The sequence below is a fragment of the Ruegeria faecimaris genome (genome assembly GCF_900182615.1).
GTDB classification, from domain to species: Bacteria; Pseudomonadota; Alphaproteobacteria; order Rhodobacterales; family Rhodobacteraceae; genus Ruegeria; species Ruegeria faecimaris.
Map to the genome: position 1 here is coordinate 1 of NZ_FXTE01000006.1, position 56,828 is coordinate 56,828.

The 56,828-nt window shown below is 57.2% G+C and carries 58 protein-coding genes and 1 riboswitch (1 of these 59 running past the window's edge); of the genes, 17 read left to right on the top strand and 41 right to left on the bottom strand.

All coding sequences use genetic code 11. From position 1 onward, the window contains the following. Nucleotides 1-226: 226 nt before the first annotated feature. Nucleotides 227-529 carry an SH3 domain-containing protein gene (locus tag FN806_RS11650; protein ID WP_142637291.1) on the bottom strand — a complete coding sequence of 101 codons (303 nt, stop codon included), beginning with the start codon at nt 527-529 and terminating at the stop codon, nt 227-229. A gap of 310 nt (nt 530-839) precedes the next feature. Between FN806_RS11650 and FN806_RS11655 the strand changes: the two genes are divergently transcribed. Continuing rightward, entirely contained in the window at nt 840-1,169 is a 330-nt protein-coding gene (locus FN806_RS11655) for an arsenate reductase family protein (RefSeq protein ID WP_142637293.1), read from the top strand. Between the two features lie 140 nt (nt 1,170-1,309). Here FN806_RS11655 and FN806_RS11660 read toward each other — a convergent pair whose 3' ends face one another. After that, on the bottom strand, nt 1,310-2,224 hold the full coding sequence (locus FN806_RS11660; protein ID WP_142637295.1) for an NAD(P)-dependent oxidoreductase: 915 nt from the start codon (nt 2,222-2,224) through the stop codon (nt 1,310-1,312). Nucleotides 2,225-2,299: 75 nt separating this feature from the next. On the opposite strand from FN806_RS11660, the gene FN806_RS11665 reads away from it, so the two are divergent. Next, nucleotides 2,300-3,193 (top strand): LysR family transcriptional regulator, encoded by an 894-nt coding sequence (locus tag FN806_RS11665; RefSeq protein WP_221929485.1) that lies wholly within the window; start codon nt 2,300-2,302, stop codon nt 3,191-3,193. A gap of 198 nt (nt 3,194-3,391) precedes the next feature. Here the strand turns inward: FN806_RS11665 and FN806_RS11670 are convergent, their stop codons facing one another. Genes FN806_RS11670 through FN806_RS11680 form a run of 3 tightly spaced genes read right to left on the bottom strand, consistent with a single transcriptional unit; the run spans nt 3,392 to nt 5,662 of the window. Next, nucleotides 3,392-3,880 (bottom strand): hypothetical protein, encoded by a 489-nt coding sequence (locus FN806_RS11670; protein WP_142637299.1) that lies wholly within the window; start codon nt 3,878-3,880, stop codon nt 3,392-3,394. Between the two features lie 55 nt (nt 3,881-3,935). After that, nucleotides 3,936-4,508: a carbonic anhydrase gene (locus FN806_RS11675; RefSeq protein WP_142637301.1), complete on the bottom strand. Its 573-nt coding sequence runs from the start codon at nt 4,506-4,508 to the stop codon at nt 3,936-3,938. A gap of 47 nt (nt 4,509-4,555) precedes the next feature. Next, complete coding sequence (locus tag FN806_RS11680) at nt 4,556-5,662, bottom strand: NmrA family NAD(P)-binding protein (protein ID WP_185956694.1); 1,107 nt, start codon at nt 5,660-5,662, stop codon at nt 4,556-4,558. An 87-nt stretch (nt 5,663-5,749) separates the two neighbouring features. Between FN806_RS11680 and FN806_RS11685 the strand changes: the two genes are divergently transcribed. Then, nucleotides 5,750-6,337: a TetR/AcrR family transcriptional regulator gene (locus FN806_RS11685; protein ID WP_185956695.1), complete on the top strand. Its 588-nt coding sequence runs from the start codon at nt 5,750-5,752 to the stop codon at nt 6,335-6,337. A 414-nt stretch (nt 6,338-6,751) separates the two neighbouring features. Here FN806_RS11685 and FN806_RS11690 read toward each other — a convergent pair whose 3' ends face one another. From FN806_RS11690 to FN806_RS11710, 5 genes are all read right to left on the bottom strand, one after another. Then, nucleotides 6,752-7,771 carry an alpha/beta fold hydrolase gene (locus tag FN806_RS11690; RefSeq protein WP_142637307.1) on the bottom strand — a complete coding sequence of 340 codons (1,020 nt, stop codon included), beginning with the start codon at nt 7,769-7,771 and terminating at the stop codon, nt 6,752-6,754. A gap of 3 nt (nt 7,772-7,774) precedes the next feature. Next, nucleotides 7,775-9,214 (bottom strand): glutamine synthetase family protein, encoded by a 1,440-nt coding sequence (locus FN806_RS11695; RefSeq protein ID WP_142637309.1) that lies wholly within the window; start codon nt 9,212-9,214, stop codon nt 7,775-7,777. Between the two features lie 103 nt (nt 9,215-9,317). Next, entirely contained in the window at nt 9,318-9,716 is a 399-nt protein-coding gene (locus tag FN806_RS11700; RefSeq protein WP_142637311.1) for a cupin domain-containing protein, read from the bottom strand. Between the two features lie 4 nt (nt 9,717-9,720). After that, nucleotides 9,721-10,155: a lactoylglutathione lyase gene (gene gloA, locus FN806_RS11705; protein WP_085823161.1), complete on the bottom strand. Its 435-nt coding sequence runs from the start codon at nt 10,153-10,155 to the stop codon at nt 9,721-9,723. A gap of 19 nt (nt 10,156-10,174) precedes the next feature. Next, nucleotides 10,175-11,266 carry an aromatic ring-hydroxylating oxygenase subunit alpha gene (locus FN806_RS11710; RefSeq protein WP_142637313.1) on the bottom strand — a complete coding sequence of 364 codons (1,092 nt, stop codon included), beginning with the start codon at nt 11,264-11,266 and terminating at the stop codon, nt 10,175-10,177. Between the two features lie 482 nt (nt 11,267-11,748). Between FN806_RS11710 and FN806_RS11715 the strand changes: the two genes are divergently transcribed. Beyond that, nucleotides 11,749-12,237, top strand: a complete 489-nt coding sequence (locus tag FN806_RS11715; protein ID WP_281286274.1) for an Lrp/AsnC family transcriptional regulator — start codon at nt 11,749-11,751, stop codon at nt 12,235-12,237. Nucleotides 12,238-12,433: 196 nt separating this feature from the next. Here the strand turns inward: FN806_RS11715 and FN806_RS20775 are convergent, their stop codons facing one another. The 6 genes from FN806_RS20775 to FN806_RS11735 all read right to left on the bottom strand — a co-directional run bounded on the left by FN806_RS20775 (nt 12,434) and on the right by FN806_RS11735 (nt 16,386). Then, nucleotides 12,434-12,691: a hypothetical protein gene (locus FN806_RS20775; protein ID WP_342782006.1), complete on the bottom strand. Its 258-nt coding sequence runs from the start codon at nt 12,689-12,691 to the stop codon at nt 12,434-12,436. 8 nt (nt 12,692-12,699) lie between these two features. Beyond that, nucleotides 12,700-12,951, bottom strand: a complete 252-nt coding sequence (locus FN806_RS20780; RefSeq protein WP_342782007.1) for a hypothetical protein — start codon at nt 12,949-12,951, stop codon at nt 12,700-12,702. Between the two features lie 225 nt (nt 12,952-13,176). Continuing rightward, nucleotides 13,177-13,623: an Arm DNA-binding domain-containing protein gene (locus FN806_RS20785; protein ID WP_342782008.1), complete on the bottom strand. Its 447-nt coding sequence runs from the start codon at nt 13,621-13,623 to the stop codon at nt 13,177-13,179. Between the two features lie 288 nt (nt 13,624-13,911). Further along, nucleotides 13,912-14,310 carry a (deoxy)nucleoside triphosphate pyrophosphohydrolase gene (locus FN806_RS11725; protein ID WP_142637315.1) on the bottom strand — a complete coding sequence of 133 codons (399 nt, stop codon included), beginning with the start codon at nt 14,308-14,310 and terminating at the stop codon, nt 13,912-13,914. Beyond that, complete coding sequence (gene argJ / locus FN806_RS11730) at nt 14,307-15,533, bottom strand: bifunctional glutamate N-acetyltransferase/amino-acid acetyltransferase ArgJ (RefSeq protein ID WP_142637317.1); 1,227 nt, start codon at nt 15,531-15,533, stop codon at nt 14,307-14,309. Before argJ ends, FN806_RS11725 begins: the two co-directional genes overlap by 4 nt. 4 nt (nt 15,534-15,537) lie before the next feature. Further along, on the bottom strand, nt 15,538-16,386 hold the full coding sequence (locus tag FN806_RS11735; protein WP_142637319.1) for a peptidylprolyl isomerase: 849 nt from the start codon (nt 16,384-16,386) through the stop codon (nt 15,538-15,540). 176 nt (nt 16,387-16,562) lie between these two features. On the opposite strand from FN806_RS11735, the gene secA reads away from it, so the two are divergent. From secA to FN806_RS11750, 3 genes are all read left to right on the top strand, one after another. Continuing rightward, nucleotides 16,563-19,280: a preprotein translocase subunit SecA gene (gene secA, locus FN806_RS11740; RefSeq protein ID WP_142637321.1), complete on the top strand. Its 2,718-nt coding sequence runs from the start codon at nt 16,563-16,565 to the stop codon at nt 19,278-19,280. A gap of 100 nt (nt 19,281-19,380) precedes the next feature. Continuing rightward, nucleotides 19,381-20,307: a hypothetical protein gene (locus FN806_RS11745; RefSeq protein WP_142637323.1), complete on the top strand. Its 927-nt coding sequence runs from the start codon at nt 19,381-19,383 to the stop codon at nt 20,305-20,307. 25 nt (nt 20,308-20,332) lie between these two features. Further along, the gene (locus tag FN806_RS11750) at nt 20,333-21,889 is read left to right on the top strand and encodes a phosphate ABC transporter substrate-binding/OmpA family protein (RefSeq protein ID WP_142637325.1); all 1,557 of its coding nucleotides are present in this window, start codon (nt 20,333-20,335) and stop codon (nt 21,887-21,889) included. 3 nt (nt 21,890-21,892) lie between these two features. Here the strand turns inward: FN806_RS11750 and radC are convergent, their stop codons facing one another. The 13 genes from radC to dnaK all read right to left on the bottom strand — a co-directional run bounded on the left by radC (nt 21,893) and on the right by dnaK (nt 33,493). Then, nucleotides 21,893-22,648, bottom strand: a complete 756-nt coding sequence (gene radC / locus FN806_RS11755; protein WP_142637327.1) for a RadC family protein — start codon at nt 22,646-22,648, stop codon at nt 21,893-21,895. A 35-nt stretch (nt 22,649-22,683) separates the two neighbouring features. After that, on the bottom strand, nt 22,684-23,418 hold the full coding sequence (locus tag FN806_RS11760) for an ABC transporter permease (protein WP_142637329.1): 735 nt from the start codon (nt 23,416-23,418) through the stop codon (nt 22,684-22,686). Next, nucleotides 23,415-24,143 (bottom strand): ABC transporter ATP-binding protein, encoded by a 729-nt coding sequence (locus FN806_RS11765; RefSeq protein WP_142637331.1) that lies wholly within the window; start codon nt 24,141-24,143, stop codon nt 23,415-23,417. The genes FN806_RS11760 and FN806_RS11765 overlap by 4 nt, the downstream gene beginning before the upstream one ends. Further along, nucleotides 24,140-24,814, bottom strand: coding sequence for a thiaminase II (tenA, locus tag FN806_RS11770; protein WP_185956696.1), 675 nt, complete (start codon nt 24,812-24,814; stop codon nt 24,140-24,142). The genes FN806_RS11765 and tenA overlap by 4 nt, the downstream gene beginning before the upstream one ends. Continuing rightward, complete coding sequence (locus FN806_RS11775) at nt 24,811-25,746, bottom strand: ABC transporter substrate-binding protein (protein ID WP_142637333.1); 936 nt, start codon at nt 25,744-25,746, stop codon at nt 24,811-24,813. Before FN806_RS11775 ends, tenA begins: the two co-directional genes overlap by 4 nt. A gap of 19 nt (nt 25,747-25,765) precedes the next feature. Further along, on the bottom strand, nt 25,766-26,731 hold the full coding sequence (locus FN806_RS11780; protein WP_142637335.1) for a thiazole biosynthesis adenylyltransferase ThiF: 966 nt from the start codon (nt 26,729-26,731) through the stop codon (nt 25,766-25,768). After that, on the bottom strand, nt 26,728-27,324 hold the full coding sequence (locus FN806_RS11785; RefSeq protein WP_142637337.1) for a thiamine phosphate synthase: 597 nt from the start codon (nt 27,322-27,324) through the stop codon (nt 26,728-26,730). The genes FN806_RS11780 and FN806_RS11785 overlap by 4 nt, the downstream gene beginning before the upstream one ends. Continuing rightward, nucleotides 27,321-28,085, bottom strand: coding sequence for a thiazole synthase (locus tag FN806_RS11790; protein WP_142637339.1), 765 nt, complete (start codon nt 28,083-28,085; stop codon nt 27,321-27,323). The genes FN806_RS11785 and FN806_RS11790 overlap by 4 nt, the downstream gene beginning before the upstream one ends. Before the next feature lie 2 nt (nt 28,086-28,087). Next, a complete protein-coding gene (gene thiS, locus FN806_RS11795) occupies nt 28,088-28,282 on the bottom strand; it encodes a sulfur carrier protein ThiS (RefSeq protein WP_142637341.1) in 195 nt (64 codons plus the stop codon). Then, nucleotides 28,266-29,243, bottom strand: coding sequence for an FAD-dependent oxidoreductase (locus FN806_RS11800; RefSeq protein WP_142637343.1), 978 nt, complete (start codon nt 29,241-29,243; stop codon nt 28,266-28,268). The genes thiS and FN806_RS11800 overlap by 17 nt, the downstream gene beginning before the upstream one ends. Next, complete coding sequence (thiD, locus tag FN806_RS11805; protein WP_142637345.1) at nt 29,240-30,043, bottom strand: bifunctional hydroxymethylpyrimidine kinase/phosphomethylpyrimidine kinase; 804 nt, start codon at nt 30,041-30,043, stop codon at nt 29,240-29,242. Before thiD ends, FN806_RS11800 begins: the two co-directional genes overlap by 4 nt. 45 nt (nt 30,044-30,088) lie before the next feature. Further along, nucleotides 30,089-30,195, bottom strand: a riboswitch (TPP riboswitch). 167 nt (nt 30,196-30,362) lie between these two features. Continuing rightward, nucleotides 30,363-31,511: a molecular chaperone DnaJ gene (dnaJ, locus tag FN806_RS11810; protein ID WP_142637347.1), complete on the bottom strand. Its 1,149-nt coding sequence runs from the start codon at nt 31,509-31,511 to the stop codon at nt 30,363-30,365. 74 nt (nt 31,512-31,585) lie between these two features. After that, nucleotides 31,586-33,493, bottom strand: a complete 1,908-nt coding sequence (gene dnaK / locus FN806_RS11815) for a molecular chaperone DnaK (protein WP_142637349.1) — start codon at nt 33,491-33,493, stop codon at nt 31,586-31,588. A gap of 211 nt (nt 33,494-33,704) precedes the next feature. Here dnaK and FN806_RS11820 point away from each other — a divergent pair, with 211 nt between their 5' ends. Continuing rightward, a complete protein-coding gene (locus FN806_RS11820) occupies nt 33,705-34,307 on the top strand; it encodes an alpha-ketoglutarate-dependent dioxygenase AlkB family protein (protein ID WP_142637351.1) in 603 nt (200 codons plus the stop codon). Here the strand turns inward: FN806_RS11820 and FN806_RS11825 are convergent. Continuing rightward, nucleotides 34,304-35,125, bottom strand: a complete 822-nt coding sequence (locus tag FN806_RS11825) for an ABC transporter permease (protein WP_142637353.1) — start codon at nt 35,123-35,125, stop codon at nt 34,304-34,306. The genes FN806_RS11820 and FN806_RS11825 overlap by 4 nt on opposite strands. Before the next feature lie 122 nt (nt 35,126-35,247). On the opposite strand from FN806_RS11825, the gene cysQ reads away from it, so the two are divergent. The 7 genes from cysQ to FN806_RS11860 all read left to right on the top strand — a co-directional run bounded on the left by cysQ (nt 35,248) and on the right by FN806_RS11860 (nt 43,213). Beyond that, complete coding sequence (cysQ, locus tag FN806_RS11830) at nt 35,248-36,045, top strand: 3'(2'),5'-bisphosphate nucleotidase CysQ (RefSeq protein WP_142637355.1); 798 nt, start codon at nt 35,248-35,250, stop codon at nt 36,043-36,045. After that, a complete protein-coding gene (locus FN806_RS11835; protein WP_142637357.1) occupies nt 36,045-36,845 on the top strand; it encodes a 3-deoxy-manno-octulosonate cytidylyltransferase family protein in 801 nt (266 codons plus the stop codon). The genes cysQ and FN806_RS11835 overlap by 1 nt, the downstream gene beginning before the upstream one ends. A gap of 48 nt (nt 36,846-36,893) precedes the next feature. Then, nucleotides 36,894-37,877 (top strand): UDP-glucose 4-epimerase GalE, encoded by a 984-nt coding sequence (gene galE, locus FN806_RS11840; RefSeq protein ID WP_142637359.1) that lies wholly within the window; start codon nt 36,894-36,896, stop codon nt 37,875-37,877. Then, nucleotides 37,837-38,931: a glycosyltransferase family 2 protein gene (locus FN806_RS11845; protein ID WP_142637361.1), complete on the top strand. Its 1,095-nt coding sequence runs from the start codon at nt 37,837-37,839 to the stop codon at nt 38,929-38,931. Before galE ends, FN806_RS11845 begins: the two co-directional genes overlap by 41 nt. A 146-nt stretch (nt 38,932-39,077) precedes the next feature. Continuing rightward, on the top strand, nt 39,078-40,064 hold the full coding sequence (locus FN806_RS11850; RefSeq protein WP_142637363.1) for a glycosyltransferase family 2 protein: 987 nt from the start codon (nt 39,078-39,080) through the stop codon (nt 40,062-40,064). Then, nucleotides 40,061-41,761: a DUF5927 domain-containing protein gene (locus FN806_RS11855; protein ID WP_142637365.1), complete on the top strand. Its 1,701-nt coding sequence runs from the start codon at nt 40,061-40,063 to the stop codon at nt 41,759-41,761. The genes FN806_RS11850 and FN806_RS11855 overlap by 4 nt, the downstream gene beginning before the upstream one ends. Nucleotides 41,762-41,767: 6 nt before the next feature. Then, nucleotides 41,768-43,213, top strand: coding sequence for a sulfotransferase domain-containing protein (locus tag FN806_RS11860; protein ID WP_142637367.1), 1,446 nt, complete (start codon nt 41,768-41,770; stop codon nt 43,211-43,213). On the opposite strand, the gene FN806_RS11865 is transcribed toward FN806_RS11860, so the two are convergent. The 8 genes from FN806_RS11865 to hslO form a co-directional block, all read right to left on the bottom strand. Next, nucleotides 43,197-43,715: a L,D-transpeptidase family protein gene (locus FN806_RS11865; protein ID WP_142637369.1), complete on the bottom strand. Its 519-nt coding sequence runs from the start codon at nt 43,713-43,715 to the stop codon at nt 43,197-43,199. The genes FN806_RS11860 and FN806_RS11865 overlap by 17 nt on opposite strands. Nucleotides 43,716-43,773: 58 nt before the next feature. Beyond that, nucleotides 43,774-44,559, bottom strand: a complete 786-nt coding sequence (locus tag FN806_RS11870) for an ion transporter (protein ID WP_142637599.1) — start codon at nt 44,557-44,559, stop codon at nt 43,774-43,776. A 20-nt stretch (nt 44,560-44,579) separates the two neighbouring features. Then, a complete protein-coding gene (locus FN806_RS11875; protein ID WP_142637371.1) occupies nt 44,580-45,809 on the bottom strand; it encodes a class I SAM-dependent RNA methyltransferase in 1,230 nt (409 codons plus the stop codon). 38 nt (nt 45,810-45,847) lie between these two features. After that, nucleotides 45,848-47,680 carry an ABC transporter ATP-binding protein gene (locus tag FN806_RS11880; RefSeq protein WP_142637373.1) on the bottom strand — a complete coding sequence of 611 codons (1,833 nt, stop codon included), beginning with the start codon at nt 47,678-47,680 and terminating at the stop codon, nt 45,848-45,850. After that, a complete protein-coding gene (locus FN806_RS11885) occupies nt 47,677-49,515 on the bottom strand; it encodes an ABC transporter ATP-binding protein (protein WP_142637375.1) in 1,839 nt (612 codons plus the stop codon). Before FN806_RS11885 ends, FN806_RS11880 begins: the two co-directional genes overlap by 4 nt. Nucleotides 49,516-49,705: 190 nt before the next feature. After that, nucleotides 49,706-50,857 carry a CCA tRNA nucleotidyltransferase gene (locus FN806_RS11890; protein ID WP_185956698.1) on the bottom strand — a complete coding sequence of 384 codons (1,152 nt, stop codon included), beginning with the start codon at nt 50,855-50,857 and terminating at the stop codon, nt 49,706-49,708. After that, the gene (locus FN806_RS11895; RefSeq protein ID WP_142637601.1) at nt 50,857-51,462 is read right to left on the bottom strand and encodes a CoA pyrophosphatase; all 606 of its coding nucleotides are present in this window, start codon (nt 51,460-51,462) and stop codon (nt 50,857-50,859) included. The genes FN806_RS11890 and FN806_RS11895 overlap by 1 nt, the downstream gene beginning before the upstream one ends. Beyond that, entirely contained in the window at nt 51,446-52,423 is a 978-nt protein-coding gene (gene hslO, locus FN806_RS11900; RefSeq protein ID WP_142637378.1) for an Hsp33 family molecular chaperone HslO, read from the bottom strand. Before hslO ends, FN806_RS11895 begins: the two co-directional genes overlap by 17 nt. Nucleotides 52,424-52,499: 76 nt before the next feature. Between hslO and FN806_RS11905 the strand changes: the two genes are divergently transcribed. Beyond that, complete coding sequence (locus FN806_RS11905; protein WP_142637380.1) at nt 52,500-52,943, top strand: NUDIX hydrolase; 444 nt, start codon at nt 52,500-52,502, stop codon at nt 52,941-52,943. Here FN806_RS11905 and FN806_RS11910 read toward each other — a convergent pair. Then, nucleotides 52,940-54,211 (bottom strand): PP2C family protein-serine/threonine phosphatase, encoded by a 1,272-nt coding sequence (locus FN806_RS11910; protein WP_246097238.1) that lies wholly within the window; start codon nt 54,209-54,211, stop codon nt 52,940-52,942. The two genes, FN806_RS11905 and FN806_RS11910, sit on opposite strands and share 4 nt — an antisense overlap. 156 nt (nt 54,212-54,367) lie before the next feature. Between FN806_RS11910 and FN806_RS11915 the strand changes: the two genes are divergently transcribed. After that, nucleotides 54,368-54,691, top strand: coding sequence for an Hpt domain-containing protein (locus FN806_RS11915; RefSeq protein ID WP_142637384.1), 324 nt, complete (start codon nt 54,368-54,370; stop codon nt 54,689-54,691). A 124-nt stretch (nt 54,692-54,815) separates the two neighbouring features. Here FN806_RS11915 and ilvA read toward each other — a convergent pair whose 3' ends face one another. Together ilvA and FN806_RS11925 are read right to left on the bottom strand one after the other, a co-directional pair. Next, complete coding sequence (gene ilvA / locus FN806_RS11920; protein WP_142637386.1) at nt 54,816-56,042, bottom strand: threonine ammonia-lyase IlvA; 1,227 nt, start codon at nt 56,040-56,042, stop codon at nt 54,816-54,818. A gap of 57 nt (nt 56,043-56,099) precedes the next feature. Beyond that, a protein-coding gene (locus FN806_RS11925; protein WP_142637388.1) for a hypothetical protein crosses the window boundary here: on the bottom strand, nt 56,100-56,828 show its 3' portion. Its footprint extends 33 nt past the window's final position; the window shows 729 of its 762 coding nt (coding positions 34-762); its start codon lies off the right edge, out of view; the stop codon is at nt 56,100-56,102.

Genomic DNA, 56,828 nt, shown 5'->3' on the forward strand with positions numbered 1-56,828 from the left:
AAGTAAGGCTGAAGCCGCGCCATCTGCTCGTCAGTCAACCAGAATAGATTGCTCATGTTATACCCCTGAAACTCACGGGTATGAATCACGCAGGCAGGATGACGGCAACCAAATTAATAGGTCCAGAACCTAAGCCCATGTTGAACGATGCCAATTGAACAGAAAGGGCAATTTCCATCGACATTTCATGGTCGCTGTTAACATGGCAATGCTGATCTCCATTGTATCAAATTTTTCGCAAATATGCCCAGGAGACATACCCTTTGAGCCCACGCGCACGCACCAAAGAAACGCGGCACCAACGAGTGCCACCGGTTTGCTCGCAACTGTGAACACGTAAGGCGGTTCCATTTGGCAGACCAACAATCACATTGTAGCCTGTTCCGGGTCCACCACGCATTTTCAGCATGTCACCGTCTTCGACGCCAAAAACCTCGTATCGTCCGAGTGAGGCAGCCGTTGCTGGTGCAGCGTATATTGTGGCCCCCAGGAACATTGCCGCTACGGGTAAGAAGATTGCACTGCGCATCGCGTTATCCTGCTTGTTGCCTCATCTACAATCGTAGCGATTCAGCTCACCAAGAGGAATAACCCTAAGACAGGAATGCGCAAATTGGCCAAAGCCTTGTGGCTATGACTGCCACGCCCGGTTCGAAGGGCCGCAACGCGGTATCTCGATTGTCAGGCGATTTACTGGAATGGGTTGATCCAGAAACCTCAAGGAACGACGAACAATGTTCGTAGCTTGGGATACATGTGGGCAGCTATGCCAGATCAAATGGTTGCGTTGGAGGGGTTGATGCGTGAGGTTGCGAGATGGCCGCAAAAGAGACCGCGACATGATGATCTATGGATTGAACACCTGCGCGATTTGCCAGAAGGCCCGAAAGGCGTTGGAGGCAGAAGGCAAGGAAGTCACTTTCCGCGATGTCAGGACGGAACCTCTGACCGAAGCGGAGCTGGCTGAGCTGATTGCAGAATTCGGGGACTTGCTGGTGGACCGAAAATCGAACGATTACCGAGCGCTTAATGACTGGCTAAAAAATTCGGAAGTAGAGGCACAGATTTCGGCCCAACCCAAGGTGATGGCGCGCCCGGTAATACGCGATCGGGATGTGTTGTATCTTGGCTGGGATGAGACGATTCAAGTCGCTTTGCTACAGAGCTGAGTTTTTAAACAAAAAATGCATAATTAGCTGAACGAAACCCGCTGAAATGCTGCACAGGGCCGAATGCCCGCTTTCGGAGTGCCGTTCGGTAGATCGTGGTAGCTGCAGAACGTCTGCAATGGGCGGAGAGCCTTTTTGCATCAGGCATCGGTCATATGCTGGACCAGTGAGGTCAGCTGTCTGTCGCCATGGCCATCGTCCCAAGCCGTCTTGGTTCGGTCATGCATCAACCGGATGAAATCAGCGGGAGCATTAAGTGAGAGATAGGTCTTCAACGCATCTTCTTGCGCCATCGCGTAAACCTTCAGAGAGGCTTCTGCATTGTCGTAATCCTCGGTCGGAACGGTTCTGGCAAAGAGATCATGGTAGTCCTTGACCAATTTGATCGTGGCAGGAAGTTGGTCGGCATAAACTTGCATCGGGATGCCCGCTTTCTGACAAACAAGTGCACCGTATATCATTCCGAACATAAACCCCTGCCGAACCGTGAAGAGGCCGGCGAAGAGCGCGGCAAGCGCCGCTGGCTTCTCTCCAACATGGGCGGACTTTCCACCCAAGTTTCCGATGACGCTGCCATAACGGTCCCAGGTTCCGGCACTGCCGACCGTCAGGATTGTGGTTTCGTCACCGCCAATGCCAGAAGGGTAGGCATTGATCATGCCAAGCATGTAGCCAGCCCCCTGTTTCTCCAGGATGGCGACCAGTCTATCGGCATCCGAGGTATCGCCTGTGCTCATGTCGCAGATAGTCTTACCCTCTAGCGAAAAACTCAGCCCGTTGACTAGTTCAACTGTTTCCGTGTGGCTCTTGATACAAATGATGACAAAATCAGACGCCGCGATGGCATCATTCGGTGAGGAGCAGATGGTGGCGCCAACCTCAGCGAAAACCTCTGCCTTTTCCGGCGTGCGGTTCCAAACGCTGACATCGTGACCTGACTTGAGCAGGCAATGCGCCAGCGCTGACCCCATGTTGCCCAGTCCCAATACAGCAAGTTTCATGATCTTAGCTTCCTGTGTCCGCCAATGAGTTCCAGCACCAGCATGCGCCGGCATGGGGAGATGACATAGTTGTAAATTTTTCTATATTGTTAGATGGTCTAACTTATGGATTGGCGCACGCTTCCCTCGTTGACATCTCTCAGAGCTTTCGCCGCCGCCGCCGAGTTTCAAAATCTGACCCGGGCGGCAGAGGCACTGAACGTGACCCATTCCGCAGTCAGCCAGCAAATCCGCGGGCTAGAACAACAACTCGGCACCCGGCTTATCACTCGTACCCGGCACGGTATTTCTCTGACATCGCAAGGCGAATTCCTGTCGGCTGGTTTGCTTGAAGCCTTCGCTGAAATGGCCTCTGTGACCGAGAGGGTGACGAGTGCAGAGTCGGTTCGACCGTTGGTGGTCAGCGCGACTCCGATGTTTTCAAGCGCGTTCCTCATGGCGCGGCTGTCGACGTTCATTGATGAATTCCCCAATATCGAATTGAGGATCGATTCAACGATCCAGGCTGTCGATCTCAAGCCGGGCGGAATTGATATGGCCGTCCGATACGGAACAGGTCGCTGGTCAGGGCTTGTCTCGCAGATGCTGCTACCTGGTTGTCTGACGGTCGTCGCGTCCCGCGAACTGATCGGAAACAGGGTGCTCAAAAACCCTGTAGAATTGCTTGATTTCACACTTCTTCAGGAACAGGCGTCGGTCGAGTTTGATCTGTGGCTGGAAAAGGCTGGCATCCCGCCCGAAGCGGAACGGAAAGTGATCCGCATGCCGGGCAACATGCTGTTGGATGGCATCCGCCGAGGTGACGGTATCGGGGCGACAGTACCGGCCTTTGTCTCTGACGAGTTGAAGTCAGGACAACTCGTGGCGCTGTTTGATGATCCAATACCACGGATCGGCTATTACCTTGTCACGCTGTCTGGTCCGGTTCGGCCAGTGGCAAAACTGTTCATACAGTGGCTTTCAAAATCAATTACCGAATATGAGAAAAGCCTGTTCCGATGGCCGCCCGGTCACCTGTTGTAGACGATAAAGAGCACCGGTTAGAGTCAAATAGGGTCTGGCTTACAAGGTAACGACCCGACAATGCTGCGCTACGACTGAAGGTCCGCTCTGTGGATGCCGCACCGCTGCGTTAATGGCAGGGGCGAAGGTCCGGTGTGGGCCGTGAGACTCAGTGGGGCAGGCAGCAGCACTGCCTGCCTGAGAAGCACATTTGTTCTGTCATGCCGACGCCGCCTTGGGCCATTCTGCCTTCAACAGCCGTGCAAAGATCATCACATGCGTGACCAAAAGTACCGGGACAAAGAATGTTGGAATGAACCAAGTGGGGCCAAAGTAGTTAATTGCCTCGGCTTGGCGCAAGGCGTTCACCAGATCTACAGTACCTAGGATGTTGAAACCCCACACCAACGGAAGGGCGGCCACTGATCCCCATCGCAAAGCGATAAGCGCGGCGATTGCCAGAAACGCCGAGAGTAAATCGCCATAGCTGGCGCTGGTTGCGAACGCCTCGGGCAACCCTCCGTTGTTGAGATTTGGTACCAAGAAGCTCATTCCGATGTGTCGGAAAGCATGCGGCAACAGCAGGATTGAGAGCGCTGCCGCCGCCGACAGCCGTGCAAGCCAGGGTGCAACGTACCACGCCGCGATCAGAGCAAAGACAAAGAGACTCATCGCGAACTGAAGAAGGAATATCACTGTGGGCGTCATCTGATCGGTCCTTTCGATATGCGTTTGTTTACGTGAATTGGAGGTAGGCAGACCTTCACCCTCGAACCGCAGTTTGCGATACGCTCACCTCGGCCCGGATCGCCCCCAATGATGCGGCCGGAGCAATCTCGTGGGCTGTTCCAGTGGCGACATCATAAAGCAAGGCTGAGACGGTGATCGCGTCCGGTACCTCCGGTGCTACCGCTAGGCGCTTGATGTCTGCGAAAAGGTCGCTTTCCTGATCCGTGATCGCGTACTCGGACACATCTATCCCAAGCTTTTTCAGCAGCGCGTCCTGAAGGTCTGGATTGGACAGCCGCTGGGCTCCACATTGTGTGTGCTGCATCAGGATTACGTTGAACGCCTGTTCGCGGCCCTCCGTCATGACGCTCACCAGAAAGGCGAGGGTGGCGATTTCTTCGATTGCAGCGCGTGTAACCCGTCCGCCATTGTTTCGGATTACAACCGCATCACCAAGCTCCAGTCCGAGGATGTGCGCGGGATCGACCCGGGCATCGCCGCAAGTCAGCACAACCGTTCGCAACTTTGGCAGGATCGGCAGGTTAGCACTGTCAAAGCCCGCCGCGAATTCTTGGTTTCGAGTGATAAGTTCGTCCTGAATGTTCATTCAGAGGTCCTTTCGTCTTGGGGGACAATCCTTCGTCTTGCGTAGTGTCAGGCGACACGCATCGGTGCGGTCTTTCTGGCGGTGGGCTGGTGACTTTCCGCCCACGCGGCGTCGTCTTGGCAATACGACGGGGAAGAAAGCTGTACATAGTCTCGCTGCATCTGGGCGCGATCAAGATCGAAGGGGCGCGTCGTGAGGATCTTTAGAAAGCTGCCGATCGCGCCAATGCTGCCTGGTAGGCTGCGCGCCAGGCCCGGTTGATCAGCGACCTTGCGCCGTACAATGCTTTCGAAGGCTTCAGGTTCGTGCCCGCTGACTTGGAACACGTCTTCGGTTGGGGCGTTCACCGCGAAGGCGCCTCGCCGGTACTCTTCTGAATAGATTGCAAGCTGGGTGACTGCCGCTTCCGAATAGTTTGCTGGGCGAAGGGCTTTCAGCGCCTTGACCATCATACGCTCGGAAATGTCGACATAACGTACCCGCCGCCCCAGCGCCCGGCCCATTGCTTCAGCGATCTCGTTGGGTGACAACAGCGTTGGGCCCGTGGGACGATATGTCTTGCCTGCATGGTGTGCCGGATCCGTCAAGGCACCGACAACTACGCTGGCAATGTCTTCGTTTGAGGGGGCGGCATTCTTCTTCACGTCGCCGTCGCCGAGCGGCATCGTGAACTGCCCAAGATGGGCCGCCATGCCCAGTACCATCAGGTAGTTTTCAGCAAACCAGCCGACATTCACCGTGGTTACGGACATCTCGGGGCGCATGCCGATCAGGATGTCGCCCAAGTAAACTTCGCGTGTAAACAGTGATGGGTGATCTACGCTCGAAAGCCATTGGCTAAGTGTAACGACATGTTCAACCTTTGCTTCGTAAGCCGCGGCTGTGAAGACTGCGTTGAAGTGCAGCCCGTTGGGTGCCGTCGGGGCGCATTGATACGCCCGCTGCACGCCCTTCATGGCTTTGCGCATGTCGCTCAGCGAATACTGGTCACCCACGAATAATTCAGCGCCCGCGCGATCTAGCATGTCAGAACGATGATCTCTCTGTCGTATGAACGCACGGACTGGGTAAGCTTTTGCTTTGAGCTGAAGCGCGACTTGCAGCCCGGTCTTACCGCTTGCACTTGTGACAAGGATCTTGGGTTTGGTAGGCACGGGCACGCTCCTTTAGATGATGCTTGCAATCTATAATTTAGATGATACATATAATCTTAAATGTCAACCCCGTCTGGGAGCGCGAAAATGCCGAGGATGTCGGAAGCGGAGAAACAGCGCAGTCACAACAGGATACTGGATGCTGCAGCGCAGTTGTTCCGCGAACGCGGGGTCGAAGCGACCAGCGTCGCTGACGTCATGAAGGCAGCCGGAATGACACATGGCGGTTTCTACCGGCACTTCGAGTCGAAAGAGGATTTGATCGCGACAGCCTTCTGGCACGCAGTCGACGATGTGGTTTCCGACATGGAGCGCGAAGAAACCAGCGAAGGGCGAAAGAAGGAGCGCCAAGGCTACATAGCTAAGTATCTTTCCCAAGCTCACGCTCAAGATAGTCGGAACGGATGCCCGTTGGCGGCGATGGGAACAGAGCTTGCCCGCACAACGGGCGCGCCCCATCAAGTGGGCGCACAGGCGTTAGATCGCATGGCGGCCCTTTTGCAGGACACGTCGGAAACCCGTTCGGGTCAGGGCTTAGCTGCGATGGCGCTCTTGATGGGCACGATTACCCTGGCTCGTCTGACGGAATCCGAAGAAGAGGCAGACCGAGCGCTGGAAGCAGGGCGCACAGCCATAGGTTTGCTTCAGGATTATTGGCCGAAAGAAAGATCCTAACTGTGGCAGAGTATCCCGAGAATTTGACGGCTATGTTGTGGTTTGCCGTCACCCGCCGTTCGACAATGCTGCAAGGTGCACGAACGGCAGCAATGCGCAGGCTGCGCTGCAGCGTCGAGTGGTGAGGCAAACGGCTGGTTTGGGCCGTACAGGACAGGGTTTATCTTGGCTAGGCGAGTCATTCTGCGCCGCATCCGACGGTAGCAGTGAGTCCAATGTTTCGAATGCCGCGACTGGCATCGACGTCTGTTATGCGCAGTAATGCGGACTTGGCAACATCGAACGAATTACCCAGAGCGTAACTATAGCTAATCCACTGCGGTTGCAGTTCTGTTGCCGAATTGCTGCCCTTCACTTGAAGGAATGTACCAGTCGCTAATGAATGAGTACAATCTCTCATTTATTTACAAGGTCTTATTCTTCTAAGAGCTCGCGGATATTAACGTCCAACTGTGCCGCAAAGCCTTTGTCGTTACCAGGATTGGCGGCGCAATGACCCCATGGCGAGTCGTAAGGACGGAAGATGGCGTTAGGCATGTGGTGGGCCTCAATTTCATTGTCTTCAGGAGGGAAATAGAGGTCCTGAGTGCAGGGCATCAGGATGGCACGCGCCTTGATGGCACCCAGCGCCAGTTTGTAATCCCCATTGTAAAGTGGCCCGGCAGAGATGTCGCCAGCCTGCCAGGTGGCAAGCTTGGCCAGTAGATTGTTGGCATCCCAGCTCTGTACATGGTCCTGTTCCCAATCTTGCATCAGCTCTTCAATGGATCGGAATCCGAGCTGCTCATAAAGCCTCTCGCGGTAAAAGGTCTGAGAGAAAGCCCAGCCTGCGTAGACCCGACCAAAGGCCTTGAGCCCTGCCTCGGGCGGGCTGTCATAATTGCCGCCGTTCCAATTCTGGTCCGCGCAAAGGGCGGCCTTGACCCCTTCGAGGAAGACAAAATTATGCGTTGAGGTTTTGGCCGAGGCGCAGAAAGGCAAGATCGCTTGTACCATATCCGGGTATTGCGCCGCCCATTGATAGGATTGACAGCCCGCCATTGACCAGCCGGCGACCAGCGCGATCTTTTCGATGCCGAGGTGATCTTGGATCAACCGATGCTGCGCCGCGATATTATCCCACATCTGCACCAACGGAAATCGCGGGCCGTCTTGAGGGGACGGCGTATTCGAGGGCGAAGACGAACGGCCATTGCCGAACAAATTTGGACTGACGATGAAGTGGCGGCTTGGGTCAATAGCGCGACCGGGGCCGAAGAACCCTTCGTTCCGAGTATTTGTCCCCGTGTAGAAGGTCGGTAGGACGATGACATTGTCGCGGGTGGCCGACAACGTGCCGTAAGTTTGATAGGCAAGTTTGGCGTCGTGCAAAACCTGACCCGATAGAAGCGGGAAGTCTCCAAGGTCGAATGTCCTAAACTCATCCACGACCATCTTTCAGTACAGCCTCAGATACTCTTGCACTTCCCAATCAGTGACCGATTGGTGATAGCGCTCCCATTCGTCGTTCTTGTACTCGAGATAGGAGCTGCGCATCACGCGCCCCATCACATGTTCGGCCATCTCGTCATGACGCAGAGCCTCAATAGCGTTGAACAAAGTTCGCGGAAGCCTACGTATACCGAGCTCGGCAAGCTCGGATTCAGTCTTTGAGTACAAATCAAAATCTGTTGGTTTGCCCGGATCGATCTTGTTTTTGATGCCTTTTATTCCGCAGCTCAAGTGCATCGCCATCGCGAGATAGACATTCATTGTCATGTCACAGGCGCGATTTTCGATGCAGTGGCGGCTTTGCGGAAGGCGGAACTGGGCGGATCGGTTGTTGAAGCCGTAGGTGATATTTGTCGGGGCCCATGTGACCGTGCCGCCTTCAAAGCCGCCAACACGTGGCACCAGACCGTTATAGGAATTCACCGTCGGACAGGTGATCGCGGTGATTGCTTCTGCATGCTGCATCAGTCCGCCAACTGCCCAGCGGCTTTCGTCACTCCAATCGCCATCCGGCGTTTCGAAAATGTTCTCGCCCGGACGGCTTTCATGCTGCATCGACATGTTGATATGCGCGCCAGACCGCCAATCGCCCACTGTCGGTTTCGGCATGAAAGTGATGAACATCCCGTGCTTTTTTGCGACTTCTTTCAGGGTGATGCGCAGGAATGCCAGCCGATCAGACATTTCCAGCATGTTGGTGTAGTGGAAATCCAGCTCGAACTGCGAATACGCACCCTCGGCCACCACGTCATGCAGGTTCCAACCCAGACCCTCGATGATGTCGATCATGTCTTTCAGAAACGCCATCGAGTCGATCGAGTATTCAACGTCATAGCCAAACGCCTGACGGCGGGGCCGAAGGCCGCTTGCAGGGTCATCGTCAAACGCCTTCACCGGCTGACCGGCGTCGTCGTATTTCATCACAATGAATTCGGGCTCGACCCCAGCATAACCTGTGTACCCTTCCTGCGCAGCCTCGTGCATGGCACGTTTCAGGGCCTGACGCGGGCAGACATTATAGGGCGCATCTTCCCAGTAGAGGTCCGAGAAAATAATCGCCATCGATGTGTCCCACGGACAGACGTAGACGGCATCGAGATCCGGAACCACTACCTGATCGCTGTCGGCGGGGCTTAGCTCGGGCACGTACGAAATCGAATGCACCGCGAATTGTGGCCCTTTCCCAAGGCATAGCGGTTCAAAATCACTCATCGGTACGGGTTTGGTTTTTGGAATACCGTGCAGGTCAATCCAGGCGGCCATCACGTATTTGACGCCAGCCTCCTCCAGACGTTGCCGTACCTCTGCGATACGCGGGCGGTTACGCTCGACAGCGTCATGGAAAGTCTCGTAGTAGATGCGGGTGCTGGCATTGTCCTTGGGCATTCGGCGTCCTCCCATCGAATGGCAATCAGATTTGGTTCACCGAAGGTGATCCCTCAGTGTTGGTGCTGGTTTCGGTTGTTCTGTCGCTCAGCGGTTAAGATGTTCAGCCAGGGACAAAATCGTCAGGGTCGATGCCCGGAACCTGCGTGATCCCGGCAAGCTGTTTCCAGTTGTGAGGGTAGGCGGCATAGAAGATCACGCATTTGCCATCCGACTCATAGGAAATGTGGTTGTCCTTGGGGACAAACAGCACGTCACCGCGATTGCAAACATAGCTTTCGCCATCGCAAACCAACCGGAAAGTACCTTCAAGGCAATAAATGATCTCGTCGCAGGTCAGATCCCACGGCACCTTGATGTTGTTCAGGACGTTGATGCCACCGCACATGGACTTGCTGAATTCGCTGGTCACCATTGGTTTGATGTAAGTGTCGCTGTTCCCCATCGAGTCGTAGCGATTTTGAACCAGATCGAATTTGAAAAGTTGAGGTGTGTCACCCATTTGGTCAGCCTTCCTGTGCCAGGTGTTTCAGTATGGATTCGTTCAATTCGACCTTGTAACCGTCAGGGTCCTCGCAAAAGGCGATGACCCTTGTGCCGTTTTTCATTGGCCCCGGTGGGCGGGTGATGTTTACCCCGGCCGCAGCCAGCTGTTCGCACGCGGCATAAACATCTGGCGTTTCGATGCAGATGTGACCCCAACCGTCGCCTTTGTCATAAGGCGTGCCCTGATCCCAATTGGCGGTCAGCTCCAGCGTGGGAAACTCGGCCTCGGGCCCATAGCCGATAAAGGTATTGGTGAATTTGCCTTCGGGGTAGTCCGTGCGCCGCTGCACTTCCATACCCAGAATTCCGCAATAGAAATCCAGTGACTTCTCCATGTCGGTGACCCGCATCATCGTATGGGCCAGACGAAACCCTTTGGATATGGACTTGTTCATCGATATTGTTCCTTCTTGCTTAAGTACCGGCCACGTCGCGCTCGATCAGATCCTGAAAGGCGCGGACGCTGTCCTCCCAAGCGGGCGACAACAGGCCCCCATCCTCGGCGACCGGGGATTTGCGGCCCTCAAACATGCGTTCAACCATCTCGTGATCTTCCTTGTGGACATCCCACCAAAGGTTTCTGAGGGCTTGTACTTCCTCGGCGCTCAGTTCCTGGCCTTCTGTCGTGTAAAGTGCTCGGTACTGGCGCATCTTTCCGGGACCAATGGGCACGTTCAGATAGACGCCCAGCTGATCCGGAAAATAGCGGCCCAGAATGAAATTGGGGTACAGGGTCAGATAGCGAGAGCTGACACCCAGACTGCCGGATGTGCCCAACTCTTCGTTCAGATCCACCGCGCTGCCGATGCAGGTGCCATCGGTGATAGTATAGTGGTTTTCCAATGGTTGATCAGTGGTTGAGGCATGGACAAACTGAACGTGGTAGGGCTCGATAAAGTTCTCCATGATCAGCTTCCAGTTGGTGCTAATCTCACCAAAGTCGAGCAGGCCAATTGGTTCCACTCTGGTGAAATCCATCCCCTCCAGCCGGCTGATCAAAGGCGCGGCATAGTCTTCGAAATCAGGCGCGTTCCCATCCAGATTGACGAAGATCCAGTCATGCCAGACATGGGTGCGTACAGGCTTGAGGCGATGATTTTTGATGTCAAAGCCGTCGAACTCCTGCTTGCCGGTTCCGGCAAAATGAGGTGCAGCCCGCAGGCGGCCATCCAGGTCATAGGCCCAGGCATGGTAGGGGCAGCGGATCAACTTGCCGACATTCTTAGGCTTGTCGACCAATGTCATGCACCGGTGCAGGCAAACATTGTGAAACACCTGGATGTCGCCGTCACGACCGCGCACCGCCAGCAGTGGTAAGTCTGCGCAGGTAACCGGATGAGCATCTCCGGGGTTAGCCATCTGATGGGCAAACCCGATGAACACCCAGTTCTTGGCTAGGACAGTCTGGCATTCCCGCTGCCAGAACTCTTCGCTGCGATACGCCCCGGCGGTCAGCCCGTGCTGAGGCCCTCCAATGGCCTGAGTTCTATCCTCGGCAATTGTCATTTGTCCTCCCTTCGACACTGCCACCTGTACCCGTCGGTCCAACGACAGGCGCATGGTTTTACCGTTTCTCGCGGTCTTCCTACTTGCGGACTCTGTCCCGCCGCGCCGGGAATTGAAGTTTCGACTGCGAATATCGCATTAGCCGCCTAACATTCTTTCGATTTTCGCGAATATTTTGGGATCTTGGGGCACGAATCAGAAATAATCTGGTCAAAAAACGGCATGGAAGTACGAATTTCGAATAATCAGGTCGTGTGGATTGCGAGAGCCGCAATTTCAGCGGGATTTTACAGAAAATTTGGCAATAGGCCCGCGTCACGGTCCTTGGAAGCTGCGGTGTCGAGGGCAAAAGATGTCGTTTTCTGCACTTCCTGCCACAGAATTCTTAGGAGAGAATTGCGAATTTCGATGTCCTCACCTAGTCTCAGCTACGAATGCAGCAATCGAGCATCGGGTATATGGCAGTCAAAAAGCAATCAAACGTGCGCGCCTCCGCACAGAGCATTAGGTCCCCAAAGGATGACTTGAACCAGCAGATCATCCGGCTATTGCAGCAAGATGGTCGGATGGCTTTTTCGGAAATTGCACAGCAGTTGAATGTGTCCGAAGGAACCATCCGCAACAGGGTGAGCGGTCTGCGAGACAACAACATGTTGCGGATCGTTGCGATGTCGGATCCGGTGGCCACAGAATACACAACCGACGCGATGATCGGGTTGAATGTGGCCGCTGGCGTGACCCCACGCCAGGTGGCGAAGCGCCTTGAAAAGAACCCAAGGGTTGTTTTCATCCTGTGGGTCGCGGGACGTTACGACCTGATCATTGAACTGGTCAGTGACGACGGTGACGCATTGAAGGAATTTCTAGAGCATGAAATCCATGCGAGTGACGATATCGCCAATGCCGACGTTATGCCGGGGCTGAAGAATTTCAAGAATCAGTTTCTGCTAAAGCAGGATGTGAAGGAGTGAAGAGGAAGAAGCCGATCGCTGACGTTTCTAATGCGAAAGGGTTTCAACAGGGTTTTTGGGGAGATGTTCAGCGCCGATCTTAATGCCGACCCCGACAGCCATCCGTCTTCCGAACTGCGCGAACGATGTTGTCTAATATTTCGCTTTGAATGTCAGATCCTGCAGCGAGTTACCGCTTGGGCTTCGGGCGGACGGTTCAGAAATCATCATGGATGCTTTCTTCCTCGCCGGTTACATAACGAGCCCATTCGTTCATGATTAGTCGACGTTGCTCCAGATAATCCGTCCTGCGATACGCCCTTTCGACCTGACTTCCTGCAACATGGCCAAGGCTGGTTTCTGCGACTTCCCTTGGTGCATTGGTTCGGTCCGCCACCGAATCCCGAAAGCTGGATCTGAACCCATGAGGCCTATATGGCAAACCTGCCTTGCGCATATGTTGCCCCATCGTCATATCCGAAATCACTCCTTTGCGAAGGCCGGGTAAGAGAAAACCATCACGGTAGAAGGGTTTGGTGAGGTCAACCCGCGCTGGGCTTCGCCGGACAAAGGCACGCGAAAATCCGCCGTTTGGCCTAACCGGCCCTTCATCTGATGCGCAGGGATTGTCCAAATGTCATCTTCAATTTGATCGTATCTCATAAAGCGGAGCGGACCTGAGCGGACTGCCGTCAGGATCAGCATCCGCAGGGCCAGATTGGTTGTCGTGGGCACTTCTAGGGCTCTGTAGAATTCTGGAACGTCAATCCACGGCATAGCAGCATGTGTTGTGGCGTATGCCTAGATTTACCAAGAAGCGCTTTGGCTTTCTCGGTAGCCTACAAATCTACGTCCAAGCCTAGCGCCGCAGCGTGCCTTAGAGCGATGCTGAGGCGATTAATGGCTTTCCGGGCAGTTCCCCCCCCCCTTTGGAGTGCCAAATGGGCCTCAGAGCGTCCCTTATGTCGATCTGATCGATATCTGAGACGGGGATCTACCCAGTTTGGGTAAGACATGTAATTCTAAAGGAGAAAACCAGCGCCCAGCTTTACCGTCGCCTTTGAGTTCGGCCTTCCGACTTTCGAACGCGTCCAATGCGACATCCGCCAAACAATGTAAATTGCGTTCAGCCTCACGCCGTTGTTTTTCGCGTTCTTTGATTGGATCAAGACCCTTCCGGGCAAAGGCGCGCCACTGTTCCGCGTGTTCTCTTGCTTCTTTGAGCGATACATCTGCAATGTACCCAAGGCCCATTTCACGCCTGCAACCGTGTACCGTGATCCTGAGGAACCATTGCCCGCCGCCATCTTGGCGCTTGTGTAACCACAATCCGGCACCATCGTTGTGCTTACCGGGGCCTGCTGCCTTCACCGCTGCGGCCGAAAGTTTATGGATAGGCCGCGCCATCCGTCCACCCTTCTATCCGCCTTATTGTCTGCGGTATCCTGCTATATCCTGACACATAACGGAATAGCTAAAGTCTTAGGGTGTTGGTTTTTATAAGAAAGTGGAATGTCGTGGGGTATGGTGGTGCAAGGTCTAAATGCCGTGTGGGGGCACCAAACTCCAAACATCTCCCTACTTTTCAAGCGATTGCACTCGTGCGCTTTTCCGTTTCTTGCCTGCGCCTAAGCGCTACAATATGTTTAAATCGCGCGCTGAATTCCAGCGTCCAGACAAGATCGAACCGGGACCCTAAAGCCAATCCCGCAAAATCGGGATCAACGGCACATCTGCCGCAGGCATCGGGTAACTGCGCAGATCATTCGCACGCACCCATTTCAGCGCCTGTCCTTCCTTCGATTGTGGAATGCCTTCCCATTTGCGGCAGGCAAACAGCGGCATCAGCAGGTGAAAATCATCATAGCTGTGGCTGGCGAAGGTCAGCGGCGCAAGGCAGGAGGACCATGTGTTGATGCCCAGTTCTTCGTACAGTTCGCGGATCAGGGCGACCTCGGGCGTTTCGCCGGGTTCGATCTTGCCGCCGGGAAACTCCCAAAGTCCAGCCATGGATTTGCCTTCGGGGCGCTGCGCCAGCAGCACCCGGCCCTCGATGTCTATCAGGGCGACCGCAGAAACCAGAACTGTTTTCACGACCGGTAATCCGCGTTGATCTCGATATAGCCATGGGTCAGGTCGCAGGTCCAAACGGTGGATTTACCCGCGCCCAGCCCCAGATCGACGCCGATTACAAGGTCCTGAGCTTTCATGTATTCGGCGGCGTCTTCCTCGCGGTAATCGGGACTGACCCAGCCTTTTTCGGCCACAAGGATGTCTCCGAAAGAAATGCTCAGCAGGTCACGGTCGGCAGCTGCACCCGATTTTCCGATGGCCATGACGACGCGGCCCCAATTCGGGTCTTCGCCCGCAATGGCGGTTTTTATCAGTGGTGAATTGGCAATCGCCAATCCATGCACCTTGGCGTCGGCATCGGTGACAGCCCCGGTCACACGAATTTCTACGAATTTCGTGGCGCCCTCGCCATCGCGTACCACTTGTTGGGCAAGGTCCAGCATCACGGTTTCCAAAGCCTCAGCAAAGGCGGCATTGTCTGTCGCATCCACCCCCGAAGCCCCAGTAGCACACAGCAGCAGGCTGTCCGACGTCGAAGTGTCGCTGTCGACGGTGATGCAGTTGAAAGTGCGGTCGGTTTGCGCACCCAGCATCTGCTGCAACGCGGATTGCTCGACCTGGGCGTCGGTGAAGATATAAACCAGCATCGTCGCCATATCAGGCGCGATCATGCCAGAACCCTTGGAAATCCCCGCAATAGAGACCGTTTTCCCATCAATCTCGACCTGCGCCGAGGCTCCTTTCGGAAAGGTATCCGTGGTCATGATGGCCCGCGCTGCATCTTCGATTGCGTGGCGACTGAGGCCGGATTTCAGGGCCTCAAGCTGCGCCACGATGCGGTCATGCGGCAAGGGTTCACCGATCACACCAGTTGACGAGGTAAAAACCCGTTCGACCGGTACGCCTGTGGTCTTGGACACTGCTTGCGTCACCTCGGCGACCGAGCTTTGGCCATAATGCCCGGTAAATGCATTGGCATTGCCCGAATTCACAAGGATCGCCGCCGGCCCGTCACTTGGCCCGCCGATCTTGTCCTGACAATCCAGCACGGGTGCCGCGCGTGTAGCCGAGCGGGTAAAGACCCCAGCCACTGAAGTGCCTGGATCAAGGACCGCCAGCATCACATCAGTGCGGCCTTGATAGCGTACGCCGGCTTCGACGGTCGCAAAGCGCGCACCGTCAATCGCGGGCAATTCGGGAAACGCCGCCGGGGCCAGCGGAGAGACTTTGGTGATCGAGGCCACGGGGTTACTCCTGAATCAGGTCCAACTGACGCACGATGCCCGGGGTCACATCTTCGAGCGCAGGACGTTCGATCTGTGCAGCCTGGGTCAATTCGCCGATACGGGCCTGAATAGCTTCACTTTGCAGATCCTGTGCCAGCTCGTCGCGTACCGCATCAAGTGCGGGCGCTTCGGATTTGCGCTTGTCATTCAGAATGATCACGTGCCAGCCAAACTGTGTCTGCACCGGGTCCGACACCTGATCCTTCTCAAGCGCGACAACGGCGGTTTCAAACTCGGGAACCATCTGCCCCTTGCCGAACCAACCCAGCACCCCGCCATTCGGGCCGGAAGGACCGGTTGATTTTTCTTTGGCCAGCTCGGCAAAGTCGGCGCCATCATCCAACTGAGCCTTAAGGTCTTTGGCCTCATCCTCGGTCTCGACCAGAATATGGCTGGCATTAAACTCATCTTCGCCTTCAAACTCGGCAAAGCGCGCATCATAGGCGGTCTGAATGGTTTCTGCCGTTACAACTTCGTCGATCAGGGCATTTACGGTCTGAACCGCCAGCAACGACCGCGTCTCGTTCTCGATGGCCAAGGCGTTCAGATTGCTCAGCCCTTCTTGCTCCTGGCCCAGCAACTGCTGCTGAATCAGTTGCTCGATGATGAAATCATACAGAACATCATCTTCGACCTGCTGGTAGTTGGGGGGCAGTGTCGCAACTGTTGCGATCACATGCGCCAGAGTGATTTCTTCACCGTTTACGCGGGCGACCACCGTGCTGGCATCGGGCTTGGTTTCGGCGGCCAATGGCAGCGCCATCACCGTTGCAAGGGCCAGCGATGGCAGAAAAGTGAGGCCTTTGGGCATGGAATCATCCTATTTCTTTGCCACGGCAGGGCGCAGCGTTGACACTCTGGAACCTGCCGCTTACATCGCTTTGAAGCCTTGGACAGGGCCGCCTTTCACCCCCCGTATCTATGGGTTGCGCGCAAGGTGGGCAAGCCTGTCAAAACCAAGACAAGAACAGATCCGCTGGAGTGAACATGCTGGGACTCGGAACGCTCGCCAAAAAGGTGTTCGGAACACCGAACGACCGCAAGATCAAGGCGACCCGCCCCCTGATCGAACAGATCAACGCGCTGGAACCCGAGTTCGAGAATCTGTCGGATGACGGCCTGATCGCAAAGACCGCCGAGCTGCGCAAACGTGCGCTGGAAGGCGAAAGCCTGGATGATCTGCTGCCCGAGGCGTTTGCCAACGTACGCGAAGGGGCAAAACGCGCGCTGGGCCTGCGTGCCTTTGATGTGCAGTTGATGGGCGGCGCCTTCCTGCATCAGGGCAATATTTCCGAGATGAAAACGGGTGAAGGCAAGACATTGGTTGCGACCCTCCCCGCCTATCTGAACGCGCTGACCGGTAAGGGCGTGCACGTGGTCACGGTGAACGAATACCTGGCCAAGCGCGACTCGGAATGGATGGGCAAGGTGTTTGCCGCCGTGGGCATGACCACCGGTGTCATCTGGTCAGGGCAGCCCGATGCCGAAAAAAAGGCTGCTTATGCCTGTGACGTGACCTATGCCACCAACAATGAGCTGGGTTTTGATTACCTGCGCGATAATATGAAGGCGGAACTGGATCAAATTTACCAGAAACACCACAATTTCGCGATCGTGGATGAGGTCGACTCGATCCTGATTGACGAGGCGCGGACGCCGCTGGTCATTTCCGGGCCCTCCGAGGACCGGTCGGACCTGTATACCGCGATTGATGCGCTAATCCCGTCATTGGGAGAAGATCACTTCACGCTGGACGAAAAGTCCCGGAACGTGACCTTCACGGATGAGGGTAACGAGTTTCTGGAGCAACAGTTGATTGCCAACGGCCTGATCCCGGAAGACAATTCGCTGTATGATCCTGAAAGCACCACAGTCGTTCACCACGTGAACCAGGGCTTGCGCGCGCATAAGCTGTTTACACGTGACAAAGATTACATCGTGCGGGACGGCAATGTCGTTCTGATTGATGAGTTCACCGGTCGCATGATGCCAGGTCGTCGCCTTTCGGAAGGTCTTCATCAGGCCATCGAAGCAAAGGAAAACGTGCAGATCCAGCCCGAAAACGTAACATTGGCCAGCGTGACGTTCCAAAACTATTTCCGTCTGTATGACAAGCTGGGAGGCATGACCGGCACCGCGCTGACCGAGGCAGAGGAATTTGCCGAAATCTACGGTCTGGGCGTTGTCGAAGTACCAACCAACAAACCGATCGCGCGTCTGGATGAGGACGATCAGGTCTTTCGTACCGCAGCCGAAAAATACGGCGCCATGATTGACGAGACAAAGGAAGCCCAGAAAAACGGACAACCGGTCCTTCTGGGCACCACGTCCATCGAAAAGTCCGAATTGCTCAGCCAGATGCTCACCAAAGAGGGTATCCAGCACAATGTTCTGAATGCCCGCCAACACGAGCAGGAGGCGCAGATCGTTGCCGATGCGGGCCGATATGGCGCAGTAACCATCGCCACCAACATGGCCGGCCGCGGTACCGACATCCAGTTGGGCGGCAATGTGGATATGAAGGTTCTGCAGGCGCTGGAAGAAAACCCCGATGCCGACCCTGCCCAGTTGCGCGCCACCGAAGAGGCGCGCCATGCCGAAGAAAAGGAAAAGGTTCTGGCCGCAGGAGGCCTTTACGTCATGGCCTCGGAACGCCACGAAAGCCGCCGTATCGACAACCAGCTGCGGGGCCGGTCCGGCCGTCAGGGTGATCCGGGCCGCACCGTGTTTTACCTCAGCCTCGAAGACGACCTAATGCGCATCTTCGGCTCGGAACGGTTGGACAAGGTTCTGACCACGCTGGGCATGAAAGAAGGTGAGGCCATCGTCCACCCTTGGGTGAATAAATCGCTGGAGCGGGCGCAATCCAAGGTCGAAGGTCGCAACTTTGACATGCGCAAGAACGTCCTGAAATTCGACGATGTGATGAACGACCAGCGTAAGGTGGTATTCAGCCAACGGCGCGAAATCATGTCCGCCGACGACCTTTCCGAAATCGTATCAGACATGCGCGAACAGGTGATCGACGACCTGATCGACGAATATATGCCGCCGAAATCCTATGCCGATCAGTGGGATACCGAGGGTTTGCACGCAGCGGTCAAGGAAAAATTGACCATTGACGCCCCGGTTCAGGATTGGGCCGCTGAGGAAGGCGTAGATGACGAGCAGGTGCGCGAACGGCTGATCAATGCCGCTGACGAAATGATGGCGCAAAAAGTGGCCGCGTTCGGCCCCGAGAACATGCGCAACATCGAAAAGCAGGTCTTGCTGAACACGATCGACAGCAAATGGCGCGAACATCTGCTGACGCTGGAACATCTGCGCTCGGTCGTGGGCTTCCGCGGCTATGCCCAGCGCGACCCGCTGAACGAATACAAGAACGAAAGCTTCCAGCTGTTCGAATCCATGCTGGATTCGTTGCGCGAAACCGTGACCCAGCAGCTGTCCCGCGTGCGACCGCTGACCGAAGAGGAACAGCGCGAAATGCTGACCCAGATGCAAGCGCAGCAGGCACGGGCGCAGCAGGCGGTAGATCAGGCCGCTGGTCACGCCGAAGCGGTGGCCGAGGCCGAAGCCTCGGGTGATGCGCGGCCTGGATTTGTCGAAGACGACCCGGCAACTTGGGGAAACCCGTCGCGCAACGACAAGTGCCCCTGCGGTTCAGGCAAGAAGTTTAAGCATTGCCATGGCCGATTGACCTAACGTCACCACAATCGAGACACAATGAGTCCGCCTCACGGCCACATATTAGCCGTGATTCAACTGCAGGGTGCGAATCGCTCCTTCAACTGGGGAGGGTGTCTTGTTTGTAATTAAGAACTACGTAACCACTGGCGGCACCGTTGCTTGTGCATTGGCCATTGGCTACCTCATGCAGAACGGAACCCCTGCGCAACCGCGAGGAGAGCGGGCTTCTGTTGATGTGGCATCAGTTACAGATCAGGCTTCAATCATCCCCGGGTTAAGCGAAGTCGTTCTGACCTCATCTGCACCGGTTCACGGAACAAGCAAAGAGACTGGGTCCGACAACCGTTTTATCGAATCCAGTCGATCAGAACCAGTCAATCCCATTGACTGCACCCTCAGTGCGCGCGCTACTGCCGTTCCCGGTGCTGCCGCCCGGCTGGTCGTCAACGCCCCCTGCCACAGTAATGAATCTGTGGAAATTCACCATAGCGGTCTGACAGTCACACAGCGCACCGACGCAGTAGGGCGCATGGACATGACAATCCCGGCCCTGTCAGAATATGCGATCTTTCTGATCTCGTTTGAAGACCAGCATGGAACAGTCGCAACCACCCATATCGCTGACATTGCCAATTACGAACGCATTGCACTGCAATGGCAGGGTGAAACTGACCTGCAAATTCATGCGCTGGAATTCGGGGCCAGCTATGGCGGCAATGGCCATGTCTCGGCCGAGACCCCGACCGAAGGCGCCGGACAGGTAGTGCGTCTGGGCAATACCGGAACCGGGGACATGAAAAACATCGAAATCTATTCGTTCCCTGCTGGTCTTTCCAACCAAAACGGGTCGATAGAAATCACTGTCGAAACCGAGGTGACTTCGGAAAATTGCGGGCGCGACCTGAACATCCAGTCGCTTGAATTGCGGGATGATCGGTTGAGATCAAAAGACAGGACGCTGAGTTTTCCTGAATGCTCCCGCACCGGAGAGTTTCTGGTGTTGAATAATCTCTTCCAAGACCTGACAATCGCCGCAAACTAAATCCGCAGGCAGGCTCGGGCATCTTATGACATTCTTTCGTGTGGCAGCGGCTGCACTGGCTTCCGTTACAATCGCGTCGGGCGCACAGGCGCAAGACATCTCGCTTAGATCGCATGACGGCAAGGTCGAAGTCACCGGTGACCTGCTGGGATTTGACGGCGAGTTCTATCGTGTGGCAACACAATTCGGCACGCTGACAGTTGATGGGTCCGGTGTGACCTGTACCGGACCTGCCTGCCCAAGCCTGACCGATTTTGTGGCTGAAATCCGATTTGCCGGATCTTCGGTCATGGCGGAAAAGGTTCTACCAGCGCTGATTGTTGGCTTCGCACAGCAGCAAGGGTTGTCGGCGACTCCAAACAGGCTGACCGCCAACACATTTTCTTACGAACTGCACCAACCCGGGAGGGCAGCACCGCTGGGTCGGTTCTTCTTTGACGCAGGGAACACTGAGCGCGGATTTAGGGCGCAGGCAGAAAACCAGGCTGATATTGTTCTGGCGTTGCGCGAAATCCGACCCGAAGAGGAGCAAGCCGCACAAGCGGTAGGCCTTGGCGATCTGACCCGCACCCGCCGGGCCCGCGTCATCGCGCTTGACGCTTTGGTACCAATCGTTGCCAACTCGAACCCGTTACAGCAAATCTCGCTTGCGGAATTAACCCGGGTGTTTTCGGGCGAGATTACGAGTTGGGCCGAGTTGGGCGGACCCGATGCGCCAATTTCACTGCACCTTCCGGAAGCCGGTTCGGGTCTGGCCCAGAATGTCGAAGACAGGCTTATGGCACCCTCCGGCACAGCCCTTTCCGAGGCGGCCATTCGGCATGACCGCAGTACTGATCTGGTACGTACCGTTGCTGCGGATCCCTTTTCAATAGGTGTCGCAAGCCAAGCCGAAGCCAGCACCGCGCGTGCCCTGCCTTTGACCGGCGGGTGCGGTCATGCGCTGGCGGCTACTCGGCAGTCAATCAAGACCGAAGATTATCCGCTGACCTCACCTATGTTTTTATACCTGCCGGACAGGCGATTGCCGCGTTTTGCACGTCAATTCCTGGCCTACACCCAAGGAATCGAGGCGCAGATGGCAATACGCGAAGCTGGCTTTGTCGATCAAACCCCCGAGACTATGGGTCTTGGGGTGCAAGGGGATCGACTTGCCAATGCTATCGCGTCGGGCGGATCAGAAGTTGGTTTGGAGGAACTTCAGCGGCTGGTCGAGATTTTCAGACCCATGTCCCGCCTGTCATTGTCCTTCCGGTTCGAGCCCGGTTCCTCGCGCCCGGATGCGCAGTCACGGTCCAATATCCGACATCTTGCCCTTCTTTTGGAATCCGGGACCCTCGATGCCCGAAAGCTTAGGTTTGTCGGCTTCAGCGATGGCGAAGGGGCAGCGTCAACCAATGCGCGGATCGCATTGTTGCGGGCAAAAACCGTTCGCAATGCCGTATTGGCCGAGATTGAAACCGCTATCGGGGACAGCGTCGAAATCACGGTCGACGCCTTTGGCGAGGCCATGCCCATGGCCTGCGACGACACGGAATGGGGCCGAAAGGTCAACCGCCGGGTCGAGGTCTGGGTTCAATAGCACTCACAGATAGCCTTCGGACCTGAAGCTCAACTCGTTCGACTTTCCAATGATCAGATGGTCATGCAGCGTCAGGCCCAGTGCCAGGCATGCATCCTGAATTCGGTTGGTCATGTCGATATCCGATTGCGACGGGGTCGGGTCACCTGACGGATGGTTATGTACAAGTATCAACGCCGAGGCATTCAGCTCCAGCGCCCGTTTGGCAACCTCGCGCGGATAGACTGGGACATGATCCACCGTGCCCTTGGCCTGTTCCTCATCAGCGATCAGCACGTTTTTGCGATCCAGATAGAACACACGGAATTGTTCGGTCTCACGATGGGCCATGGTGGTGTGGCAATAGTCCAGCAATGCGTCCCATCCGGAAATCACATGTCGCCACATCACCCGCGCGCGGGCCATGCGATGAGCGCAGGCCTCAAGGATTTTCAGATCAGTGATCACGCTATCCCCGACACCTTTGATTTGGCACAGCCGTTCCTCGGGGGCGGTCAGCACCCGATTGAAATCGCCGAACGTATCCATCAGCGCACGCGCCAGCGGTTTCACATCCTGCCGGGGGATTGAACGGAACAGCACCAACTCCAACAGCTCATAATCCGGCATGGCGGCGGACCCGCCAGACAGGAACCGTTCGCGCAGCCGCTTGCGATGATCTTTGATGTAGGAGGGTAACCGACCCGTCGGCAGCGGCTGCGCGGGGGCTTCGTCTGTATCGAACAGCATTGGGGCTTCGGAAAAGGCGTCCTGTGTCATGCTCTCAGCCTGACGCAGAATCGGTTTCCAGATGGTTAACGCACCTCACCTGCCATGCGGGCAGTGGCGCGGCGGACAACCATATGCAACACGATGGAAAACACTCCCAAGGTCAGCATCGCGGCGAACATCAGATCGGTCTTTGCACGGCCATTGGCCAGCAGCATCAAATATCCCAACCCTTGGGACGAGCCGACCCATTCACCAATCACCGCCCCGATCGGCGCATAGACGGCGGCCAGCCTCATCCCCGACGCCAGCGAGGGCATCGCCGCCGGGATGCGGATATACCACAGCACTGCACGCGGACTGGCCTGCATCGTGTGCGCAAGGTCCAGATAGCCCTGCGGCGTCCGCATCAACCCATCGAAGAAAGACGAGGTGATCGGGAAATAGATGATCAGCACCGCCATCGCGACCTTGGACCACAGACCATAGCCCAGCCAAAGCGTCAGCAACGGGGCCAGCGCAAAAACCGGCAGAGCCTGCGTGAACACCAGCATCGGCTGTACCAGAACTCGCGCCGCCCGCGAATTGGCCAATTGCAGCGCCGTAACCACACCCAGAACCGTCCCAAAGGCCAGTCCAATCACCACCTCAACCGCAGTGATCCAAGTGTGTTCGGCGATCAGCCAACGGTTTTGCCACCAGGTCTCGGCCACCACGGCGGGGCTTGGCAGGATGAACTTAGGCAAGCCGGTCGTCCAGACGATCCCCTGCCAAATGGCAATCGCGAACACGGTGGCTGCAAGGGCTGAGAGATATTTCATGCGACCGCCTCGCGCAGCAAGCGCAACAGCGCACCTTGCGTCTCAAGCGTCTCAAGGTCGTCCACATGGCGCGGGGCAGGTGCATGCGGCGGTTCACAAGGGGTCAGGCCCTGCTGTGTCATCACCATGATGGACTGGCCCAGCCGGGCGGCCTCACCCGGGTCATGTGTCACCAGCAAAACGGTCCGGCCCTGCAACGCCTCGACCGCCAAGTCCTGCATATCGGCCCGAGTGCGGGCATCCAGCGCCGAGAACGGCTCATCCAGCAGAACAATCGGGCGATCCTCCAAGAGCGTGCGGGCTAAAGCGACGCGTTGGCGTTGGCCGCCCGACAGTTCGGCGGGTTTCTTGGTCATATGATCCTGCAATCGCATGCGCTGAATCAGACGGTTGCGCCGCTCCAGATCGACCGACTTGCCCCGAAGCCGCGCACCTAACGAGACATTCTGTGCGACCGTTGCCCAGGGCAGCAGCAGATCATCCTGCGCCATATAGGCCACGCGGTCCTGCATCGGAGCACCATCGCCGGCGGTGATCTGCCCGGTGAACACGGCACCTGTATCAAGCCCGGCAATCAGACGTAGAATTGTGGTTTTACCGACGCCCGATCCGCCCAGCAGGCAAGTCCACTGCCCGGCCCCAAGGGTCAGGGTGAGCGGCGCGAACAGGGTCGCTCCGTCAATCGTGGCCGTGCCTTTGATGCTCAGATCGGGCGCCGGGGTCATGGGGTCAGGCCCATTTGCCAGAAGTTGACTTCTAGCTCGGTTGCCGTGCGGAAGGTCTGGCACAGGCGATCCCAGCGCGGCGAGGCTGCAAAGTCCTCACCAATACGCCGTGTTAGAGCCTGATCGAACAGTTCTCCAACCGCTTTGCATGCGCCCTGGTAGTCGTCGCTGGCATAGGTATTGATCCAATCACGATAGACCTCGGATGTAGCTTCAGAGGCCAACCGCGTGCCGATTTCGCCATAGCCCATCACACAAGGGGTCAGAGCCGCCAGCAGGTCCAGCAAATCACCGCTATACCCGGCCTCAAGCACAAAGCGTGTATAGGCCAGGTTTTCGGCGCGTTCAGGGGTTGCGAACAGCTCCTCATGGGAAATCCCAGCCGCCTCACAGATACCGATATGCAGCTGCATTTCCTCGGCGACCAACGCATTTACCGTGGCCACGGCGGTCAGCATTTCCGAATGAGTCTCGGACTTAACAACCGCCAGTGCCCAAGCACGGGAAAAATGGATCAGGAACACATAGTCCTGTCGCAGGTAGTGCAGGAACGCCGCGCGCGGCAGCGTTCCGTCTTTCATCCCTTCCACAAAGGTGTGGCGAGTGTAATCCCGCCACGGCCCCTGCGCGGCATCCCGCATTAATGCGAAAGCTTTGCCGTAATTGCTCATTGCGCGGTCACATCGATGGCAATGTCGCTGACCGGGTTCAGGCTGTCGATCATGCCGCTGTTCTTCAGGAACTCCTCGAACCGCGCATAGCGACCCGCATCAAACGCCGCCGGACGCAGTGCGAACCGGGGCAGCGTGTCGACCCAGGCGCGGGCATTAAGCTCATCCTTCAGCTCGGTCGAGGTGGCCGCGAAGATTTCCCAGCTTTTTTCCGGGTTGTTGACGATATATTGGGTCGCTTTCTCGGTTGCAGCCAAGAAACGGGCGATTTTGTCGGCATCCATCGTATCGGGATTGGCGACATAGATCAGCTCGTCATAGGGTGGGATGCCTTCCTCTTCGATATAGAAACAGCGACCCGCGACACCTTCGATATCCATCTGGTTCAGCTCAAAATTCCGGAACGCCCCGATAACCGCATCCACCTGACCGGTCATCAGCGACGGCGACAGCGAGAAGTTGACGTTGACCATCTCAATCTCATCCAGACCGATATCATGCTGACCCAGAAGGGTTGTCAGGATCGCCTCTTCGACACCGGCGACCGAGAAACCGATTTTCTTGCCCCGCAGATCGGCCAGCGACTTGATCGGGCCATCATCCAGCACCAGCAGGCAGTTCAGCGGGGTGGCAACCAGCGTGCCGACCCGTTTCAGCGGCAAGCCCTCATGGATTTGCAGGTGCAGCTGCGGCTGATAGGACACCGCCAGATCGGCCTGACCAGCGGCCACCAGACGCGGCGGCGCGGAGGGGTCCGCGGGCGGAATGATCTCAACCTCAAGCCCCTGGTCGGCAAAATAGCCGTTTTCCTGTGCGACGATAATTGGACCATGGTCAGGGTTCACAAACCAATCCAACAAGACGGTCATCTTATCCTCGGCCCAGGCCGGCGCGGCAGCCAGCAGGGCGATTGCAGCGATCAGTTTTTTCATATCTCGCGGTTCCTTCTGTTCACGAAGTTGAGGCTGCGACAAGAACAATCTCGCCCGGCCAATTCGGTTGAATTCGTTCGGCAGCGCGCCAGGCGCGCAATCCGGTAGCACAGCACAATGCCAGTCTTTTACCCTTATTAGGGTCGATATCGCTCAGATCATCCGGCGATATCCGTTGCGCGTCAGGATGTACCGGGCGCGGGGATTCCTCGGCGCTGCGCAGCTCGATGATATGGTCATCTGTCGTCAGCTGCCCGGCCGAGAGAAACCGGAAACAGCTGTTCGGTTCGGGCGCATCGTCAAAGCGGAAGGCCGTGCTGCGGAGTGTCCGACCATCGTACTGAACCATCTGACCCAGCACCGAGGGCGTCAGCCCAAGGATCAGGTTCAGCGCCATCTGCGCCTGCATCGCGCCAATCGTCCCGACGACCGGGCCCAGAACACCAGCGGTGGCGCAGCTTGCCCCGCTGTCCGGCGCGTCGGGAAACAGCGCGCGCAATGACGGCGCGCCGCCGCAGAAACCGCCGACATAGCCCGACAGCCCAAGCACCGAGGCGCTGATCAGCGGCTTGCCCTGCGCCAAGCAAGTGTCCGAGAGGATATAGCTGGCCGCATAGCTGTCTGCGCAATCCAGGATCACATCCGCCTGAGCGACCAGATTACCGGCATTTTCACTTGTTAGAGCCTGTTTTCTGCCGCTGACGTCTATGTCCCTATTGATCGCCGTGCACCGTGCCGCCGCTCGCTCGGCTTTGGGATGTCCGCAATCCGTTTCAGTAAACAAGGTCTGCCGATGCAGGTTGGACAGCTCAACCTGATCCCCATCCAGGATCGTGATCTGCCCGATCCCGGCCCCGGCCAGCAGCGGCAGGACCGGGGCGGCCAACCCGCCCGCGCCCACCACCAGCACACGTGCCGAAGACAGGCGCGCCTGCCCTTTGGCCCCTACCTCTGGCAACAGCGTCTGACGGGCATATCGGCTCATCTGGTGACCTCGATCCATTGACGCAGACGCGCTTCGGGGTCGGTATTCAGGGTAATATCGGTCACGACCGAGACGATATCCGCCCCAGCCTGCAGGACACCCGGTGCACGCTCGACGCTCATCCCGCCGATGCCAACCAGTAGAGTATCACCAACGCGCGCTTTCCATTCTGTGACGCGGGGCAGACCCTGCTGCTGCCATTTCATCTTTTTCAGGATGGTGGGATAGACCGGGCCAAGCGCCACATAGTCGGGGTCCATGGCCAGCACGCGCTCTAACTCATCATCATCATGGGTGGACACGCCCAGTTTCAAACCCGCCTTGCGGATGGCAGTCAGATCGGCCTCGTCCAGATCCTCTTGCCCCAAATGCACCCAGTCACAGCCGGCGTCGATGGCCGCCTGCCAATAGTCATTGACCACCAGAACTGTCCCATTTGCGCGGCACAGGTCACGCGACTTGGCAATCTGGTCACGCACCACATCCATGGGCTGGTCCTTGACCCTCAGCTGTACCAACTTGATGCCCAGCGGCAGCATCCGGCGCAGCCAGTCCGAATGATCGAAGATCGGATAAAACCGGTCGAGTGTCATGACAGAAATGCCTTTCCAATAACCGGGGTCGAAGGTTCCGCCATATCGCGCGCCTCGATCGGGTCGGCCTGATGGGCCAGTTGCCCGGCCTCGATCGCGCGGGCCATTGCGCGGGCCATCAAAACGGGGTCCCCGGCGCGGGCCACAGCAGTGTTCAGCAGTACAGCGTCATAACCCAGCTCCATCGCGTGGGCGGCGTGGCTGGGCAGGCCGATGCCCGCGTCAATCACCAAGGGCACATCCGGGAACTCTGCCCGCATCGCCCGCAGGGCATATTCATTGTTCAGCCCCCGCCCTGACCCGATCGGCGCGCCCCATGGCATCAGCACCTCACACCCGGCGGCAAGCAGCCGTTCGCCAACAATCAGATCGTCGGTCGTATAGGGAAAGACCTGAAACCCGTCGCTGGTCAGAATGCGCGCGGCTTCGACCAGCTGGAACACATCCGGCTGCAGGCTGTCGGTATGGCCGATCAGTTCCAGCTTGATCCACTTGGTATCAAAGACCTCACGCGCCATATGGGCGGTGGTCACCGCCTCTTTGACCGTGTGGCATCCGGCGGTGTTGGGCAGCACCAACACGCCCAGATCGCGGATCATCTGCCAGAATGCTTGCCCCGCCCCGGATTCACGGCGAAGCGAGACCGTGGCAACACCCGCCCCGCTTTCGCGAAAGGCCTGCTCCAGAATAGCTGGGCTGGGATATTGCGCCGTGCCCAGCATCAGCGGGTTGGCCAATGTGGTTCCGTAAAAGGATTTCATCCTCAGCCCCCCTGCATCGGCGCGACGATTTCGATCCGATCCCCTTCAACCAAAGCATGGGCAACACGCAGCCCCGAGGGCACGAAATCTTCGTTCACCGCAGTGGCGACACGGCCCGAGTAGCCGCATTCCATCAGCAATTCCGATAAGGTCTCGGCCCGCACCTCGCGCGGCTCGCCATTAAGCACGATCTTCATCGACCATCTCCGAATGTTTGTGTTCAAGCGCCAGATCGGCAACGCCCTGGGCCAGCGCCGGTGCCAGCAGATACCCGTGGCGGTACAGCCCGTTGGCGTAAATCGTCCCGCCCCGACGCCGGATCCGAGGCAGATTGTCGGGAAAGGCCGGGCGCAGATCGACGCCGATCTCTAGCACCTCGGCCTCGCCAAAAGCGGGGTTCAACGCATAGGCCGCGCTTAGCAGTTCCAGCATCGAGCGCGCGGTGATGCGGGTTTTATCCTCGGATTCAATCATCGTCGCGCCCAGCATATAGATGCCATCGCCACGCGGCACGATGTAAAGCGGCATCCGGGGATGCAACAGGCGCACGGGCCGGGTCAGCGTCACATCAGGGCAGCGGATCACCAGCATCTCACCCTTCACGCCCCGAAGATCAGACAAGGCGTCCCGCGCCTGAAGACCACGGCAGTCAATCGCGTTCTCCAACCCAGCAGGGGCGGGTTCGCGATGAAAGGCAACGCCCCGCGCGATAAGATCGTCGAACACATCCCGCAGCGCCATGCGTGGGTCTATATGGGCTTCGTCCTTGAAATACAGACCGTTGCCGAAACCATGTAAATCAGGCTCTAATGCGGCTAGTTCCTGCTGATCTACCTCATGATACCCCTGCGTTCGACGACCAAACCGACGCAAATCCGGCAAGTCGCGCGCACCGCAAACGACCAAAGTACCGCGCTGATGAACCTTGGTCCGGGTCGCCCACCAGTCAAAAGCACCCAGCCCCAGGCGCAAGACCAGCTCTTCGGCATTTTCGAACTCGCACCACGGGGCCAGCATTCCCCCGGCCCACCAAGAACAGCCATGCGGACCCGGCAGGCCGGCGGGGTCAAAGACCTGCACCCGTGCGCCGCGATGGGCCAATTCGGACGCAACAGCCAAACCGGCCACGCCTGCCCCTATGACAGACCAGATCGTCACGCTGACCAGGCCCGATGGAAATGATGCACCGGACCATGGCCCCGGCCCACGCACAGCCCATCAGCCTGGGCGATAGCGCCTTGCAAATAAGCATGTGCCTCTGCCACGGAATCCCGCAAGCTCAGACCTTTGGCCAACCCGGCGGAAATTGACGAGGACAATGTACACCCAGTCCCGTGGGTGTTCTTTGTGTTCCGGCGCTGCGCTGTGAATTCATCCACCAATCCCGAACCGTCGACCAACAGATCATGACATATCTCGCCCTGACCGTGCCCACCTTTCATCAAAACCGACGCGGCACCCTTTGCGCAAAGGGCCAGCCCCTGAGCCACCATTTCATCCGGAGACTGCGCTTCGTTCTGCTCAAGCAGCCGCCCAGCTTCGGGCAAATTGGGTGTCAGGACGGTCGCGCGTGGTATCAGAAGGTCCGTCAGGGTCTGGATCGCGTCACCGGCCAGCAAAGCATCCCCGGATTTCGCGATCATGACAGGGTCCAAGACAATGGGTCCCGCATAGCCTGACAGGGCATCTGCCACGGTCTCGATAATCTCGGGGGTTGCCAGCATGCCGATCTTGATCGCCCCGACATCCAGATCGCTCAGCACCGCGTCGATCTGTGCGCGGATCACATCAAGGGGAATGCCATGAACCGCCGTCACGGCCCGGGTGTTCTGCGCAGTCACTGCCGTAACAACGCTAGCCCCGTAAACGCCCAGCGCCGACATCGCCTTGAGATCGGCCTGAATTCCGGCCCCGCCTCCGCTGTCGGACCCTGCAATGGTCAAGGCAATAGCTGCCATGTCGTTGCTCCATCTTCTAGGGGCAACAACGGAGGATAGAAAGTCTGTATTCATAAGACCGTTCCCTCCGCCGGAATTGCCCGGATCAGGTTCGATGGGTTGATGCAGCTGCACCTCTCAGCCTTGCGAACAAGGCACCCCAACGGTTGCGCGGACCATCTCAGGAGCGGCGACAATAATCAAGCGAAGAATTACGAGGCTCTTCCTCGCGCTCCGAGGTATTTTTGGCCAGATGAAATGCGGATCACCCGCTTCATCTGGCCCTAGATACCTCGGGGGAGTCGCGGGGGGCAGCGCCCCCTTTTTTTGGGAAAAGACTTCAGCCCTTCATCCCGTCCCAGAAGGATTTGACGGAGGAGAAAAAGCTGTTGGATTCCGGGTGATTATCTTCACCCAGGTCGTCGAACTCGCGCAGCAGCTCTTTCTGGCGGCTGGTGAGGTTTACCGGAGTTTCCACGGCCAGCTCAATGAACATATCTCCAACACCGCCGCCGCGCAGGGCTGGCATGCCCTTGCCGCGCAGGCGCATCTGGCGACCCGATTGGCTGCCCGCTGGAATCTGCACACGCCCGCGGCCACCGTCGATGGTCGGAACTTCGATCGAACCACCAAGAGCGGCTTTGGCCATGCTGACCGGCACACGGCAATAAAGGTTCACGCTGTCACGCTCGAACAGCCTGTGATCTGAGACCTCTACAAAGATGTATAGATCGCCCGGAGGACCACCTCGCATTCCAGCCTCGCCTTCACCGGCCAGACGAATGCGCGTGCCGGTTTCGACACCGGCTGGAATATTAACGGACAAGGCGCGTTCTTTTTCAACACGGCCCGCACCCTGACAGGATTTGCAGGGGTTCTTGACGATTTGACCCAGGCCCGAACAGGTTGGACAGCTGCGTTCTACTGTGAAAAAGCCTTGTTGCGCACGCACCTTGCCCATACCCGAACAGGTCGGACAGGTTGTGGGCTCAACACCGCCTTCAGCCCCAGATCCGTCGCAGGACGAACAGGCAACCGCTGCCGGGACATTGATGGTTTTCTGCTGACCTGAATACGCCTCTTCCAGCGAGACGCGCAGGTTATAGCGCAGATCCGAACCGCGTGCGGCACGACGTCCACCGCCCCCGCCCCGTTGGCCGCCCATGAAATCGCCGAACAGGTCGTCGAACACATCCGAAAATGCACTGGAAAAGTCGCCCTGACCAAAGCCAGCGCCAGGTCGGCCACCGCCGCCCATGCCATTTTCGAATGCAGCATGACCGAACCTGTCATAAGCCGCCTTGCGTTCAGCATCTTTCAGGACGTCATAGGCCTCGTTCGCTTCTTTGAACTGTGCCTCTGACTCCGGATTGTCCTTGTTGCGGTCGGGATGTAATTCTTTGGCCTTCTTGCGAAAGCCTTTCTTGATCTCGTCCGCTGATGCACCCTTGGATACGCCGAGCACATCGTAATAGTCGCGTTTTGACATCAGTATTTCCTTCTGCCTCAACGTAATCGGGCCGGCCCGGTGACCGGACCGGCCCGAATTGGCCCGGTTACCCGTTAGCTACGCTTGTCGTTGTCCAGATCTTCGAACTCGGCATCGACGATGTCATCCTCGCCCGGTGCAGCATCCGCAGCGGCAGGTTCATCTTCGCCGTCTTCAGCTTGCGCTTTGTAGATGGCTTCGCCCAGCTTCATGGCCGCTTCGGTAACGTTCTGGATGCCCGACTTAATCTTGTCGGCATTCTCGGTTTCCAGCTCGTCTTTCAGCGCGGCAATCGCCAGCTCGATGGCTTCGATGGTTGTTGGATCAACCTTGTCGGCATGTTCTTCCATCGACTTTTCTGTCGAGTGGATCAGGCTTTCCGCCTGATTCTTTGCGTCGACCAGCTCGCGGCGTTCCTTGTCGGCCTCCGCGTTCTCTTCGGCGTCCTTGACCATCTTTTCGATGTCCTCGTCGGACAGGCCGCCCGATGCCTGGATGGTAATCTTCTGCTCTTTGCCAGTGCCTTTGTCCTTGGCCGAAACCGAGACGATGCCGTTGGCGTCAATGTCAAAAGTCACCTCGATCTGCGGCATGCCGCGCGGTGCTGGCGGGATATCTTCGAGGTTGAACTGACCCAGGATCTTGTTGTCCGCAGCCATTTCACGTTCCCCTTGGAAACAGCGAATGGTCACGGCGTTCTGGTTGTCTTCGGCGGTCGAGAAGACCTGAGACTTTTTCGTCGGGATCGTGGTGTTGCGGTCGATCAGTCGGGTGAACACGCCACCCAGCGTTTCGATACCCAGCGACAGCGGTGTCACGTCCAGCAGAACAACGTCTTTAACGTCGCCCTGCAGAACACCGGCCTGAATGGCGGCGCCCATGGCAACCACTTCGTCCGGGTTCACACCCTTGTGCGGCTCTTTACCGAAGAACTTGGTGACCTCTTCGATCACTTTCGGCATCCGGGTCATACCGCCGACCAGAACAACCTCGTCAATGTCGCCAGCCGACAGACCTGCGTCTTTCAGCGCGGCCTGGCAGGGTTTCATCGACTTTTTGATCAGGTCCGAAACCAGCGATTCCAGCTTGGCACGGGTCAGTTTCATGACCATGTGCAGCGGCTGACCGTTCGACCCCATCGAGATGAACGGCTGGTTGATTTCGGTCTGCGAAGTCGAGGACAGTTCGATCTTGGCTTTTTCAGCAGCTTCTTTCAGACGCTGCAGGGCCATCTTGTCGGCAGACAGATCGACACCGTGTTCCTTTTTGAACTCATCCGCCAGGTAGTTGACGATGCGCATGTCAAAGTCTTCACCACCCAGGAAGGTGTCGCCATTGGTCGATTTAACCTCGAACAACCCGTCGTCGATTTCCAGAATGGTTACGTCGAAGGTACCGCCACCAAGGTCATAAACCGCGATGGTTTGGGTTTCTTCCTTGTCCAGACCATAGGCCAGAGCGGCAGCTGTCGGTTCGTTGATGATCCGCAGCACTTCCAGGCCGGCGATTTTACCGGCATCTTTGGTCGCCTGACGCTGTGCGTCGTTGAAATAGGCCGGAACGGTGATAACGGCTTGTGTGACTTCCTCACCCAAGTAGCTTTCAGCGGTTTCCTTCATCTTGCCCAGAGTGAAGGCCGAAATCTGGCTTGGGGAGTACTTTTCACCGCGGGCTTCGACCCACGCGTCGCCATTGCCGCCATCAACGATGGCGTATGGTACCATTTTCTTGTCTTTTTCGACTTCGGCATCATCCACACGACGACCGATCAGGCGTTTGACGCCAAAAACCGTGTTGTCAGGGTTGGTGACCGCCTGGCGTTTCGCAGGCTGACCGACCAGTCGCTCATCTTCGGTGAAGGCGACGATCGAGGGCGTGGTCCGCGCCCCTTCGGCGTTTTCGATGACCTTTGGCTGCGAGCCGTCCATGATGGCAACGCACGAGTTGGTGGTGCCGAGGTCAATCCCGATTACTTTTCCCATATGTTCAATCCCTTTCTCTTCAAGGCGATGTCCCGAGGCCCGACCCGTTATGGCATCTGGCCCCGATCTGATTTGCGCAATGGTCCTACACCATCGCGCGTCCCGGCGTATATAAGGACGGGAACAGGGGCCTGCAAGCATTCACAAATGCAGGTTTTCAGGAATCTGCAGCCTTTTTAGCAAGGTTTTGGCAAGGATTGAGGAATCTGGAATGGCGCGGCTGCTTTTACGCGGTTTTGAAATCAGGAAAGCTTACCTTGACGGAGCTGCCCAGGCACAGCTGATCACGCTGTTGCGTCCGATTCTGAAATCAGCACCTTTGTTCCGCCCGACCACCCCTTCGGGCAAGGAAATGTCTGTTCGCATGACCTCGGCCGGGGCGCTGGGTTGGGTCACTGACAAGAACGGGTACAGGTACCAGCCGCACCATCCAAAGGGTATGGAATGGCCCGCCATTCCAGACTGCATTCTGGATATCTGGCGCGATCTTGCCAGCCCCGAACGTGACCCCGACTGTTGCTTGGTCAATTACTATGGCGAAGGGGCGCGAATGGGCCTCCATCAGGATAAGGACGAGGCCGATTTTTCCTGGCCGGTCCTTTCGATCTCATTAGGTGACGACGCGTTGTTCCGCATTGGCAACACGACCCGAGGGGGCAAAACGGAATCGATCTGGCTTGGCTCGGGCGATGTTGTCGTGATGGGTGGACCCGCGCGCCTAACCTATCACGGGGTAGATCGCATTCGTTTCGGGTCTTCAAAACTGTTGCCAAAGGGCGGGCGGATCAACCTGACCTTGCGCGTGGCGGGTTAACGGCGTGCGCTCCAGCTTTGCGACACATGCTGGCGGGTAAAGAAAATTCCAAGCAAGCCGATCAACAACAGAGCCAACCCGACCCAGACAGGATATTCCCAGTTGGTATTGCGCGGATAGTAATTCCGAAAAACGAAACCCCGACACTGGTCGATAATGTGAAACAACGGATTCCAGGCGAACATGGTCAACATGAACCCGCCCAGCGCATTGCCGACGAACATTTTTCCCGAGAACACCATATTCAGGCGCCGGTAAATTGTGCTCATGATCGTGGCAGTGGTCGGAAACCAGGGCTTGATCGCCATGAACACCACGCCGACCGCACAGCCCGTGAACCAGGCCAGCATCAGCATGGCAAAGGCGCCACCGGGCTCCTGAATTTCCAGCGGAGCAACCGATACGCTGTAGACAAACAGGATGATGACGATTGTCAAAACCTGAGTATACAGCGACCCGAAAGCGGCAGCCATAAGCACGACCATCATGTTCATCGGCGAATGCAGCATCATCGGGTTATTACCCGTGTCCAATCCGGAAACCGAACCGACGGCTTTAATGTGCGTCAGAAACAGGAAAACCCCAGACAGCAGATACAGAATGAACTCACCCCGGATTTTGGCAACGCGCGCGCCAAGAAGGGACATGATCACGTAAAACACACTCACCAGCACCAGAACCTGGAAAATATTGATAAGCACCGAAAGCACAGCATTGCTATGTTGAGATCGGACATTCCGGACCACGGCGTGAAACACCAGTTCCGCCGTCGTAAACGCACCGCCTATAAGCGACCGGTTTCGCTTGTAATAAAACACCCGAAGCGTCTTTCCTGTATTATTGCCTGCAATCTGGCACGAAATTCTTGCCGTTCCGTAACCAGCACAGCATAAGGCCGTCAGGTTATTCGATCAACAAATCACAGGAACGGAGCTTTTTTGTGACCTATGACGCCCTCATCCCCGTCATCCGACGTCTGGCCCTGGAAGCGGGCGATACGATCATGGACATCTATAACTCGGATGGGTTTGACGTGAAGGTCAAATCCGATGCCAGCCCCGTGACCGAAGCAGATGAGGCCGCCGATGCGCTGATCTCGGCCGGTCTGCGTGCAGCGTTCCCCAATATCCTGCTGGTGACTGAGGAACAGGCCGCCTCGCATTCTGAAAAAGGCGATACGTTCCTGATCGTTGATCCGCTGGATGGCACCAAAGAGTTCATCAACCGGCGCGGCGATTTCACCGTTAATATCGCGTTGGTCGAAAACGGCACCCCAACGCGTGGCGTGGTTTATGCGCCAGCCCGCGGCCGGATGTTCTATACTTTGGCCGACGGGCAATCGGTCGAGGAAACCGGCGCGCTGGACAAGGATCAACCCGGTGCCGTGACTCCGATTTCGGTCTCTGATCCAGACAATTCCGCGCTTTTGGTCGTGGCCTCGAAGTCACATCGTGACCAGGCGACCGACGATTACATCAACAAATATCAAGTGCAGGACAGCAAAAGCGCGGGCTCGTCGCTGAAGTTCTGCCTGATTGCGACGGGCGAGGCAGATATCTATCCCCGCGTTGGCCGCACGATGGAATGGGATACGGCAGCAGGTCACGCCGTGCTGACAGGTGCGGGCGGCAAAGTTGTCCGGTTCGACAATCATGCGCCGCTGACCTATGGCAAGGACGGCTATGCAAACCCGTTCTTTATCGCCTACGCTCCGGGTGTAGACCTGAAGGAGGCCTGATGTCCGTTCTGATCGCCATTCCCGCCCGCTACGCCTCGACCCGGTATCCGGGCAAACCTCTGGTGCCGCTCACCGGGGCCAGTGGCAATGCAATGACTCTGATCGAGCGGTCATGGCGCGCGGCCAGTTCGGTCTCGGGCGTGGACCGCGTTGTGGTTGCCACCGATGACGACCGCATTCGCGAGGTGGCCGAAGGGTTCGGGGCCGAGGTTGTGATGACCTCGGAAACCTGTGGCAATGGCACCGAACGCTGCGCCGAAGCGCATGATGTGCTGGGCGCAAGCTATGACATCGTGGTGAACCTGCAGGGCGATGCACCGCTGACCCCTCATTGGTTCGTCGAAGATCTGATCGCCGGTCTGCGTGCCGCACCTAAGGCTGGGGTGGCCACTCCGGTTCTGCGCTGCGACGGAGATGCACTCAACAGCCTGCTGAATGACCGCAAACACGGGCGCGTCGGTGGAACAACCGCCGTTTTCGCCGCTGATCACGGCGCGATGTATTTCTCGAAAGAGGTCGTGCCCTTTACTTCACAGACTTATGCGGGCGGGGAGGAAACGCCGGTGTTTCACCATGTCGGCGTCTATGCCTACCGCCCTGACGCGCTGGCGGCTTATCCGTCCTGGCCTGTCGGTCCATTAGAGCAACTGGAAGGGCTGGAACAGCTGCGTTTCATGGAAAACGGGCGTAAGGTTCTGTGTGTTGAAGTCGAATCCAAAGGCCGCCAGTTCTGGGAACTAAACAATCCGCAGGACGTTCCCAAACTTGAAGAGATGATGGCCGCGATGGGGCTGGACTGAGTGCCGCAGGCTGTCGCACCCTGAAAAACCGGAATAACGGGATCTGATATGACACATATCCTTGTAACCGGCGGTGCCGGATATATCGGATCCCATGCCTGCAAGGCGCTGGCGCTGGCCGGGTACACACCTGTCACCTATGACAACCTGATCACCGGTTGGCAGGACGCGGTCAAATTTGGCCCGTTCGCACAGGGTGATCTGCTGGACCGGGCGCGGTTGGATGAGGTTTTTGCCAAGTATCAGCCCGCTGCCGTGATGCATTTCGCCGCGCTCAGCCAGGTGGGTGAGGCGATGTCCGAACCCGGAAGATATTGGGCGAACAATGTCACCGGTTCGCTGACCCTGATCGAGGCCGCCGTGGCGGCTGGATGTCTGGATTTCGTGTTTTCGTCGACCTGCGCCACCTATGGTGAACATGACAAGGTGGTCCTCGACGAAAACACCCCGCAAAATCCACTGAACGCTTACGGCGCCTCCAAACGCGCGATCGAGGATATCCTGCGTGATTTCCATGCCGCTCACGGGATGAACCACGTGATTTTTCGCTATTTCAACGTGGCTGGCGCCGATCCGGACGGAGAGGTAGGCGAATTCCACCGCCCCGAGACCCATCTGGTTCCGCTGATGTTGGATGCGATTGACGGCAAGCGCGACGGGCTGACTGTGTTCGGAACCGACTATGACACGCCCGATGGCACCTGTATCCGCGATTACGTGCATGTCTGCGATCTGGTTGACGCGCATGTTCTGGGGCTGCGATGGCTGGAACAGGGAAAGGACAGCCGCGTTTTCAACCTGGGCACGGGCTCTGGCTTTTCGGTGATGGAAGTGATCGACCAGTCGAAATCCGTCACCAATCGCGCGGTGCCCTATACCATCGGCCCGCGCCGCGCCGGAGATTGCACCAAGCTGGTTTCGGGCTCGGACAGGGCCGGGCAAGAACTGGGCTGGTCCCCCAAAAGATCCGTGTTAGAGACGATGATTGCCGATGCCTGGCGCTGGCATCAGAACGGGCATTACGACAGATGAGGGCCGCGTGAGCGATACCCTGCCGCCAATCGGATGGGTGCAACGCTATCGCTTGCGCCTGAAACGCAGGCGGCTGTTGTGGCGATCCTTTCGCAGCCGCCATCAGTTAACCCAACTGGTCGACCGAACCGACCAGATACGCCCAGGTGCGATACTGGTCTTTACCACCCTGCGAAATGAAATCACGCGCCTGCCCTGGTATTTCCATCACTACCGGTCGCTGGGCGTTGATCATTTTCTGATCGTGGACAACGGCAGCGATGATGGCTCGGTCGCATATCTTAAAGATCAACCGGATGTATCCTTGTGGCAAACCGATGCCAGCTATCGCGCCTCACGATACGGGCTGGATTGGCTGACCTGGCTACAGATGCGATTTGGTCACGGTCATTGGACTTTGATGGTGGATGCGGATGAGTTGCTTATCTATCCCGAATGGGACAGCCATCCGCTGCAAGATTTGACCCAACAGCTAGAGGTGCAGGGGCGCGACGCTTTCGGGGCGCTGATGCTGGACCTCTACCCCAAAGATCAGCTCGGTGCACAGCTCTATGCCCCCGGGACCGACCCGACCGAAGTTTTGGGTTGGTTTGATCCAGGCCCGTTGCGCGCCAAACGGCAAACGCCGCTGGGTAACCTCTGGGTTCAAGGCGGTGCACGGGAACGCGTGTTTTTTGCTGACCGGCCCGAGCGGTCACCAACTTTAAACAAAATTCCGCTGGTACGCTGGTCGCGGCACTATGCTTACGTGAACTCCTGCCATTCCGCCCTGCCCCGAGGTTTGAACGCCACATATGACGGACCGGGGAGCAACGACCCTTCAGGCGTGTTACTGCACACAAAGTTCCTGCCCGAGGTGGTCATCAAATCAAGAATCGAGAAAACCCGAGCGCAGCATTTTCACGACCCGGCGGAGTTCGACAGCTATTATGACGGCATAATTAACCGCCCGATCATGTGGGATCCACAATCGGTGGAATATATCGGATGGCGCCAACTGTGTGAGCTTGGCTTGATGGGCAAAACTGACTGGAAAAACAACGTTTCGGACTAACTACTTTTAAATGCGTTGCTTCATTAGATGGTAAAGTGGCATAAAATGGCATTCGCCCGGCTCCACTCTGGCTTGTTCAGGCTCCGGGTATGCTCGCGTATAAACAAAGGTTGGGCAGTCGCGTGAGCCTGTTGGATTCATACCGAATGAGATTGCGGCGCAAGCGCCGCCTGTTGCGTTGCGTTCGCAAACGGCGCGAATTAGAAGCGGTTTCCGACAAAACCAACGCCATTCAACCCGGTGACATCCTGTTGATGAGCGTGGTGCGAAACGAAAAAATCCGCCTGCCCTATTTTCTGGAATATTACCGAAAACTTGGCGTTGATCGCTTTTTGTTTGTGGACAACAACAGCGACGACGGCACACGCGAGTTTCTGAGTAGTCAGCCGGACGTATCGGTCTGGCAGTCCAACGGCAGCTATAAGCGGGCCACATATGGCACTGATTGGTCGAACTATCTGCTGCGCAAATACGCCGATGGGCACTGGGTTCTGACGGTCGATCCGGATGAGTTCTTCATCTATCCGTTCTGCGACACGCGGCCCATTCGTGCCCTGACCGACTGGCTTGATGGCTGTGCCGTCCGCAGTTTCGGCACCATGCTGATCGACATGTACCCGCAGGGCCCGGTAGATGCCGAACCCTATCGTGAGGGGCAAGACCCCTTCGAGATTGCCCGTTGGTTCGATGCCGGGAATTATGTGATCAGCAAAAACCCTGAATACGGGAATCTCTGGATACAGGGTGGGCCGCGCGCCCGTGTCTTTTTCCGCCAGGCTCCGGAAAAGGCGCCTGCGTTGAACAAGATACCGCTGGTCAAGTGGGACCGTCGATATGTCTATGTCAGTTCGACCCATTCGCTGCTGCCACGCGGGCTGAACCAAGTCTATGACGATTGGGGCGGCGAAAAAACCAGCGGGGCGTTGCTGCATGCCAAGCTGATCAACACCCTGGGTGACAAGGCACATGAAGAGATGGAGCGGCGTCAGCACTATCGCGGGTCCGGCGAATATCGCGCCTATGCCGAAGGGCTGAACGACCGTCCGGTGTTTTGGTGCGACCGGTCCGAGGCTTATATCAACTGGCGACAGCTTGAGATTCTTGGCCTCATGTCGAAAGGGAACTGGGCATGAGCAGCCTTGGCGTCATCATGCTGGTGCATGCCGCGCTTCCAAGGGCGCAACAGGTCGCGCGCCATTGGGCGGCATCCGGCTGCCCGGTGGTGATCCATGTCGACCTCAAGGTAGCGGAGACTGTTTTTGATGGCTTTGTAGCCTCCTGTGCGGACGAACCTCTGATCCGGTTCTCGGAGCGCCACACCTGCAACTGGGGCGGTTGGGGCATTGTTGCAGCCTCGCAATCAGCGGCTGAACTGATGCTGAAGGCCTTTCCCGATGTACACCATATCTTTCTGGCCTCGGGCGCCTGCCTGCCGCTACGGCCCGTCGATGAACTGGTCACATATCTAGCGGAACGGCCCCGTGTCGACTTTATCGAAAGCGCGACAACAGCTGATGTAAGCTGGACGATTGGCGGACTGGATCAGGAACGATTTACGCTGAGATTTCCGTTCTCGTGGCGTAAACAGCGCAAATTGTTCGACGCTTACGTAAAGCTACAGCGGACCATCGGAATCCGACGGTCGATACCCGAAGGTCTGGTGCCACATATGGGCAGTCAATGGTGGTGCCTGACCCGTCAAACGCTGTCGGCCATTCTGCAAGATCCCAAACGCAAAACATATGACCGCTATTTCCGGCGCGTCTGGATTCCCGACGAAAGCTATTTTCAGACCCTAACCCGGCTTTATTCAACACATATCGAAAGTCGCTCTCTGACGCTGTCCAAATTCGATTATCAAGGTCGCCCGCATATCTTTTATGACGATCATCTACAGTTATTGCGACGGTCGGACTGTTTTGTAGCACGCAAGATCTGGCCCCAGGCCAATCGGCTTTATCAGGCGTTTCTGACCAACCAGGCACAGGCGATGAAGCCTACTGAACCCAACCCGGGCAAGATCGACCGGTTGTTCTCGAAAGCGGTCGAGCGCAGGACTCGAGGCCGGGATGGCCTGTATATGCAAAGCCGCTTTCCCCGCCACGGCAGCGAAAACGGACTGACGTCGTTCCCCTATTCGGTATTCCAAGGGTTTACCGAACTGTTCGCAGATTTCGAGCCCTGGCTGTCGGAAGCCACCGGAACAAAGGTCCACGGTCACCTCTTCGGTCCCGAACGTGCGGAATTCGCCGGCGGGGCGCCTCTGGTCAACGGCGCACTAAGCGATTGTGCCAGCCTGCGGGACTATAATCCTACGGCGTTTTTGTCGAACCTGATCTGGAATACTCGGGGCGAGAAGCAGTGCTTTCAATTTGGCCCCACGGATACGCAGGACATCAACTGGTTTCTGGCGCGCGACAGAAATGCGCAGATTTCCGTTGTCACAGGCGCCTGGGCCATTCCCCTGTTCCGTTCGAATGGAAATTTCGCGGATATCCGAAACGAAGCCGCCCGCCTGCAACAAATCGAGACCAAACAGCTTGAGGTTTTAACTTCGGTCTGGACCAAGGCCAAAGTGCGCACCTGGTCGCTGGCCGAGTTTGTGGAATCTCCGATGGAGCCTCTGCAATCCATTCTGGAAGAAACCGGATGCCAGAACCCCAGCCACCTGACCCAAGCCCCTACGATGGTCGACCTGTCCGGGTTCGGGAAGTTCCTGCAAAACCTAAAGAACCAGGGTATGCACCCTTATCTTATGGGAGATTTTCCAGCCGATGACATTTTTGGCCGGCAACTCAGGCCTTATCGAAAACCATATCTGGTGCAATAGCGTTTCATGTCATCCAAATTCGACTATTTCGTAATACTTGCCGCCATGCGGACCGGATCGAACCTGCTTGAGGCAAATCTGAACGCATTGGAAGGTGTCTCCAGCCATGGTGAGGCCTTCAATCCTCATTTCATTGGCAGGCTAAAGGGGGACAGCCTGCTGGGCGTCACTCTCGAAGAACGCGACAATGACCCTAAAACCCTGCTGAACGCCATCCGATCAGCTGACGGTGAAATGAACGGGTTTCGCTTTTTCCAGGGCCACGATCCGCGTGTGTTAGAGCCTGTTTTGGATGACCCGAGTTGCGCCAAGATCATTCTGACGCGCAACCCTCTAGACAGCTATATCTCATTGAAGATCGCGCGCGAGACCAAGCAATGGCAGCTGAAAAACGTCAAGCGGCGGCGCACCGAGCAGATCGCCTTCAACCCTCGTGAGTTCGAAACCTATCTGGACCAGCAACAGGCCTTTCAACTGACTTTGCTGCATCATCTTCAGGCCAGCGGGCAAACCGCCTTTTTCATCGCTTACGACGATCTGAACCGGCTCGACAGCCTGAACGGCCTGGCGGCCTGGCTTGGGGTATCGGGCCGGTTGACCACGATCGACGACACGCTCAAACCCCAGAACCCTGAGCCGGCCTTGTCCAAGGTGACAAACCCTGATGAGACCGAACAGGCCTTGTCGCGCATCGACAGTTTCAGCCTGCACAGAACTCCGAATTTTGAACCCCGGCGTGGCGCGGCCGTTGCGACCTATGTCGCCACGCCGAAAACCCCGTTAATGTATCTGCCCGTGCGGAGCGGCATCGAAGGGGTTGTGAAGCAATGGATGGCTGCGCTTGATTCAATCAGTGCGGATGATCTGATCACTGATCAAAACCGCAAAAAGACCCGCCAGTGGTTACAGAATCATCCGGGGCATCGCAAATTCACCGTGGTGCGGCACCCGCTGGTACGCGCACATTCGGCCTTTTGTTCCTATATCCTCAGCACCGAGCCCGGCGCCTATCTGAAAATCCGCAATATGCTGCGCAACCGGTTCAAGCTTCCGATCCCCGGACAGTTACGCGCTGAAAACTACCCCATCGAGCAGCATTATGAGGCATTCTCGGCTTTTCTGACCTTCCTGCGGCAAAACCTGGCGGGACAAACCCCTGTGCGCGTTGACGGCGTTTGGTGCAGTCAGGCGCAGGTGTTGGAGGGCGTAGTCGGTTTTGCCCTGCCGGATCTAATCCTGCGCGAGGAAGAAATTGCAACTGCCCTGCCGGATCTGGCGCGGCCGCTGGGTCATGACAGCCCGCCCGCGCCCGGCAATACCAGACCAGATATCCCGTTTTCCCTGAGCGATATCTATGACACCAAACTTGAGGCGCTGGCGGCCGAAACCTACCAGCGCGACTATATGCAATTCGGGTTTGACGTCTGGAAGCCGGCTACGGGCGCAGCGTAATCACTGTGCCGCGATTCACCATCGCATAGATCTCTTCGATCTCTTCATTCTTGACAGCGATGCACCCTGCCGTCCAATCCGATTGCTTCTTGGCACGCTTTTTCTCGGACCGGGTTTTCGGCTCGCCGTGGATGAAAATGTCACCGCCCGGATCAACGCCCGCAGCCTTGGCCTCTGCGATATCCTTCGAATCCGGATAGGAAATCCCCAGCGACAGGTGATAGCGGCTTTTGGGATTGCGCCGGTCGATCAGATAGGTGCCCTCTGGCGTGCGGCCGTCGCCGCGTTTTGTTTTGGTGCCATTGGGGGCAAAGCCAAGATCGACCTTATATTCCTTGAGGACATGTTCATTGTGCAGAAGATAAAGCTTCCGCGCGCTTTTGTTGATGACCATAGAGGTCACCTCGGGGCCATCATAGGCCAGAAATCTGGGGTTGGCCGAGGCGCAGGCCGAAAGACCCAGCGTAGCCACAGCACCCATTCCAAATGCTCGACGATCCATGTTTAATGCCTGCTTCTGCTTTTTTTAGTGATTATGCCAGAAATCCAGAAAACTGAAATCACTTTTTGCTGTTCGACTGCTCAAGCAAACGGCGTTCGATGGATTCCAGCCTTTCCAGCACCTCATCACGATAGGCATCGGTTTTCACCTCATCCTCGGCGTGATGGGCATCCTGCATTGAATTCACGATCAGACCGACCAACAGGTTCACCACGGCAAATGTCGTAACCATGATGAAAGGCACAAAGAATACCCACGCATAGGGATAAACCTCCATCACCGGGCGCACGATGCCCATCGACCAGCTTTCCAGCGTCATGATCTGGAACAACGTATAAGCCGACAGGCCCAAATCGCCGAACCAGTCCGGGAATGTGCCCGAGAACAGCTTGGTCGAAATTACCGCGCCGATGTAAAACAGGATCGCCATCAGCAGGAAAACGCTGGCCATGCCCGGCAAGGCCGAGATGAAACCCTCGACCACCCGGCGCAGCCGTGGTGCGACCGAGATCACCCGCAAGACCCGCAGGATCCGCAAGGCCCGCAGCACCGAAAGACCGCCAGCGCTTGGGATCAGAGCGATGCCAACAACGATGAAGTCAAACAGGTTCCAGCCATTGGTAAAGAACCGCCGCCCCGTTGCGACCAGCTTCATCGCAATCTCGGCCACGAAAATCGTTAGGCAGAGGCTGTCCAACACCACGATCAAAGGGCCCGCGGCCTCCATCAGCGTCGGTGAGGTTTCCATGCCGAGCAGGATGGCGTTGAAGATGATGACACCAGTGATGAACCGACCGAAGGTCGGGTTTTCAGTGATATCATGCAGGCGCTGGGCAAGCCCCATTCTGAAACTCTCCTGTTTGGTCATGATGCGGGGTTCAGTGCAAACCGCGCGGCAAGTTCCGTGTGTGACGACCATCGAAATTGGTCAACCACCTGTACCCATTCAAGGGTATAGCCTGCGTTAATCAGATTTTTTGCGTCCCGCGCGAAGGTGACCGGATTGCATGAGACATAGGCGATCACTGCCGGTTGCGCCTGCGCCAGCTCGGCCACCTGCGCCTCAGCCCCGGCGCGGGGCGGGTCCAGGACAACCGCGTCAAAGTTCTTCAGCTCATCAGGCATCAATGGGCGGCGGTACAGGTCGCGCGCCTCGGTCGTGACCCGTTTCAGACCTTGCGCGCGACGCCAGCCTTGATCCAGAGCGGTGGTCATCAGGGCCTCACCCTCAACCGCGTGTACTTCGGCGTCCTCGGCCAGTGGCAATGAGAATGTCCCGCAACCCGCAAACAGGTCCACAACCCGCTTGGCGCCCTTGGTTGCCTGCAGAACTGCCTGTAATAGAGCCTGTTCTCCGTCCTTCGTGGCCTGCAGGAATGCCCCCGGAGGCGGCACGACAGCCGCCACGCCAAATCGCTGAACCGGGGCGTGGCGCGAGGCGATCACCTCGCCATCCCAGCTGAGCCGCGCAAGCCCATGTGCCTCGGTCGCCTGTGCCAGGACCAGTTCCAACGGACCGTCCAGCGGTTTGCCGCCTTTGACGGCGACATCCAAACCGCCCTCGGAAAGGGTCAACGTAACGGCCAACGCCCCCTTTCGGCTACCGCCCAAAGGGGCAAGCGCCTCGGCCACGGGAACAGCTGCAATCAGGGCCGGATCAAGCAGATGACAATCAGAGATTTCGGTGATCGTGTCCGAGGCGCGGCCATGAAACCCAGCCATAGTGCCTTTTTTTGTCCGCCGAACCGCAATCGTGGCCCGCCGCCGCGAGCGTTCGGGCGAGGTGTGAATGGGCCGCATCGGGGCATCGAGCCCCTGCGCGGCCAGCGCGTTGCGCACGACCTCTACCTTCCAGTCCGCAACGAAATCATCTGCGGCATGCTGTAGCTGACATCCGCCGCAGGCTTTGTAGTGCCGGCACGGTGCTTTGACCCGCTGGTCCGAGGGGGTCTCGACCCGTATGTCGCTCAGCACTTGACCAACCAATGTCCCGCTGACCACCTCCCCCGGCAAGGTGCGGGGGGCGTAGATCGGTCCGTCGGCGATGCCGTCGCCCTGATGACCAAGGCGTAAAATGCTGTAATGCTGCGTCATGAGGGCCTGATAGCTGGGCTTTACCCACAACAAAACCCTTATTCGGCGGCGGCGGCCTGAATAAACCCGCCCGATTGGCGATCCCAGAACCGGGCATAAAGCCCGCCTTGTTCCAGCAAGTCGTCATGGCTTCCCATTTCAACGATCTGCCCTTGATCCAGAACGACGATCCGGTCCATCTCGCTTAGCGTCGACAGCCGATGTGCAATCGCCAATACCGTTTTGCCCTGCATCACCCGATGCAACGCGGTCTGAATGGAGGCTTCGACCTCGGAATCCAAGGCCGAGGTCGCCTCATCCAGCACCAGAATCGGCGCGTTTTTCAGGATGGCGCGTGCAAGCGCAATCCGCTGCCGCTGACCGCCGCTCAGCTTGACGCCGCGCTCGCCCAGATGCGCATCATAGCCCTTGCGGCCATGGGCATCCCGCAGGCCAAGGATAAACTCATGCGCCTCGGCATTTTGCGCAGCCGCGATCATATCGTCTTCTGAGGCGTCGGGGCGGCCATACAAGATATTCTCGCGCGCCGAGCGGTTGAACATCGCCGTTTCCTGCGTGACCATCCCGATCTGACTGCGCAAACTGTCCTGCGTCACCTGTGACACATCCTGCCCATCAATCCGAATTGCGCCGTTTTCCCCTTCATAGAGCCTGAGTAGAAGCGAAACGAGCGTGGATTTCCCCGCACCGGATGCGCCCACGATGCCCAGCTTTTCGCCGGGATGAGCGGTCATGTGCACGTCGGTCACGCCGCCGATGTCACCGCCATAGGCAAAGCTGACATGGTCAAACTCGATCTGACCTTCTGGCACGCTCAGCCTAGCTGCCCCTGCCGCATCCTCGACCCGGTCGCGCTTGGCGAGCGTCTTCATGCCATTCTCGATCTCGCCGACATTGGCATAAAGCCCCATCAGGGTGAAACTGACCCAGCCGGTCATCTGCGAAATCCGCACGGACATCGCGCCCGCGGCGACGATATCACCGGCGCTGGCCATCCCAGACCGCCACAGCAGCAAGGTCACCCCCAGCAACAGCACGGGCAACACCCCAGCCAGAACCATCAGTATGAACCTAAAACTGGCGGAGAGCTTGCCAAAGGCCAGCATCTTTTCGCGCAGATCGACCATCGAGTTTCGGGCCGCCTGATCCTCGAACTCGGAATGTGCGAACAGCTTGACGGTTTTGATATTGGTGATCGTGTCGACCACCTGCCCCGACACCATCGCCCGCGCCCCGGCCCGCGCCGCTGAGCGTGCCCGGATGCGTGGCAAATACCAGCGGATCAGCAGGAAATACACCGCCAACCAGGCGGCGAAGGGCAGCATGACCAGCAGATGAATAGACCCTAACAAAAGCAAAGTCCCTGCCAGAGACGCCAGCGCAAAAACCATTGCGCTTATCGTCTCGGACACGACCGAGGCCATCGCGTTCGAAGTTTGCATCTGTTTCTGAGCGATCCGCCCGGCAAAATCGTCGTCGAAATAGGTCACAGACTGACCCAAAGTCCACCGGTTCAGCTTGGCCAGAACCAGGGGCGGGATATTGGGCATGACAATATAGTTGTTGGAAAAGGCCGAAAGACCAAACAGCGCCGGTCGCAGCAGCATGAAAAATGCGGCGACCCCTCCAATTATCCAAAGATTGCCCGCCGTCAGAACCCCATCCGGCCCGCTTTCGTTTGCCATGTCGATCACCAGACCCAGCATCCAGGCGGTTCCGGCCTCCATCGCCCCGGCCGAGGCCGAAAACACGGAGGCGACAAGGATCATCGGCCAAGCTCCGGACAGGCACCAGCGAATGAACGCCCCCAGCCTTTGCGGCGGGGGCGTTTCGGTGGGTTTGAACGGATCTATGAGATCGGCAAGTTTCACTCAGCTGCCTCCGTGTTCAGGAAGCCCCCAGATTGCCGTGCCCAGAACTGGGCGTAAAGCCCGCCCTGTGACAGCAATTCGGAATGGGTGCCCTGCTCGACGATCCGGCCGCCATCCATCACCAGGATGCGATCCATTTGGGCAATGGTGCTGAGGCGGTGGGCAATCGCGATCACGGATTTGCCCTGCATCATGCCATAGAGCGTTTCCTGAATGGACGCTTCAACCTCGGAATCCAGCGCGGAGGTCGCCTCATCCAGCAACAGGATCGGCGCGTCCTTCAGGATCACCCGCGCCAGCGTCACCCGCTGCCGCTGACCACCTGACAACTTCACGCCCCGCTCGCCCACATGCGCATCATAGCCGGTACGCCCCTTCGGGTCCTGCAGGTCAAGGATGAACTCATGCGCCTCGGCCTGTTTGGCCGCGGCAATCATCTGCTCTTCGGAAGCCTCGGGGCGGCCATAGAGGATATTGTCGCGCACCGAGCGGTGCAGCAACGCGCTGTCCTGTTGCACCATACCGATATGGATGCGCAAGCTGTCCTGAGTGACCCGAGCAATGTCCTGATCGTCGATCAAAATGGCCCCCTGCTCCACATCGTAGAACCGAAGTAGGAGCTTAACTAGGGTCGATTTCCCAGCCCCCGACCGTCCGATCAGACCGATCTTTTCGCCCGGCTCGATGGTCAGGTTGATATGATCCAGCCCGCCGGTCTTGCGACCGTAATGATGCGACAGGTTACGAATCTCGATCTTGCCATTGGACAGATGCAGGGGCTTGGCCTGCGGCGCATCCAACAGGTCGATCGGTTGAGCGATCGTCTCCATGCCTTCGGCAACGACACCAAGCTGGCGGAAAAAACTGGTCAGCGCCCACATGATCCATCCGGTCATCGCGTTCAGGCGCAGGGTCAGGGCTGTGGCCGCCGCGACCACACCGACCGTAGCACTGCCCTGCATCCACAGAGCAATCGCCCAGCCAACCACACCAACGATCAGCAACCCGTTCAATGCAACCAGAACCGCATCCATGATGGTGAAAATCCGCATCTCAGCCTGAAAGGTACGGCGGGTTTCCTCGATCGCTTCGCGCGCATAATCCAGTTCCTGTGCCCCATGGGCAAACATCTTTACGGAATGGATATTGGTATAGCTGTCCACAACCCGGCCCGTTACGGCCGAGCGCGCGTCTGAGGCCGCCTTCGAAGCCGGCCCCACCCGCTGCACCGTCCAATGCACCAGAAACCCATACAGCACGAGCCAGATCAACAACGGCAACAGCATCCGGGCATCAGCCGTCATCAACAAAATGGCTGCGCCGATCAGGTATGCCAGCGAGAAGGAAATCGCATCAAACACCTGAAACACGGCCTCACCCGCAGCGGGCGGCGTCTGCATGATCCGGTTGGCAATGCGGCCTGCAAAATCATTCTCGAACCAGCCCACCGATTGCCGCAACACGTGCTTATGCGCGCGCCAACGGATCAAAGTGCCAAAATTCGGCAGGATCGTGTTGTTCAGCAACAGCACGTCAACGACATGCAGCATGGGTCGCAGCAGCAGCACAAAAAGCGCCACCAGGATCAGTTCCGTACTATGGGTCTGCCAAACTTCGTCCGGCGGGGCGGACAGCAAGTCAACAACGCGACCCATATAATAGATCAGACCGACCTCAACCGCGGCCACCACGACCGAAATCAATCCGGCCCAGAAGAACACCCGCATAAAAGGGCGGGAATAGTTCAACATAAAGGGCCACAGCCGTGTCGGCGGCGTGTCGGTTTCTTCGTAGTCGACAAAAGGGTCGACGAGATTTTCGAAATAGCGAAACATAGAGAGTGCTCCGATTGAGCAGATAACAAGTCATGCGAAAAAAGATGGCGCCAGAACACCACCCCTACGGGTCAAGTGTTATGGCTTTAGCCGAACCAGATCCCGTAATACATTCGCATCCCTCCATTCATGTTACAGGCGCAAGAAAACACAAACGATCCGGCTTGTCATCCCCTTTTGAGACTTCAATTTACTCGACCAGCAACTCGGAGCGCGTCAGGGTGAAACCCGAGGCGATCCAGCGCGCCTCAAGCTCGGCCAGTTTCTTGCCCAGCGCCGGGCCGGTAAAGTCAGGGATCAGGTCAGCGGCCCGCACGGGAAAATCCGCTGCTGCCCCGTCCCGGAGCGCTTGCCGCTTATCCTCGGACCAGGGCTGTTCCAACAAAGCACAACGCAGCAGAACTTCGTGCAGGCCGTCCTCTTCGCCATAACGGAACCCAAGCTCGGCAGTGCCCGCGGTTCCCGCGGCCTCATCCCGCATCCGTGTCAGGCGTTGCGTCTGGGCCTTGCTCAGACGCAGGGTCTGGGCAATCTCGGGCGTGGCGATGGAGGAAAGCCGCCGGACCGGCTCGGGCTTTGCACCAGCCTGTTGTTCCAAGGCGATCAGCGGGGCAAGTGATCGATCCTCAACACCCGGCAATATCTGTGCCAGAACGCCCGTGCTGCGCATGGCAGCGACCGAAGGCGCAGGGTCAGGCGCGGTCAGCAATTTCATAAACTCGGCCCCAACCCGTTCGCGCGACAGGCCTGCCAATCCGTCCAGATTGGTTGCGATGGCCGACAGGGCTTCGAGATCAAACCCGGCTTCGGCATCCCCATACCAGGCGTGGAACCGAAAATAGCGCAAAGAGCGCAGATAGTCTTCGCGGATGCGATGCTGGGCGTTGCCTATGAACCGAACCTTTCGGGCCTTTAGATCGGGCAGTCCGTTCAGCGGGTCCAAAAGCGTCCCATCCGGGCGGGCATACAGCGCGTTCATGGTGAAATCGCGCCGGCCGGCATCTTCATCAACATTGTCCGAGAATGCCACAACAGCCCGACGGCCATCGGTTTCGACATCTCGCCGGAAGGTCGTGATCTCATGCGGGATGCTTTGGCTGACAACGGTTATCGTGCCATGCTCGATCCCAGTTGGAATGGCCTTCAACCCCGCCGCCCGCATCAAATCCAGTACCTGCTGGGGCGGAGCGTCCGTGGCAATATCCAGATCCGAGACCGGCGCCCCCAAAAGCGCGTTGCGGACGCAACCGCCGACGAAAAGCGCCTGAAAACCGGCATCGATCAAAACGGCGCAGACTGTCTGGGTTGCCGGATTTGTAACCCAGCTTTCTGATAGCTTCATCATTCACTCACCCGCGCAGCCAAGCCCCGCAACATCCGGGCCGTAGCCCCCCAGATGTAATAAGGGCCATAGGGCACGGTGAAATAATACCGCCGCTGGCCCCGCCAGCGACGCGACTCAACGATATAATTCGCAGGGTTTAGAACATGCGCAAGTGGGACTGAAAAAACTTCGTCAACTTCACCCGGCTCAGGAATTGGGTCGAACCCGTCTCGTAGGATCGCGACAACCGGGGTTACGACAAAAGACGTCACGGTTTCATGGGTAGGCAAATGCCCGAGAATTTCAGGCATATCCGAGGAAAGGCCAATCTCTTCCTGTGCTTCCCGCAGGGCGGTTGCGGTTACATCCGGATCAGTCTCATCCTGTTTTCCGCCGGGAAAGGCGATCTGGCCGGGATGGTGTTTCAGCGCCGATGAGCGCTTGGTCAAAAGCAGGCGCGGGGCCTCATTCGTCACAAGAATCGGAACCAGAACCCCGGCTGGACGCAGCTTGCGCCCCGCTGGCAAAACCGCATCAGGGTTCAGATCGAAATCACTGGACCCGTTGCCGGGGTGGCTCAAGGCCGCCCGCAGCAGTTCTGTTGGATCAGGCCTCACCGGCATCGAAGCCAACGGTGACGGGGTCCAATACATAATGGGCACCACAGAACTGACAATCGGCGGTGACCTGGCCCTCGGGGGTTGTCATCTTTTCTATGTCGCGCGCCGAATAGATCGACAGGCTTTGGCGCACGCGCTCTTCCGAGCAGGTGCAGCCGAACTGAACCGATTGCGCATCATAAACCCGTGGCTGTTCCTCATGAAACAGCCGGATCAACAGGTCGGTTGGCGCAATCGAAGGGCCGATCAGTTCAAGGTCATCAACAGTATCCAGAAGGATGTTGACGCGCCCCCAATTTTCACCTTCTTCACCGTCAACCAGATCATCCGCCGACAGAATCTGACCGTCACCCTCTGCATTGGCTACAAATGGTGACGCTTTGGGCATGTGCTGCAGCATGATGCCGCCTGCGCGCCAGTGCTCACCGACGCCAGGTTCAGTTGATTTGCCGAAACTCAGTGAAAACCGCGTCGGCAACTGTTCGGACTGTGCGAAATACGCCTCAGCGCATGCGCTGAGAGAGCCGCCAGCCAGCGGTGTGATCCCCTGGTAAGGCTGCGTGCCCTCGCCCTGGTCAATCATGATGGCGAAATAGCCTTCACCCACCTGATCAAACGGTGTGGAATCGGTCAGGCGGTCCGGGTCAAAACTGGCATAGGCGCGGATGCGGGCCAGTTCGCCCTCGGCCTGCGGAGCGTAGTAATCGGTTGCGATCATCCGAACGGCGCCTTTGGACTGAACCTGAAGCGACAGCTTCCAGCGCAGCGAGACGGTCTGGCCGATCAGAGCAGTCAGCAAGGCCATCTCGGCCACCAAAGCCTCGACCTTTTCGGGATAGTCGTGCTGTTTCAGAATGCCGTCCAACACTCCGTCCAGCCGCGCCACACGTCCGCGCATATCCGGTATATCAAGTTGAAAGGGCAGGACGGTGTCGTCCCACGCGATTTTTGTTCCAAGAGACATGGGGTTTCCTTAAACGCCACAGATTGGCATACCGCCAGCATATAGGTCGAAGATTTCGGGTTGTAAGGGGCCATACATGATCAGACGGTTCGGTGAAACCCCACAAGCGGGGCGCAAATACACACGACGTGTGGGTGTATACGCATTGTTGCCTCGAGGACGACATCTGTTGCTGACCTGCCAGACCGAGCCCGGCCCTGATCTGCAGTTGCCGGGTGGCGGTATTGACCCGGGCGAATCGCCCATCACCGCCCTGCATCGCGAAGTCTTTGAAGAAACCGGCTGGTTGATTACCAGCCCGCGGCGGGTCGGCGCCTTTCGCCGTTTCACATACATGCCCGAATATGACCTGTGGGCCGAAAAGGTCTGTTTGATATATCGAGCCCGCCCTGTGCGCCGCATAGGTCCACCTTCAGAGCCATTCCACGAAGCCCTTTGGCTGGACAGTGCGGATGCCGCGCAGATGCTGGGCAACAGCGGCGACCGACATTTCGCTTCGGGACACCTGATGGGGCTTTAAGGCCCGCTGTATTCAAAGAAAACCGCAGATACGTCATCATCCATACCCTGGTCCGGATCCATGGCCTGTGTCAGCCGCCAGAACATATCGTCCAGAAATTCGGGCCCGCTGAGATCGATGGCACAATCCGTCACCATTCTGCACAGCCCCTCTTCTTCCAGCAGGGATCCATCCGCCATCCGGCATTCCGTGAACCCGTCTGAATATAGCAACAGCTTGTCACCGGGCTTCATGTAGGTATCGGTTCGCTGAAACGTGACATCCGGCAACAGTCCGATGGGCAAACCACCTTGCCCCAGATACTCGGTCCCACCATCCTGTCGCAACAACAGCGGATGCGGATGCCCTGCTTGCACCATCTTGAGATGTCCGTTTCGCAGGTCGATAATGGCATAGACCATGGTAAAATACTCTTCGACGCCAGCATCGGCCATAAGGCGGGAATTGAGCATCTCTGCCACCTGATCAGGTGGTAGCAATGCGTAAAATTTATCGAACCGCTTTTCCATCGCCACGTTCTGATCGAAATGTTTGCTGGACAGATACCCGCCCAGCCGTGCTGTCATCATCGCCGAGGTGATGCCGTGGCCGGACACATCGATGCTGTAAAACCCCACACGGTTGACCCCCGGTGAAAACATTCCCACCAGATCGCCACCGATATGCCCACAAGGTTTCAGCAACATGCTGATACGCGACCTACCGAAATCACGCGTGAGTTCGGGGACCAGAGATTCCTGTATCTTACGCGCCTGAATCAGGTCTTTGTCGATCGCATCATGGACTACTTTCAGTTCTTCGAGCGCGGTCTCGATCATACGGTTCTTATCAGACAGCTCACGCTGCATATCCAATATCCGCGCGCCCGCAGATATACGCGCCCGCAATTCATCGGCCTCAAGAGGTTTGATCAGAAAATCATCCGCCCCGGCATCCAGTCCGCGCGCAACCTCCTGCTTTTCGCTTTTTGAAGTCAGAAGGATGAAATAGCTGTATTCGTCATTCTCCAGCGCCCGAAATGCCTGACAGAATTCCAACCCGCTCATCCCCGGCATGACCCAGTCGCTCAGGACCAGATCGGGGGACATGGCCGCACAGATTTCGATGGCAGCCTCTCCGCTGTCGGCCTCGAGCACTTCAAAGCCCCATTTCTTCAGCGAGGCCACAAGGATGCGACGTTGCAGACGACTGTCATCAACGACCAGCACCTTGCGAATCGCACCAAAATCCAGCTCTGCCTTTGTTTCTGCCTGACTGACCTCTGCCACCTGACCCTCAGCTCTGCCACATAATGCGGAACGGGACGACCCTAGCGCACGGCTGTTTAACATCCTGTGAAGGTCGTAAATGCATCCATCTTAACCACGGATTTACCAACGGCCTGTAGTGATAATCGGGTCGTTATCTTTAGGGAAAGGATGGCCATGATCGACTGGTCCAGGGTCAGACAGCTGCGGGACGAGGTCGGCGCCGATGAGTTTGACGAGGTCGTGGAAATCTTTCTCGATGAGGTGCAAGAAGGCTTGGAGCATTTGCAGGTCGATGATGATCGGTCTGACTTCGAACAGAATCTACACTCCTTGAAGGGCAGCGCGCTTAGTCTGGGATTCAGGACATTGGCCAGGCTCTGCCAGGATGCTGAGCGTCATTCGGCACAGGGTCAGGCCGCAACCGTCGATATCGCCGAGATAGTCGGCACATTTCAGACCTCTGCAACTGAGTTTCAAGCAGGATTGAACGAGCTCTGAGCGGCGCCGTACAGGCAGCAAGCAGGTAACTAGCGATGGGTGACAACCCGGCCCTGTATATTGTCTGTTTCAGGCGCAGTTGATCTATCACTGCGACAGACAACATTGCAGTCTGGTCATTTGCTCAGATCACAAACTGGGCGAGGGTCTCGTCCTCGGTGATATCCGTAAAAGTGAACCCGGCCTCATCCAGATGCGCGAACAGACGGGCAAAGTTTTCGGGCTTGCGGGTTTCGATACCAATCAGAACCGAGCCGAAGTTACGTGCCGATTTCTTCATGTATTCAAACCGCGCAATGTCATCCTCGGGGCCAAGGATGTTCAGGAACTCTTTCAATGCGCCAGGGCGCTGTGGCAGGCGCAGGATGAAGTATTTCTTCACCCCCAGATAGCGCTGCGCGCGTTCCTTGACCTCGGGCAGACGTTCGAAATCGAAGTTGCCGCCAGAGGTTACGCAGACAACGGTTTTCCCTCGGATAAAACTCTGAATATCGCTCAGCGCCTCAATCGCGAGGGCCCCGGCGGGTTCCAGAACGATGCCCTCGACATTCAGCATCTCGATCATGGTTGTGCAGATGCGGTCTTCGGACAGGACCAGAGCATCCGACAGATGACGGGATTTCAGCAATTCGAACGGTTTTTCACCGATCCGGCCAACTGCAGCACCGTCAACGAAATTGTCCACCTGATCCAATGCCACCGGATGTCCCGCTGCCATTGCCGCGTGCAGACAGGCACCGCCTTTGGGTTCCACAAACAGGCAATGGGTCCGATCGCCAAACCACGTAGCCACGCCCGCAGACATACCGCCACCGCCTACTGGCAAAAGGATGTGGTCCGGCAACCCACCCAACTGCGCTTCGATCTCAACCGCAAGCGAGGCTTGCCCCTCGATCACATCAACATCGTCAAAGGGCGACAGAAAATGGCCGCCCTGTTCGGTGCACCACGCCTGCGCGGCGGCCAACGTGTCATCGAAATAGTCGCCGGTCAGATGAATCTCGATATTGTCGCCGCCGAAGATACGAGTTTTCTGGATTTTCTGCTGCGGCGTCGTCACGGGCATGAAGATCACACCCTTCACATCCATGTGCTTGCACATAAAGGCCACGCCCTGCGCATGATTTCCCGCGCTGGCGCAGACAAACAGGTTCTGCCCCTGCTGTTTGCGCATGGCGTTGAACGCACCGCGGATCTTGTAGGACCGCACCGGGCTGAGGTCCTCACGTTTCAGCCAGATATCGGCCCCGAAACGATCAGACAGATGGGCATTGCGCTGCAAAGGCGTCACCGGAAACACAGAGCGCATCGCCTGTTCGGCAGCGCGGGCGCGGGTCATGAAATCACTCATGCCGGTTTCCCTGCCCCATCATCGCTGAAAGAGCAAGGAATACATATGTGTACGAGTTCAGGTCAGCTGGCGCTTTTCAACGAACACGCCGTACATGGTGGTCAAGATACTGACATTGATCAGCGGCAAAACCAGAACCCCAAAGAACAGTGAGAGCAAAACACCCAGAACCGGGATGAAAGCGAGCGCTGTAAAGACCAACTGGACCACGACCTGGAACACAAAGCTTACAAGCAAAAGAACGATGATCGCACCACCCGCACCGGCGGTGTTGTTCCAAGCTTGCCCAAGCGTCAACGGTTGCCCAATCGCTGCTGCGGGCAGGATTATGGACAAACGGTAGAAGCAGATGATGAGGAAGACGACAATGACAATGACAAACACAACTGACAATGCTCCACCGCCCAGCGCTGAAAGTACCGCGCCCGCCGGCAGGAACGCGATAGCCATCAGGATACCCAACAGAAGAACCCGCCCGAAATAGGCCAGAATTCTATCGAACCGGAAGGTTGGGAATATACCTCTTGGATATTCTTCAAGCAGGACAAAGCGGTGCCACGACACCACAATCCAGAACATCGTCACAAATATCACGGCCATAAAGCCCACCAGAAAGCCAATCACCGATCCGCTCGAAACGCCTGCAGGCAACTCTCCGGTGGTTGTATTGAGTTGATCCAGCGGAACGTCCAATACAAAAAACAGGGCGAAAATCACCGCTGTCGCAACCAAAGATGGCCCGAAGGTAATCTGCAAAACCTGTTTGAGATTCCCAAAAACCATCCG

What these genes read in the sequence shown, in the direction of transcription:
- FN806_RS11835 (WP_142637357.1), top strand. Translation starts at nt 36,045, where the DNA reads ATGTCCGTTCTGATCGCCATTCCCGCCCGCTACGCCTCGACCCGGTAT.
- FN806_RS11735 (WP_142637319.1), bottom strand. Translation starts at nt 16,386, where the DNA reads ATGCCCAAAGGCCTCACTTTTCTGCCATCGCTGGCCCTTGCAACGGTG.
- FN806_RS11760 (WP_142637329.1), bottom strand. Translation starts at nt 23,418, where the DNA reads ATGAAATATCTCTCAGCCCTTGCAGCCACCGTGTTCGCGATTGCCATT.
- FN806_RS11820 (WP_142637351.1), top strand. Translation starts at nt 33,705, where the DNA reads ATGGCGCGGCTGCTTTTACGCGGTTTTGAAATCAGGAAAGCTTACCTT.
- FN806_RS11870 (WP_142637599.1), bottom strand. Translation starts at nt 44,559, where the DNA reads ATGGGGCTTGCCCAGCGCCTGCATGATATCACTGAAAACCCGACCTTC.
- galE (WP_142637359.1), top strand. Translation starts at nt 36,894, where the DNA reads ATGACACATATCCTTGTAACCGGCGGTGCCGGATATATCGGATCCCAT.
- FN806_RS11845 (WP_142637361.1), top strand. Translation starts at nt 37,837, where the DNA reads ATGCCTGGCGCTGGCATCAGAACGGGCATTACGACAGATGAGGGCCGC.
- ilvA (WP_142637386.1), bottom strand. Translation starts at nt 56,042, where the DNA reads ATGAGTGATTTCATGACCCGCGCCCGCGCTGCCGAACAGGCGATGCGC.
- FN806_RS11750 (WP_142637325.1), top strand. Translation starts at nt 20,333, where the DNA reads ATGACATTCTTTCGTGTGGCAGCGGCTGCACTGGCTTCCGTTACAATC.
- FN806_RS11710 (WP_142637313.1), bottom strand. Translation starts at nt 11,266, where the DNA reads ATGACAATTGCCGAGGATAGAACTCAGGCCATTGGAGGGCCTCAGCAC.
- FN806_RS11670 (WP_142637299.1), bottom strand. Translation starts at nt 3,880, where the DNA reads ATGACGCCCACAGTGATATTCCTTCTTCAGTTCGCGATGAGTCTCTTT.
- FN806_RS11905 (WP_142637380.1), top strand. Translation starts at nt 52,500, where the DNA reads ATGATCAGACGGTTCGGTGAAACCCCACAAGCGGGGCGCAAATACACA.
- tenA (WP_185956696.1), bottom strand. Translation starts at nt 24,814, where the DNA reads ATGAGCAATTACGGCAAAGCTTTCGCATTAATGCGGGATGCCGCGCAG.
- FN806_RS11780 (WP_142637335.1), bottom strand. Translation starts at nt 26,731, where the DNA reads ATGAGCCGATATGCCCGTCAGACGCTGTTGCCAGAGGTAGGGGCCAAA.
- FN806_RS11885 (WP_142637375.1), bottom strand. Translation starts at nt 49,515, where the DNA reads ATGTTTCGCTATTTCGAAAATCTCGTCGACCCTTTTGTCGACTACGAA.
- FN806_RS11695 (WP_142637309.1), bottom strand. Translation starts at nt 9,214, where the DNA reads ATGCCCAAGGACAATGCCAGCACCCGCATCTACTACGAGACTTTCCAT.
- FN806_RS11650 (WP_142637291.1), bottom strand. Translation starts at nt 529, where the DNA reads ATGCGCAGTGCAATCTTCTTACCCGTAGCGGCAATGTTCCTGGGGGCC.
- FN806_RS11850 (WP_142637363.1), top strand. Translation starts at nt 39,078, where the DNA reads ATGAGATTGCGGCGCAAGCGCCGCCTGTTGCGTTGCGTTCGCAAACGG.
- FN806_RS11855 (WP_142637365.1), top strand. Translation starts at nt 40,061, where the DNA reads ATGAGCAGCCTTGGCGTCATCATGCTGGTGCATGCCGCGCTTCCAAGG.
- radC (WP_142637327.1), bottom strand. Translation starts at nt 22,648, where the DNA reads ATGACACAGGACGCCTTTTCCGAAGCCCCAATGCTGTTCGATACAGAC.
- FN806_RS11890 (WP_185956698.1), bottom strand. Translation starts at nt 50,857, where the DNA reads ATGAAGCTATCAGAAAGCTGGGTTACAAATCCGGCAACCCAGACAGTC.
- FN806_RS11700 (WP_142637311.1), bottom strand. Translation starts at nt 9,716, where the DNA reads ATGGGTGACACACCTCAACTTTTCAAATTCGATCTGGTTCAAAATCGC.
- thiD (WP_142637345.1), bottom strand. Translation starts at nt 30,043, where the DNA reads ATGGCAGCTATTGCCTTGACCATTGCAGGGTCCGACAGCGGAGGCGGG.
- FN806_RS11785 (WP_142637337.1), bottom strand. Translation starts at nt 27,324, where the DNA reads ATGACACTCGACCGGTTTTATCCGATCTTCGATCATTCGGACTGGCTG.
- FN806_RS20785 (WP_342782008.1), bottom strand. Translation starts at nt 13,623, where the DNA reads ATGGCGCGGCCTATCCATAAACTTTCGGCCGCAGCGGTGAAGGCAGCA.
- FN806_RS11765 (WP_142637331.1), bottom strand. Translation starts at nt 24,143, where the DNA reads ATGACCCCGGCGCCCGATCTGAGCATCAAAGGCACGGCCACGATTGAC.
- FN806_RS11915 (WP_142637384.1), top strand. Translation starts at nt 54,368, where the DNA reads ATGATCGACTGGTCCAGGGTCAGACAGCTGCGGGACGAGGTCGGCGCC.
- gloA (WP_085823161.1), bottom strand. Translation starts at nt 10,155, where the DNA reads ATGAACAAGTCCATATCCAAAGGGTTTCGTCTGGCCCATACGATGATG.
- FN806_RS11655 (WP_142637293.1), top strand. Translation starts at nt 840, where the DNA reads ATGATGATCTATGGATTGAACACCTGCGCGATTTGCCAGAAGGCCCGA.
- FN806_RS11875 (WP_142637371.1), bottom strand. Translation starts at nt 45,809, where the DNA reads ATGACGCAGCATTACAGCATTTTACGCCTTGGTCATCAGGGCGACGGC.
- FN806_RS11775 (WP_142637333.1), bottom strand. Translation starts at nt 25,746, where the DNA reads ATGAAAAAACTGATCGCTGCAATCGCCCTGCTGGCTGCCGCGCCGGCC.
- secA (WP_142637321.1), top strand. Translation starts at nt 16,563, where the DNA reads ATGCTGGGACTCGGAACGCTCGCCAAAAAGGTGTTCGGAACACCGAAC.
- FN806_RS11895 (WP_142637601.1), bottom strand. Translation starts at nt 51,462, where the DNA reads ATGCCGGTGAGGCCTGATCCAACAGAACTGCTGCGGGCGGCCTTGAGC.
- FN806_RS11790 (WP_142637339.1), bottom strand. Translation starts at nt 28,085, where the DNA reads ATGAAATCCTTTTACGGAACCACATTGGCCAACCCGCTGATGCTGGGC.
- thiS (WP_142637341.1), bottom strand. Translation starts at nt 28,282, where the DNA reads ATGAAGATCGTGCTTAATGGCGAGCCGCGCGAGGTGCGGGCCGAGACC.
- FN806_RS11860 (WP_142637367.1), top strand. Translation starts at nt 41,768, where the DNA reads ATGTCATCCAAATTCGACTATTTCGTAATACTTGCCGCCATGCGGACC.
- dnaK (WP_142637349.1), bottom strand. Translation starts at nt 33,493, where the DNA reads ATGGGAAAAGTAATCGGGATTGACCTCGGCACCACCAACTCGTGCGTT.
- hslO (WP_142637378.1), bottom strand. Translation starts at nt 52,423, where the DNA reads ATGTCTCTTGGAACAAAAATCGCGTGGGACGACACCGTCCTGCCCTTT.
- FN806_RS11675 (WP_142637301.1), bottom strand. Translation starts at nt 4,508, where the DNA reads ATGAACATTCAGGACGAACTTATCACTCGAAACCAAGAATTCGCGGCG.
- dnaJ (WP_142637347.1), bottom strand. Translation starts at nt 31,511, where the DNA reads ATGTCAAAACGCGACTATTACGATGTGCTCGGCGTATCCAAGGGTGCA.
- FN806_RS11690 (WP_142637307.1), bottom strand. Translation starts at nt 7,771, where the DNA reads ATGGTCGTGGATGAGTTTAGGACATTCGACCTTGGAGACTTCCCGCTT.
- FN806_RS11865 (WP_142637369.1), bottom strand. Translation starts at nt 43,715, where the DNA reads ATGGATCGTCGAGCATTTGGAATGGGTGCTGTGGCTACGCTGGGTCTT.
- FN806_RS20775 (WP_342782006.1), bottom strand. Translation starts at nt 12,691, where the DNA reads ATGACGATGGGGCAACATATGCGCAAGGCAGGTTTGCCATATAGGCCT.
- FN806_RS11685 (WP_185956695.1), top strand. Translation starts at nt 5,750, where the DNA reads ATGCCGAGGATGTCGGAAGCGGAGAAACAGCGCAGTCACAACAGGATA.
- FN806_RS11660 (WP_142637295.1), bottom strand. Translation starts at nt 2,224, where the DNA reads ATGCCGGCGCATGCTGGTGCTGGAACTCATTGGCGGACACAGGAAGCT.